The organism is Bradyrhizobium sp. dw_411 (assembly GCF_018449695.1).
Classification (GTDB): Bacteria; Pseudomonadota; Alphaproteobacteria; order Rhizobiales; family Xanthobacteraceae; genus Bradyrhizobium.
Window position 1 is genome coordinate 1 of record NZ_JAAVUY010000012.1, and the last position, 57671, is coordinate 57671.

A 57671-nucleotide genomic window follows, 5' to 3' on the forward strand; every position below is an offset into this window, starting at 1 on the left:
AACGGCGCATGGCGCGCGCCCGTTTGCATCGGTTGATTGGGCCGACAGCGCCCTGCATAATGCGTTGAATCAATGAGACTCGACGGGATCGCGGCTATGTTTCGCGTCCGCATGGGTGGAAACCGGCCGATGATCGACGTGACTGCTGCTGACGAGATTTCCGGTGACGCCAGGGCGCGGTCCAATGTCGTTCGTCTTGCCGCCGCGCAGGCGCTGACCGGCGCGAATTCGGCGGTTATTTTTGCAACCGGTTCGATTGTTGGCGCTTCATTGGCGCCAAGCATTTCGCTCGCGACTGTACCAATCTCGATGTATGTGGCCGGGCTCGCCGCCGGCACGCTGCCGACCGGCGCGATCTCGCGTGCCTATGGCCGCCGCGTCGCCTTCATCATCGGTACCGGTTGCGGCATGTTGACAGGCTTGCTCGGAGCGTTCGCGATCCTTCACGCGTCGTTCCCGCTGTTTTGCTGCGCGACGTTCCTTGGCGGTCTCTATGGCTCGGTGTCGCAATCCTATCGCTTTGCCGCGGCCGATGGCGCCAGCGCGGCATTCCGGCCGAAGGCCGTGTCATGGGTGATGGCCGGCGGCGTGTTCGCGGGTGTGCTCGGCCCGCAACTCGTGCAATGGACGATGGATGTCTGGCAGCCTTATTTGTTCGCCTTCAGTTTTGTGGTGCAGGCGATCGCCGCACTGATCGCGATGGCCGTTCTTATGGGCGTCGATGCGCCGAAGCCGGCGCCGGCGGATCTGCATGGCGGCCGTCCGCTGCTGGAGATCGCGCGGCAGCCGCGGTTCATCGCGGCGGCACTGTGCGGCGTCATTGCCTATCCGATGATGAATCTGGTCATGACGTCGGCGCCGCTGGCGATGAAGATGTGCGGCCTCAGTCTCAGCGATTCGAATTTCGGCATCCAGTGGCACATTGTGGCGATGTACGGCCCGAGCTTCTTCACGGGGGCCTTCATCACCCGCTTCGGCGCGCCGCGTATTGTCGCGTTCGGTCTCGCGCTGGAAGCCGCTGCCGCGACCATCGGCCTTTCCGGTATTACGGCAATGCATTTCTGGGCGACGCTGATCGTGCTCGGTGTCGGCTGGAATTTTGCTTTCGTCGGCGCATCGGCGCTGGTGCTGGAAACACACCGGCCGCAGGAGCGCAACAAGGTTCAGGCCTTCAATGATTTCCTGGTGTTCGGCATGATGGCGGTGGGATCATTCTCGTCCGGGCAATTGTTGGCGAATTATGGCTGGTCGACAGTCAACATGGTGGTGTTCCCGCCGATCCTGCTCGGACTCACAGTGCTCGCCGCAGTGTCGTTGAAGAAGCGGCGCGCGGCTCACTTGAATCCGGCTGAGGTCGATGGCTTGATTCCGTAATAAGACACTTCGGCAAAGATCGAAGCGTTACGGGTCGGAAGCTGCTAGCGTGCGGCTTCAATCCAGGACACGAACGCGCATGGACGCCTCCGGCCATACGGAGATATCCGAAACGTCCGTCCGTTACGACGGGTGGCGCATCGTTGCGGTCTGTTTCCTGATGGCGATCTTCGGCTGGTGCTTCGGCTTTTACGGCCAAAGCGTCTATGTTGCCGAGTTGCATCGCCTGCACGGCTGGCCGGCGTCGCTGATTTCGTCGGGCACGACCTTCTTTTATTTGCTCGGCGCGTTGCTCGTGGTGTTCGTCAGCGAAGCGATGCGGATGTTCGGTCCGCGCAACTGCCTGCTGGCGGGCGTTGTTGCGATGGCCGCTGCGGTGGTCCTGCTCGGCCAGGTCACCGAGCCCTGGCAGCTTTACGCTGTCGATGCCGTGCTTGCTTTCGGCTGGGCGGGTACCAGCCTCGGCGTGATCACCAACACGCTTGGCCTGTGGTTCGACAAGAAGCGCGGCATGGCGATCAGTCTGGCGCTGAACGGCGCGAGTTTCGGCGGCATTCTCGGCGTGCCGCTATTGGTCGCCGCGATCGGGCGTTTCGGGTTTTCCGCCGCGATGATATCGGCGGCGCTTGTGATGCTCGGCGTGATCATTCCCGTCATCCTGATTTTTGTCGGGTCACCGCCCGGCCGTGTCGCGACGCAATTGGCGCACGCGGAAGCTCTGCCGGCGTCGCGGATACGCGTTTTGGCGTTGCGCGATCGCGCGTTTCTGACCGTGTCGATTGCGTTCGCGTTGGTGCTGTTCGCGCAGGTCGGCTTCATCGTCCATCTGATATCGTTTCTCGATCCGGTGATCGGGCGGGAACACGCCGCGATTGCGGTCGCGCTGTTGACGGCGATGGCGGTGGTCGGGCGCGTATTGTTCTCAACCGTGATCGACCGGCTCGATCAGCGGCTGGCTTCTGCCATCTCGTTCGCCAGTCAGGCCGTGGCGTTGGCGATCATCATCAATTCACGTGAAGAGTGGTTGCTGATCGGGGCGTGCGCGCTATTCGGGTTTTCGGTCGGCAATCTGATCACGCTGCCGTCTTTGATCGTGCAGCGTGAGTTTGATCCCCGCTCGTTCGGGGTGCTGGTGAGCCTGATCACGGCGATCAACCAGGTCACCTATGCGTTCGGTCCCGGCGTGGTCGGCCTGCTGCATGATGCGTCTGGAAGCTATAGTCTGCCGTTTTACGGCTGCATCGGCCTTGAGTTGATTGCGGCGGCTTTGGTCATGGTGCGGGGGAAGGGCGGGCGGATATGAAATCGTCATTGCGAGGAGCCGCGCGACGAAGCGATCCAGCTTTCTGCCGAGGTGGATTGCTTCGCGGAGCCTGTCATCGGGCGCGCGGTCGCGCGACCCGTTGGCCCGCAATGACGAATTGAGTTAAGCCACCCGTTGCCGCAACAGATCATCGATATCGAGCCGGCGCGTGAACATCCCGAGCGATCCGTCCGGCTGGCGCGGCCATTGCGCTTCCGGCCGATCCCAATAGAGCTCGACGCCGTTCTCGTCGGGGTCGCGCAGATAAAGCGCTTCGCTGACGCCGTGATCGCTGGCGCCATCGAGCTTGATTCCGGCGCTCATCACGCGATGCAACGCATCGGCCAGCGCAGGCCGCGTCGGGTAGAGAATCGCGGTGTGAAACAGCCCCGTGGTTCCCGGCGGCGGGGGATGGCCGCCTTTGCTTTCCCAGGTATTCAAGCCGATATGGTGGTGATAGCCGCCGGCGGAAATGAATGCCGCGCCGGAGTTCAGGCGTTGCATCACCTCGAAGCCCAGCACACCGCAGTAAAATCCGAGCGCGCGATCGAGATCGGCGACCTTGAGATGCACATGCCCGATCCGCGTTCCCGCGATGATGGGTGTCGGATTGTCGGGCATGTTGTCTCCGTTTGCTTCGGGGGGCTTTTTCCGATCTATGCAACGATCATCCGTTACGCAAGATCTGAAACCTCTCCCTCCGGCAGGCCGAACTCGAACGTGTTGAGCGTCATCGAAACCATGGTGTAGTAGCCGCACAGCCCGATGACTTCGGTCAGGCCGCGCAGGGTCAGCACTTTCACGGCTTCGTCGTAGAGGCCCTGGCTGAGGCCGTGACCTTCGTGCAGCGATCTTGCGACATCATAGATCATCTGTCCCTGGGGGTCGTCGAACCGCGGTGTGCGGCGATTCTTGATGTCTTCGATGATGGCGGGATCCATGCCGCCCTTGAGCGCGAGACGCTTGTGGGCGAACCATTCGTAATGCGAGGTCCAGTGCCGCGCGGTGACGAGGATTGCGATCTCCGACAGTTTTGCCGGAAAGATCGTATCGAATCGCAGCACACCGCCGAGACGCGTGGCGTGCCGTGCCATCTCCGGGCTATTGAGCCAGGCCATCATCGGCGCTGGCGGCGCACCGCGCTTGCCCGCGATCGATTCGTCGTAGGTTTCTTTCTGCTCCGCGTTCATTTCGCCAGGCGAAAGCAACTTTAGCCGCATCCGGGTTTCCTCTTGTTTTTCAATCGCTGCGGCTTTGCGCATACACCCGATCGGAGGCCAAGGCCACATCCGTGGTCGCATGGGTGCGCCAGAGATATATTGAATTCCGCCATGCCGGGGCTAAGGTCGATCCAACAATAGAAGATGGAAACGCCACAATGTCCGATCTGGAAAATTTTCGCCGTGAAACGCGTGCGTGGCTGGAGGCCAATTGCCCGCCGGAGATGCGTCGCCCGATGACCTCGGAGGAGGATACGTTCTGGGGCGGCCGCAATACCAAATTTTCCTCGCAGCCGCAGCGCGTCTGGTTCGAGCGGATGCGCGACAAGGGCTGGACCGTACCGCATTGGCCAAAGGAATATGGCGGCGGTGGTCTCGATCCCGAGCAGACCAAGATTGTGCGCCAGGAAATGGCTGCCATTGGCGCGCGCCAGCCGCTGACGTCGTTCGGCATTTCCATGCTCGGACCCGCGCTATTGAAATACGGCACCGATGCGCAGAAGGAAGAACATCTGCCCAAGATCGCGGCTGGCCTGATCCGCTGGTGCCAGGGCTATTCCGAACCGAACGCGGGATCGGATCTGGCATCGTTGCAGACTCGCGCGGAAAGCGATGGCGATGATTTCATCATCAACGGCCAGAAGATCTGGACATCGTATGCCAATTTCGCCGACTGGATTTTCTGTCTGGTGCGCACCGACAGCAACGCTAAAAAGCATGATGGCATCAGCTTCATTCTGTTCGACATGGCGTCGAAGGGCGTCTCGACCAAGCCCATTCTGTTGATTTCGGGTCGTTCGCCATTTTGCGAAACCTTCTTCGACAGCGTCCGGGTGCCGAAGGCCAATGTGATCGGCGCGGTCAATCGCGGCTGGGACGTCGCCAAATATCTGCTGCAGCACGAGCGCGCGATGATCTCGGGCATGGGCGAGCGCGGCGTCGGCCGGCCATTGGGCCAAGTCGCGGCGGATTCGGTCGGGACCGATGAGCAGGGCCGTCTGGAAGTTCCGATGCTGCGTGGACAAATCGCGACCTTCGAGATCGACGAAGCGGCGCTGGCCTGCGCCGCCGAGCGCGCGGTTGACCTGGCCAAAGCCGGTCAGGCGCATCCGGCGTTTTCCTCGGCCATGAAATATTACGGCACCGAGTTGAACAAGCGCCGCTACGAACTCCTGATGTCCGCCGGAGGCGCCGACGCGCTGGAATGGGAAAGCGAGCGCTCAAAGGAAGGCGCCCGGCCGCGCGCCTGGCTGCGCACCAAGGCCAATTCGATCGAGGGCGGCACGTCGGAGGTGATGCTCGGCATCGTAGCCAAACGAATTCTCGATCTGCCGGGGGCTTAGGGCCCACCGTCGTTCCGGGGCGATGCGCAGCATCGAACCCGGAATCTCGTGGTTACGACCTCTGGATTCCGGGTCTGGTCCTTCGGACCATCCCGGAATGACGGTGTGAAAACAACTCTTACTAGGAATTCTCAAATGGCACTCGTCCTCACCGAAGAACAGTCGATGCTGCGCGATAGTGCACGCGGGCTCATCAGCGACAAGGCGCCGGTGTCGCATCTGCGGCAGTTGCGCGACAGCAAGGACGCGACCGGGTTCTCCCGTGACCTCTGGAAGACATTTGCCGAGATGGGTTTTGCGGGCCTGCTGGTGCCGGAAGATTTCGGCGGTAGCGGCCTGGGCTGCGTCGAGGCCGGGGTGGTGATGGAAGAAATCGGCCGTACGCTGATGCCATCGCCGTTTCTGGCTACCGCCGTGCTCGCGACCTCTGCACTGTCGCGGGGCGGCAGTGCCGCGCAAAAATCCGAGCACCTGCCGAAAATCGCCGATGGCTCGCTGCTCGCTGCGCTCGCCATTGACGAGGGCGCGAAACATCGCCCGCTGCACACGGCGATGCGGGCGGTGCGTTCCGGCAATGGTTTCAGGCTTCAAGGCGACAAGGCCTTTGTGGTCGACGGCCACACCGCCGGCCTCCTGATCGTAGCCGCGCGCACGGCGGGCGCTCCCGGCGAGTGCGACGGGCTGACATTATTTTTGGTCGATCCCAAAACCAGGGGCATCGAAACCGAGCGCACCGCGATGGTCGATTCCCACAATGCCGCGCGGATCAAATTCGACAATGTCGAGGTCAATGCTGACGGCGTGCTCGGCGAGGTCGATCAAGGCGGCGCGTTGCTGGAAGGCGTGCTCAATATCGGCCGCGGCGCGGTGGCGTCTGAAATGGTCGGTGTGAGTGAAGAAGTGTTCGGCCGCACCCTCGGCTACCTCAAGGAGCGCAAGCAGTTCGGCAAGTTGATCGGCGAATTCCAGGCGCTGCAGCATCGCGCCGCGCAGCTTTATATCGAGATCGAGATTACCCGCGCGGCAGTTCTGAAAGCGTTGCAGGCGCTCGACGGCAATGTCGAGAATGCCGGTGCGGCCGTTGCCGTCGCCAAGGCGCGCGCCGGCTCAACCGCGACCCTGGCGGTTCAGGAAGGCGTGCAGATGCATGGCGGCATGGGCATGACCGACCAGTTCGACATCGGCTTCTTCATGAAGCGCGCGCGGGTCTGCCAGGAATTGTTCGGAGATACGAATTTCCATGCCGATCAATTGGCGCGAATGAAGAATTATTGAAATCCCAGGATGTCATTCCGGGATGGTCCGAAGGACCAGACCTCAGATGCGCAATTGCGCATCGGGGAATCTCGAGATTCCGGGTTCGATGCTACGCATCGCCCCGAAATGACTGGTTTGAGCTACCTGATCGGCGGCGCGTACTGAATACCGCCGGCGTTCCAGAGCTGGTTGAGGCCGCGGGGGATACCGAGCTTCGATCCAGAGCCGACATTGCGCTCATAGACTTCGCCGTAATTGCCGACGCGGCGGATGATGCGAACCGCCCAGTCCCTGGTCAGTCCGAGTTCTTCGCCGTAATTGCCCTCGGTTCCGACCAGCCGCATCACGTCGGGCTTCTTGGACTTCAGCGCCTCGTCGATGTTTTTGGAGGTGATGCCGAGTTCTTCGGCATTGATCATCGCATACAAGGTCCATTTCACGATCAGCATCCAGTCATCGTCGCGCTCGCGCACCACGGGCGCCAGCGGCTCCTTTGAAATGACGTCGGGGAGGATGACATGATCGCCCGGCTTGCCGAGGTTCAGGCGCAGCGCATAAAGCTGGGAGACGTCGGCGGTGAGGGTGTCGCACTGCCCGGTGTCATAGGCCTTGATGACTTCTTCCAGTTTGGCGAACTTCATCTCCTGGTATTTGATGTTGTTGGCGCGGAAATAGTCGGCAAGGTTGAGCTGGGTGGTGGTTTCCGCCTGCACGCAGACCTTGCTGCCGTTGAGATCGAGCGCCGAATCGATATTGCGCGACCGTGGGGTCATGAAGCCTTCGCCGTCATAATAAGCGACGGCCGGAAAATAGAGGTCGTAAGACGTCTCGCGCGACATGCTCCAGGTCGAGTTGCGGGAGAGAATATCGACCTTGCGATTCTGCAACTCCTTGAAACGCTCATTGGCGTCGAGCGGGATGAACTTCGCCTTGGTCGGATCGTCAAAGATCGCCGCGGCCACCGCGCGGCAGAAATCCACATCGAAGCCGGTCCAGTTGCCCTTGTCGTCGGGGATCGAGAAACCGGGCAGGCCGGTGTTGACACCGCACAAGACCTCGCCGCGACGGATCGTCCGTTTGAGGGTCTTTGTGTCGTAGCGTTCATAGGTGATGGCCACGACCGCGACCGCGACTGCGACCGCCAGCCCAATCAGGAGGCCGCCTCGAAATGTGCGCATGATCTGTCTCTCGTAATGTCTGGAAAGAATTATCGGCCGCGGAACGCAGCCGTCGCAATTACAATTCCGGCTTCTGCCGCACGATAACCTTGGTGCCGACAGGCACGCGCTCGTAGAGGTCCGCGACATCGGCGTTGACCAGCCGGAAACAGCCGGAAGAAACCGCAGTGCCGATCGTATCCGGCCGGTTGGTGCCGTGGATGCGATAGACGGTGGTGCCGAGATACATCGCACGCGCGCCGAGCGGGTTACCCGGTCCGCCGGCCATGAAGCGCGGCAGGTAGGGCTGGCGCACGATCATTTCCGGCGGCGGTGTCCAATCCGGCCATTCCGCCTTGCGCGAAATGTTCAGCAGCCCCTGCCACTGGAATCCATCGCGGCCGACGCCGATGCCATAGCGAATGGCGCGGCCGTTGCCCTGGATCAGATAAAGATGACGTTCCGCGGTAGAGATGATGATGGTGCCCGGCGGCTCGGTCGAGCGGTAGTAGACCATCTGCTTGCGGTATTCCGGTTCGAGCTCCACGGAATCATCCGCCAGCAATCCAGGCTGGTCGCCGACGTCAGGCTGCTGCGCGTAGCTTTGCGAGATCGAAAGCGTAAGGCCAACAGCAGCAGTCACCATCCAGATCAGGTGCCGGAATTTCGTCATCGACGCGCTCCTCATTGGCCGCTTCCGTATCATGGTTTGCCAAATCACCGCACCATCAAATCTCAGGGACGGCGCGAAGGCAAGCAATCCGGATATCCTGCTGGAATATTTGAGATTTTTGTCAGGGATCGAGCACACAAAACTGTCTCAAAAATCTCATTTCGGTGCGATCCACAGCCGCAGCCCGAACGATACGAGGCCAACCGTGCCGACGCCGCCGAGCCAAAGCGCCACAAACCACAGCAGGCGCTGGGCGAGGGGGCGCGTTTTGGGCGGCGTTGGCATCAATGATAGCCGCTTCCGGCTTTTACCTTGCCGCGAAATACCCAATAGGCCCAGCCGGTATAGCCGAGGATCAGCGGCACCAGTACGGCGACGCCAACCAGCATGAAGACCTGGCTATTTTCAGGCGCGGCCGCCTGCCAGATGGTGATGCTCTGCGGCACGATGTAGGGCCACATGCTGATGCCAAGCCCGGCATAGGACAGCGCGAACAGCGCCAGCGACAAAAAGAACGGCTGGTAATCCCGCTTGCCGGCGAGGCTGCGCAGCAGCATCACGGCGACCGCGGCGACCGCGACCGGTACCGGCGCGGTCAGGAGCACATTCGGCCAGGTGAACCAGCGCTGGGCATATTGGACATGGAGGAACGGCGTGGCGATGCTGACCGCGCCGATGGCGCCCAGCATCGCGAACAGGAAAACCCAGCTCAGATGGTAGGCCTTGTCGCGAAGCTCGCCCTCGGTCTTGAGCACCAGCCATGTCGCGCCGAGCAGCGCATAGCCTATGGCCAGCGCGAGGCCGGTCAGAATGCTGAACGGAGTCAGCCAATCCCACCAGCCGCCGGCATAATGCCGCCCGTCGACATGGATGCCCTGCAGGATGGCACCGAGCGCGATCCCCTGCGCCAGTGCCGCCACCAGCGATCCACCTGCGAAAGCGAGATCCCAGCGGTTTCGTCCGCTCTGTGTCGTACGCCAGCGGAATTCAAAGGCGACGCCGCGAAAGATCAGCCCGATCAGCATCGCGATGATCGGCGTGTACAGCGCCGGCATCAGCACCGAATAGGCCAGCGGAAACGCCGCCATCATGCCGCCACCGCCGAGCACCAGCCAGGTTTCGTTGCCGTCCCAAACCGGTGCCACGGTGTTCATGATGACGTCGCGGTCGGCCTTGTTTGGAAATAACGGAAACAGGATGCCGAGACCGAGATCGAATCCGTCCATCACGATATAGACGAAGACGGCGAAGGCGATGATGAACGCCCAGATCGTCGCGATGTCGATGCTGCTGGCCATCAGACAGCCCCACCGGTTACGGTACCGGCCGCGGGCGTAATCCCGGCGGCGCGGGCAGGGATATCGCCGCGCGGTCCTTCCTCGCCCCGATGCGGCGGTGCCGCCATCAACCGCAGGAGATAGACCACGCCGGTGGTGAACACCGTGAAATAGACGATTACGAATGCGATCAGCGACGAGGCGACCGCGGGTGCCGCCAAGGGCGAAGCCGATTCAACTGTTCGCAACAGCCCGTAGACCGTGAACGGCTGACGTCCGGTCTCGGTGGTGATCCATCCAGCGAGCACGGCCATAAAGCCTGCCGGTCCCATCGCCATCGCAAACATATGCAACAGGCGGGACTGATACAGCGTGCCGCGCCAGCGATTCCAAAGGCTGAACAGGCCAAGCCCGAGAATCAGGAATCCCAACCCGACCATGACCCGGAACGACCAGAAGGTGATCGGCACCGGCGGCCAGTTTTCGCGCGGCACGGTATCGAGGCCTGCCATCGGGGCGTCGGGCGAATGTTTCAGAATCAGCGAACCCAGTTTTGGAATTTCGACCGCGTATTTGACCTTGCCGGCGGCTTGGTCGGGCAGGCCGAACAGGATCAGCGGCGCGCCGTCCTTGTGGCTCTCGTAATGGCCTTCCATCGCCATGATTTTGGTCGGCTGATGCTCCAGCGTGTTGAGGCCGTGCTGGTCGCCCGCGAGAATCTGGATCGGGGCCACCAGGGTGGCCATCCACATCGCCATCGAAAACATCACCCGCGCACCGGGCAGATGCTGATCGCGCCACAGATGAAACGCGCCGACGGCGCCCACCACCAGCGACGTCGTAAGGTAGGCCGCCAGAACCATATGGACGAGACGATAGGGGAACGAGGGATTGAAGATCACCTTGAGCCAGTCGGCGGCGATGAATTGCCCGTCGGCATTGATCGCATAGCCGGCCGGCGTCTGCATCCAGGAATTGGCGGACAGAATCCAGAACGCCGAGATCAGGGTGCCGGTCGCGACCATCAGCGTGGCGAGGAAATGCAGCCTGTGGCCGACTCGCTCCAGGCCGAACAGCATCACGCCGAGGAAGCCCGCTTCCAGGAAAAATGCGGTCAGCACCTCATAGGCCATCAACGGGCCGATCACCGGGCCGGTCTTGTCTGCAAACACCGACCAGTTGGTGCCGAACTGGTAGGACATCACGATGCCCGATACGACGCCCATCCCGAACGTGACGGCGAAAATCTTCAGCCAGTAATTAAACAGATTGATGAAGACTTCGCGCCCGGTCCACAGCCACAGCCCTTCAAGTACCGCGAGGTAGCTTGCAAGCCCGATCGTGAAGGCTGGGAATACGATGTGAAATGACATCGTGAAGGCAAACTGCGCCCGGGCCAACACCGCTGCATCCCAGCCTTCGAACATGACACCCATCCATCGTTATAGGGAGCCACCCTATAGCGCTTATGGTTGCGTTGGAACTATACAAGCGGATGAATTCGCGCGTGGGATGGATAGCTGCCATCTCTGGAAAGCGGCGAACATGGCCGCGCATACAAAAACGACCCGAGGAACGTCATTCCATTCGGGTCGTTAAAAGTCTTTGAAAGCGATATTTGACGCTCAGTTCACGCTGCCAGGGTGTCGACGCCGGCTACCCGGAGCAGATCTGCGAGCTGTTTGCGGGCATAAAACATCCGGGTCTTCACCGTGCTTTGCGGAATCCCGATGATCTTGCCGACCTCTTCCACCGATTTTTCGTGATAATAGACGAGGTTGATGATCTCGCGGTGCGCCGGTGACAGTTTCGCGACGCAGGCGCGCAGGATGGCGCTGGTGTTGCTGCGATCCAGCGAGGCTTCCGGGGTGTCCGCCTCATCGGCGATTTCAAGCACGTCTTCCTGGTCGAGATCCTCATGCCGGCGCTGGCGCAGCGCGGTCAGCGCCTTGAAGCGGGCAATCGATAACAGCCACGTGGACACCTGAGAGCGGCCTTCGAACTGACTGGCGGTGCGCCACACGTCCAGGAAGACCTGGCTGACAAGGTCTTCCGCCATGGTGGCATCCCGGACCATGCGAAGGATGAAGCGGTAAACCCGCACATTGTGACGGGAATAGAGGATGTGCATCGCTGTACGGCCGCCATCGGCAATACTTTCCAGTAGCATCTCATCCGAGGTCGCCTGGGCGGCGATGATGCCCTGGCGGGCTGCTTCATTGATGGCGATGACGTTCTGCATGACAGGCTCCCACTGACCGCTACGTTGCGGCGCTCCGTTGGGCAAATTGGTAAAGAGCCAACGTTTCGGGACGTCTGCACGAAAAGCGGAAAATGGTTTCATGCGCAGGAGAATTGTTTCGTCGTCACTTCGGCGACGAAACATTCGGACAGGAAATGTGAGCAATTTGAATGAGGTAAATTTTAGGTTGTTGTTTCGCCGCCTCGGCGGCCCACTGAGCCGAAAACGCGGAACCTTTTCGTTGGTTGCGAATTTGCGGGTTTCCCGATCCAGTAGGCAGGTATTCCGCGGCCTATTTCCGTTCGCTACAGGCCCGGAGACAGGTTTCACGGCCCGGGCGGTCGGTACGGAATGACTCAACGAACCCGCCTTTGCGCTGTGTCACAAAAACCGTCTTTCCGTCAGGGCCGCCAAAGGCGAGATTGGTCGGCTCCCTGGCATTAAGCGGTATTTCCCGCTTCAATTTCCCCTGCGGATTCAGCACGGCGATGGTGCCTTTGAGGATTCGTGCCACAAACAGGTCTCCGGCGGTGTCGGTGCGCAGGCCGTCAATATCGAAATCGTCGAATCGCTTCACGAGTGTCGGCGAGAGAAGGTGGCTGCCGTCGATCCGGTACGACCAGATTTCTCGCGTATCGGACTCGCCGACATAGAGCGTCTTGCCGTCCGGGCTGAGATCGATCCCGTTGGTGGTGCTCATATGGCGATCGGCGATCATTCGTTCTCCGGTAACGGCGCCGTCGGAGGATTTCCCAATCCGCCAGACCTGCCCGTCGTGCTGCTTCCAATGGGGGTCGCTCGCATAGATCGTGCCGTCCGTCGCGATCGTCATATCGTTGGGCTGATTGAAATCGTCGGAATGGAAATAGGTTTCGACGTCTTTCCCGTCCGCGCTGACCAGGAAGATATTATGCTTCTTGTAGTCGGCGACGAACATGCGGCCGTCGCGATCGAAACGGATTGCATTTCCCACGCTGCCTTCGGGCAGGACCGCGAACAGTTCCGATTGCGAGGCGCCAGCCGGCAGTTTCCCGATCGTGCCGGGCTTGCCGAAATTGACGACGTAGAGATTTCCGCTTCCGTCGACAGCCGGTCCTTCGATACCGAATGTGTATTCGCCGGCCGGCGTGACTTGCCGGCTTTGGAATTTGGCTTCCTGCGCGATTGCGCACGATGCGGTGATCCAGCAAACGGCAAGCTCGCAAAAGAACAAGAATGTTTTGTTCAACATCGTCACCGTTCGCGTCCGAGCACACCCCGTTCAGGTACTGGTTGGCCGGACAGGTGATGCGGCTGCGGGTCGGCGCTTGCTTACGAGCTTTTCGACTTGAATTGCGCCGCATTCGTGTCTGTGCGGCTTTGGAACCTGCTCTCGTCTCTCGTCCCGGAAATCTTGTCCCGGAAAAATGTGCGCCGGCCAAAAAGCTCACAAAATCCTAACAATGTGTCATGTTGTAACGCTACCTATGGTTTTGTTATGACAAGCCCACCAATTTGTGCCTCGGTCCATGGAGCGTTGATATGACGAAGCTGATCTTGAAAACATCGAGGGCCATCTTTCTCATCGTTATCCTCGGTCAATCCGCTGCCTCGGCGGCGCCCGCGAGCACATCGGGGGCAACGGCTCTCGCGGTCGCCGCGGTGGTGGCTCGGTATTCGCCACTTCTAAGCGCCTATGAGCAAAGGCTGATCGCGGGAATATTCGACGGCAACGTTAAGTCTCACGACAAACGGAAATTGTCGGTCACCGCCGAGAGCGTTACGTGCAGGATCAGCAACGTCGCCATCGCCGAACGAAGTTGCGAACTGACTTTCAAGAAAGGCAAGCGCAGCCTGAAGGGCCGCGAGGCCAATGAGCTTTACGCCACGTTGGGTTCAGCGGGCGTCGTTGCAGAAGGTGCGGCCGGCTCGATGATTGAAGGCGTCACCAAACTGAATTGCACGCTTGATCCTGCCGTGATCAAGGACAATTCCGGCGGGGGTGCCGACTGCTCGTTTGCCACGAGCCAGTAATCGCGCAAGATTTCACGTCAGGTCTTGTCGCCGGATGGCGAGAACAGATATCCGCCGCCCCGGATAGTGCGGATGACCGCAGGCTTGGTCGGGTCCGGTTCGATCTTGCGCCGGATCCGCATGATGCGCAGATCGACCGCGCGGTCGAAGGCTTCGCTGTCGCGTGCGTTCGCCAGTTCCAGCAGACGCTCGCGTGACAGCACCCGCTTCGGGTTGGCCGCGAATACTTTCAGCAGTCCGAATTCGGAAGCCGTCAGCGGATGCTCGTTACCCTCGTCGTCGCGCAATGCCTGCGCCTCGAGGTCGAGCCATTTGGTTCCAAACCGCACCAACTGGTCCTTCGCCGCTTTCGGCGCTGTGGCTTCAGGCGCTGTGGCCTGCGCCCGCGCCGGAGCGCTGCGCCGTAATACCGAGCGGATTCGGGCCATCAATTCGCGCAATTCGCAAGGCTTTGCGACGTAATCGTCGGCGCCGAGTTCCAGCCCGACCACGCGATCGATCGGGCTTGCGGTCGCCGTCAGCATGATGACGGGGACATTGGTGCGGCTTTTCAGGTCGCGAATGATGGAAAGCCCGTCTTCCTCCGGCATGTTCAGGTCGAGCACGACGAGATCGGGCACCGTGACCTCGATCGCGCCGCGCAGGCTCTTGCCGCCGTCGCACAGCGTCACGGTAAAGCCGTGCATCTTGAGATAATCGCCGACCATCTCGCGGGCCGGCGCCTCGTCGTCGACTATGATGATGTGCTGACTTTGGCTCATGTCATTCTTCGATCATGCGTCTGTCGCGGGCAATGTGACGGTGAAGGTGGATCCCTGTCCCGGTCCGGCGCTATCGGCCGTGACTTCGCCGCCATGCATGTCGATAATGCGCTTGACGATCGATAAACCGAGACCGGTCGAGCTTTCGCCGCCGGTCGGCTTGGCGGAAAGCCGCTGGAACCGGCCGAACAGCCGTCCGAGATCTTCGGGCGACAGGCCGGCGCCTTCGTCGGCGATGCGGATGATGGTGTTGTTCTTCTCGTGACTCACCAGCATGGTGATCTTGCCGCCGATCGGACTGTATTTGATGGCGTTGCTGATGAGATTGTCGATCGCCTCGCGAATCCGGTCGGCATCGCACATGGTCACGATATTCGGCGGCGCCGACACCGTAATAGTCTGCTGCTTGTTGACGGCCGATGGCTGGTTGGCATCGGCGACTTCCCGGACCAGGCCCGCGACATCGACCGGCTCACGGCGGATGGTGATGTCGAAGGCGTCGGCCATCGCGTCCGAAATCAGGTGATCGACCATCGAGGTCAGCCGCTTTGTGGCATCGCGAATGTGTTCGACCTGCGAGGTAACGCTCTCCTTGGACGAGCCGGCGCCGATCAATTCGGTCAGCATTTCGGTGCGGCCGAGAATGACGCCGAGCGGGTTCTTCAAATCGTGGGCGACGGTGCCGAGAATTTCGTTCTTGAAGCCGTTGGCGCGCTGCAGCCGCAGCCACTGCGCGGACAGTCTGCGATTGGCCTGCATCAGCGCGCGGGTGCGCTGGGCGACGCGATCTTCTAGCTGCGTGTTGGCTTCGTGCAGTTGCTGATACAGAATGACATTGTCGAACGCGATCGAAAGCCGGCTGCCGAAAATCTCGACCAGCGAGCGGTCGGTTTCGGACAATTGGCGCTCGGCCTGCAGCAGCACCACCACTTCGCGTCCGCTGCCGGTGCGAATGTAGAGCACGGTGCGGTGGTCGAAGAATTCGTGCTTGCGGCGCCTGAAGGCGGCTTCCACCATCGAGCGTAAATCTTCGTCGAGTGATTTGGAGCTGGCCATCCCGATAAAGCGGCTGTAGCAGCCGGAGCCGGCCAGTACGGAAAAGTCGTCGCCGATCACACCGCCGTCGCGCAGCACCAGAATGCCGGCGCAATCGACGTTCAACAGAGACGCGATCTGCGTCAGCACGCCTTCGGCGAGCCGCTGCATGGATTTGAAGTCGTACAGGGTCGAGGCGGCATCGATGATGATTTCCAGCCCGCGCCGGGTCTGGACCATGCGCTCGAGCTGCTGGTAGCTGCGAAGCGCCGCGGTCAGCGAAGTGAACAGCTTGTCGGCGGTGAGCTCGGTCTTCGCCTTGTAGTCGTTGATGTCGTATTGGACGATCACGCGGCGCTCGGGCGCCTGCCCGGGCTGGCCGGTGCGCAGGATGATACGGACGGTTTCATTCCCGAGTTCATTGCGGATATATTCGACCAGATCGAGGCCGGCCGCGTCGGTTTCCATGATGACATCGAGCAGCACGGCCGCGATGTCGGGATGGGCGCGCATCAAGGTCCGGCCCTCGGCGGCCGAATAGGCCGACAGGATCTCGAGCGACTGCCCATTGAGATTGTAGTCGCTCAGCGCAAAGCGGGTGCCTTCATGTACGGCCTGATCGTCGTCGATGACGGCGACCTTCCACTTGCGCGCTGTCGACGTTTCCGGAGCGGTTCCGGTATCGTCGATCAGGTGGAGGACATCGTCCTGTTCGGCCATTGGGCAGTCCCGTCACTTGCTGAGTCTTCGATCGCGGAGCCGCCTTTGGCGACCCTTGGTATAATAATGCGAAAAGTGGTGCCTTGTCCCAGCCTTGAATCCAGCATCATCCGGCCGCCAAGCTGCTGGGTCACGAGATTATAGACAATATGCAGGCCGAGGCCGGTCCCGCCCTCATTGCGGCGGGTGGTAAAGAACGGATCGAAGGCCTGCCGCTGCACGTCCGGCGACATTCCAGCCCCATCGTCCGCGAAAATGATCTCGACGTCGTCATTGCCGCGGGGGCGTCCGGAAATCGAGATCGTCCCCGAGCGCCCGTCGCCAAAGGCGTGATTGGCGGCGTTGAGGAACAGATTGGTCAGAATCTGGCCATAGGAGCCCGGGTACCCGTCGATCATCAGGCCTTCCGGCACCTCGACCGAAAGGGCGATCGACGCCTTTTTCAGGGCCGGCCGCAGGCTGGCGATGATCTGGTCGGTCGCCTCGCTCAGGCTGAATTGGCGGCGTTCGGCATGCGAGCGATCCACAGCGACCTGTTTGAAGGACTGAATCAGCTCACCGGCGCGATGCAGATTGCTGACCAGTTGCTGGGCGGCATCGCGCGAGGTTCGAACGAATTCCTCGAGTTGGGATCGCCGCAGCCCGGTTCCGGAATTGACCTCGGCCTCGAATATTTCGGTACGGCGCGCAAAACTGGAGGCGACCGTCAGGCTGATACCGATCGGGTTGTTGACTTCATGGGCGACCCCGGCAACCAAGCCGCCCAATGCGGCCAGACGTTCGGCGTCGATCAGGTTCTGCTGCGCTGCGTTCAACTCATGCAGGGCGTTCTCGGCCTTCTCTTTGGACGCGCGCAATTCGTCTTCGGTCTTGCGCTTGGCAATGGCGTTTTCGCGAAACACCTCGACCGCGCGCGCCATCGCGCCGACCTCGTCCTGGGCGGTCGTTCCCTGGACGCGCTTGTTGTAATCGCCCGAGGTGATCGCCTGCATCGCCGTCATGATCTGCTGCAGCGGCAGGCGGATGCTGAGCGCGATCACGACGCCCGCGGTGATGATGATGCCGAGAAAGATCACCGCAATCGACAACACCTTGCGGGAGATGTCGGCCAGCGTCCGGTCGAATGTCTCCTGCGCTTTCTGCTCGCGCTGGCGCATTTTAATCGATAGCTCGTCGACGGTGCCGCTGGCTTCGGCCTGGCTGGCGTCGATCACATCGCGCAGCAGTTCGGTTCGGGCCGCGAGTTGCTCCGACAATCTCGTCAGGCCGTTTCGCAGCGCCGCCGCCCGCGCATTCAATCGCTGCAACGCCATTCGCTGCAGATCATTGTCGGCAAGGTCGGCCATGACCGGGATGGTCTGTTCGATCGTCCCGGTATTGCGGCGGGCTTCCTCGGCGGAGGCAGTCGCCAGCGAAAGATAATAGGCGTTGGCGGCGACCAGCATCGCAGTAAATGCTTCGCGGGATTTTCCAAGCGACGGCCAGATCAGGGCATCGCGGTGCCCCGTCGCGCCCTCGATGATCGAGTAGAGTCCGGCCATGTCCCGCGCCGGGGTCAGCACCTCGTCCTCGTAGGTTTTTGAAATGGTCGCCTGCACGTCGCGCAATTCGCCGAAACCGTTGAGGAAGCGCTCGGTAACGCGCTCAAGCTGCTGCACCGATCCCGACAGCACCGGATCGGTTGAGGCGCGCGTGGTCAGGGTGCCGAGTACCGTCTCGCGCAGATGCGATATCTCGGCGAATAGTTCCGGGCTCGGCTGCGTGATGTAGCGATGGATCAGGTTCTGCAAATGGCCGGTTTCGCTTTCCAGCAGCGCCAGGATCTTGTCGGATTCCCGCACCTGCCGCACGTCGTCCCAGGCTGTGCCGAGCACCTGGACGCCATTCCAGATCATGGCGACCAGCACGACGACGACCGCCGAGTTCAGCGCCGCGATCGACAGGATGCGCCAGCGGATCGGCACCGCGCGGACCAGTCCAACGATGCGCGCGCGGCCTCGCGCGGCGAAACTCGCCGGCCGCTCCTCCACCTCGTTGTGCTGGGACGTTACTGCGACCAATTCAGTCCACCTTGCGAATGCGTTCGATCAACTCCGCGGCGGCGGGGTTGCGTCTTGCCTTGGTATAGATTCCATCCATCGCTGCCTCGAAAGGTTTGCGATCGAAGTCGGTGACGATTGTCACGCCGGCGCTTTCGGCCTGACGGCGCGATCGCTCTTCAAGATCCTTCCACTTCTGGCGCATGAACTGGCTCGACTCGAGCGCCGCCTCGCGAAAGATCTTGCGGTCCTCGGCCGAGAGGCTTTCCCAGGCCTTTTGCGACATCACCAGCACTTCCGGGCTCATCGCGTGTTCGGTGAGGGTGTAATAGCCGGCATATTTATAGTGGTCCGTGGTGACAAAGGACGGCCAGTTGTTCTCCGCGCCGTCGATCAGCTTGGTGGCAAGCCCGGTGCGAACCTGCCCGTAGGGCAGTTCGATCGGATTTGCGCCCAGCGCCTTGATCATGTCGGACATTAATTCGGACTGCTGCACGCGAAGCCTCAATCCCTTCATGTCAGCGACGGTGCGGACCGGCCGGACGCTGTTGTAGATCGACCTCGCGCCGGAATCGTAGAACGTCAGGCCGACAAATCCGTAAGGCTCGAAGCTGTCGAGAATGGAAGTGCCGATCGGTCCGTCCATCACCTTCTGCATGTGCTCGATGGAGCGAAACAGGAATGGCATCGCCAGCACGTTCATCGCCGGCACGAAGTTTCCGATCAGCGCAACATTGGTGCGGTTAAGGTCGATTGCGCCGACGCGGGTCTGCTCGATGGTCTCCTTTTCCTCGCCGAGCTGGCGCGAATGAAAAACACGGATCTGGTGACGGCCGCCGCTGCGCTCTGCGATCAGGCGACCCATGTACTGCAACGCTTCGACGGTCGGATAATCTTCGCTCTGGGTGTCGGCGGCGCGAAATTCACGCGCCCATGCGCCGGGGGGCACTCCCGTCAGAAGCAGCGCGAGGACCATTATTGTGGTCCGCCAAACACCGGCGCGGCTGTACACTGGCACTTCATCCCCCTGTAATGGTGTCGGTGATTGGAAAGAAAGGTTCAACACAGGTTGCAGAAGGCCCCCACGATTGCAGTTCCATCGCGACCATCGCAAGAGCGATGGTCGCGATGATATGGCAGTCCAATGATCGCCTAAGGAAAGAGCGATTTTAATATATGCCTATATAATGAGCAATTGCATTTCTTTGTATGCAATGATCAGGCCCCCGACAACACTGAATTGGCCTCCAGAGAATTCATAATCAAAGTCAAATCAGGGGTTTAGTGCCCGGGTAAGTTCCCATTAAGATTTGGCACGAACCTTGCGACATCTCCTCTCCAAAAGCCGATTTCCTCGTGCGTTGGAGCATCAGATGAAGCGCCGCGATTTTCTTAAATCCGTAACCGGCGTCGCCGCGGGAGCCCTGGTGCCTGCGCCCGCGATCTGGTCGGCCGCCAAAGCCGACGCCCGCTCGGAGACGTTGCTGGTCGTCACCGAAAACGGCCCCAACAATCTCGACATCCATGGCGTCGGTACCAACCGTTCCGGCTATGAGACTTCGTGGAATTGCTACGACCGGCTGATCAGCCATGAAACCAAGACGCTGCCGGATGGCACGCTGTCCTACGACCGCGACAAGTTCAAACCCGAACTCGCCGAAGACATGAACATCGGCGATATGTCGGTCACCTTCAAACTGAAGAAGAACGCGAAATTCCACGACGGCACGCCGGTCACCGCCAAGGATGTCAAATGGTCGCTCGATCGCTCCGTGACCGTCGGTGGCTTCCCGACGGTGCAGATGAAGGCCGGCTCGCTGGTCAACAAGGAGCAGTTCGTCATCGTTGATGACAGCACCGTCCGCGTCGATTTCATCAAGAAGGATCGTCTGACGATTCCCGATCTCGCGGTGATCGTGCCGAGCGTCTACAATTCCGAACTCTTGAAGACCAAGGCCACGGAAAAGGATCCCTGGGCACTCGAATACACCAAGAGCAACACCGCCGGCGGCGGCGCTTACAAGGTCACGAGCTGGAAGCCGGGAGTCGAAACGGTCTACGAGCGCCATGACGACTGGGTGGGCGGCAAATTGCCCCAGCTCAAGAAGATCATCTGGCGCACGATTCCCTCGCAGGGCAACCGCCGCGCGCTGATGGAACGCGGCGATGCCGACATTTCCTTCGATCTGTCGAGCAAGGACACGTCGGAGATGAAGAAGGCGAACAAGCTCGTCATCATCTCCAATCCGATCGGTAACGGCATGTACTGCGTCGAGCTGAACGTGAAGACCCCGCCGTTCGACAATCCGAAAGTCCGTCAGGCGATCGCCTATGCGCTGCCCTACCAGAAGATCATGGACGCGGCGATGTTCGGCCTCGCCAACCCGATGTTTGGCGGCCCGTCGAACAATGTCACCGATATCAGCTGGCCGGCGAAGACGGGCTACAGCGACGACATCGCCAAGGCCAAGGCGCTGATGGCGGAGAGCGGTGTGTCAAATATCGACACCACAATTTCTTTCGATCTTGGCGCCGGCGACATCTGCGAACCGATTTCCGTGCTGGTGCAGGAAGCGCTCGGCCAGATCGGTATCAAGACCGCGATCAATAAGGTGCCTGGCGCCAACTGGCGCAGCGAAATGGCCAAGAAGTCGATGCCGCTGATGATCAACTTCTTCTCCGGCTGGCTCGACTATCCCGAATATTACTTTTTCTGGTGCTATTCCGGCCAGAACTCGATTTTCAACACATCGAGCTACGTCAATCCGGACATGGATGTCCTGATTAACGGTGCGGCTGCGGCCGCGGCCATTGGCGACAAGGATAAATACGCCAAAGACGTCGAGGGCTTTATCTCGAAGGCCTACAACGAGGTGCCTCGCGTTCCGCTGTTCCAGCCGCTGCTCAACGTCGCAACGCAGAAGAACATCTCAGGCTACGCCTATTGGTTCCACCGGCAACTCGACTACCGCTCAATCGTCAAGGGCTGACGCGCACTATCACAACGGAGGCGCGGAGCAATCGTATCGCTTCTTAACGCGGTTCGGGAAATTTGGGGCAGAAGACCATGTTGACGATCGCAAAGCGTCTGCTGACGGTGATTCCGACCCTGATCGGTGTCGTGATCGTGACATTTCTGTTGACCCGCGTATTGCCGGGCGATCCCGCGGTTTACTTCGCCGGACCGGCCGCCACGCCGCAGTCGATTGCCGAAATCCGCAAATCGCTGGGGCTCGACCGGCCGCTGCCCGACCAGTTCGCGCACTACGTCAATGATCTCGCGCATGGCAATTTCGGTAATTCACTGTCCACCGGCCGTCCCGTAGCGACCGAAATCTCCAGCCGATTGCCGGCGTCGGCGGAGCTGACGTTGTCGGGATTAATTCTCGCAATCGTCATCGCGGTGCCGCTCGGTATTTTCGCGGCGGTCAAACAAGGCTCTTTCATCGATCATCTATGCCGGGTGATCGCCACCGCCGGGGTTTCCTTGCCGGTGTTCTTTACCGGTCTGCTGTTGGTTTACATCTTCTATTTCAATCTCGGCTGGTCGCCCGCGCCGATTGGGCGGCTCGATGCCTTTGCCACAGCGCCGCCTGATATCACCGGCTTCTATCTGATCGACAGCCTGATCACCGGAAATTTCGAGACTTTCCGCGCGTCGCTCAGCCAGTTGGTTCTCCCGGCGGTGACCCTGGCGGTGTTCTCGCTGGCGCCGATCACGCGCATGACCCGCGCCTCGATGCTGGCGATCCTGGCCTCCGAGTTCATCCGGACCGCACGCGCCAGCGGCCTCAACGACCGCACCGTCATCCTCACTTACGCTTTCCGCAACGCGATGCTGCCGGTGGTGACGACGCTGGGCATGGTGTTCTCGTTCCTGCTCGGCGCCAATGTGCTGGTGGAAAAAGTCTTCGCCTGGCCGGGCATCGGTTCCTACGCCGTCGAAGCGCTGCTGCAATCGGACTTCGCGCCGGTGCAGGGCTTCGTGCTGACCATGGCGGTGTTGTACGTGGCGCTCAACCTTTTGATCGACATGCTCTACGGCGTGATCGATCCGCGCGTGAGGCTTGAAGCATGACCGAAGCCAGTCTGACCGCCGTGCCCGTCGTGGAGGCCCAACCGAAGCCTCCTACCAACTCGATCTTCCGCCATGCGATCTACGTGGTGGCGGACAATCCGGTGACCGGATTGTCGTTCGGCCTGTTCGTGCTGATCGCGGTGTGCGCGCTGATCGGCCCCTACATCGTGCCCTACGACCCGCTCGCCAGCGATACTTCCGCGACCCTGCAGTCGCCGTCGCTGCACCACTGGTTCGGAACCGATTTGCTTGGCCGCGATATTTTCAGCCGCGTGCTCGCCGCAACCCGTCTCGACTTCACGATTGCGGTCGCGTCGGTGGCGCTGGTGCTGTTCATGGGCGGGCTGGCCGGCATCGCCGCAGGCTTCTTCGGCGGATGGACCGACCGCATCATCGGGCGCATCTCCGACACCATCATGGCGTTTCCGCTGTTCGTGCTGGCGATGGGCATCGTCGCCGCGCTCGGCAATACTGTGACCAACATCGTGATCGCGACCGCGATCATCAATTTCCCGCTTTATGTCCGCGTCGCACGCGCCGAAGCCAATGTGCGGCGTGAGGCGGGTTTCGTGCAGGCGGCGCGGCTGTCCGGCAATGGCGACTTCCGCATACTGCTGGTGCATATCCTGCCGAACATCATGCCGATCATGATGGTGCAGATTTCGCTCACCATGGGCTATGCGATCCTGAATGCAGCCGGGCTTTCGTTCATCGGTCTCGGCGTCAAGCCGCCGACGCCGGAATGGGGCATCATGGTCGCCGAAGGCGCGACCAACATTATTTCCGGCGAATGGTGGGTGGCGTTTTTCCCCGGCGGAGCGCTGATGATCGCGGTGTTCTGTTTCAATCTGCTCGGCGACGGCTTGCGCGATCTGGTTGATCCGCAACGAAGGACGTGACGCATGAAGTTCGGGAGCACGCCATGACTGCGCCAACGGCCGCGCTACCGCTGCTCGATGTCAGCGACCTCACGGTGGAATTTGCGACACGGCGCGGTATCGTCAAGGCGGTGCAGCACGTCAATATCGCCGTGGGCAAGGGCGAGACGCTGGGCATTGTCGGGGAATCCGGCTCGGGCAAATCCGTCACGTCCTATGCGGTGATGCGAATTCTCGACCGCGCCGGCAAGATCGCCGATGGATCGGTGATGTTCTCCGGAGTCGACGTCAAGGCCGCGACCGAGAGCCAGATGCGCGACCTGCGCGGCCGCGAAATATCGATGATCTTCCAGAGTCCCCGGCTGGCGCTGAATCCAATTCGCAAGATCGGTCACCAGATCGAGGATGTGTTGCTGCAGCATGTCCAGGTCGACCGCTCGCAGGTGACGGACCGGGCGATCGCGGCGCTCGAGCAGGTCAAGATCGCGCGACCGCGTGAGCGCTATCATGCCTATCCGTTCGAACTGTCGGGCGGCATGTGCCAGCGCGTGGTGATCGCGCTGGCGCTGGCCTGCAATCCGCAGCTTCTGATCGCCGACGAGCCGACCACCGGCCTTGACGTCACGACACAGAAGGCGGTGATGGACCTCGTTGTCGAACTGACCAAGCGCCGCGGCATGTCCACGATCCTGATCACGCATGATCTGGGATTGGCCGCGGCCTATTGCGATCGCGTGGTGGTGATGGAAAAGGGCCGCGTGGTCGAAACCGCGATGTCCGCCAACATCTTCACCAAGCCCGAACACGCCTATACCAAGAAACTGATGCGCGCGACGCCGCGGCTGGGCGTCTCCCTGCGCGATTTGCTGCCGGAGGAGGAAGCCGCGGCTCTTGCCTCAACGCCGTTGCCTGCGACGGCTGCTCCGGCTGAAGGCGAGGACAAGGCGAAAAAACCCCTTCTTCTGATCGAGAAACTCGTGAAGGAATATCCGCGCCAGGGCGACACGGCGACGCTGGGCAAACTGTTCGCGCGCAAGCCGGCGGCCGAGCCCGATGTGTTCCGTGCGGTCGACGGCATCAGCTTTTCCATCGCCCATGGCGAGAGCGTCGGGCTGGTTGGGGAATCCGGCTGCGGCAAATCGACCACCTCGATGATGGTGATGCGGCTGTTGGACCAGACCTCGGGCCGCATCATGTTCGACGGCGACGAGATCGGCGGTATCATGCCCAGCGCTTTCGCGCGGCTGCCGTTGCGCAAAAGCATCCAGATGGTGTTTCAGGATCCGACCGACAGCCTCAATCCGCGCTTCACCGCGGCGCGCGCGATTGCCGATCCGATCATGCAACTCGGCGATATCAAGGGGCGCGACGCCTTGCGTGCCCGCTGCGAAGAATTGGCGGGCCTCGTCGGTCTGCCGGTCAATCTGCTCGATCGGTTCCCGCATCAATTGTCGGGCGGACAGAAGGCCCGCGTCGGGATCGCGCGGGCGATTGCATTGCACCCAAAGCTTGTCATTCTCGACGAGCCGACCGCCGCGCTCGATGTCTCGGTGCAGGCGGTGGTGCTGAACCTGCTTCAGGATCTCAAGCAGTCGATGGGCATGAGCTATTTGTTCGTGTCGCATGATTTGAACGTCGTACGGTTGCTATGCGACCGCGTTATCGTGATGCGGACGGGCCGAATCGTCGAACAGGGGCCGTCGGAACAGGTCTTGGGCAATCCGCAGGATGCCTATACAAAGGAGCTGTTGACGGCTATTCCACATCCGCCGTTGCCGGTTCATTGAAGTTCCCGGCGGATGCGATAATAGTGACGGACAGTCCCGACGGAACACGGAACACTAATGGCTCCTGATTCACTGGATGATTATATCGACGCCGTGTCGAAAGCCCTGATGCTGCCGATCGATGATACCTGGAAGCCGGCGGTGCGGGCCAATCTCGAAGTGTCGCTGAAACTGGCGCGGCTGGTGGATGAATTTGCGTTGTCAGACGAAGCCGAGTCCGCCAGTGTCTTTGCAGCCTGATCCCGCCATGACGTCTAGCCTCGACGGATTATCGGCCTCGGACATCGCAACAGCCGTGAAGAGCCGCAAGCTGTCGGCGCTTAGCGTCACCGACGCTGCGCTGGCGCGAATCGCCAAACACGATCCGGTCCTTAATTCTTTTACCGATGTCACCGCTGAGCGCGCACGCGCCAAAGCGAGCGCGATCGATGTGGAGATTGCGGCGGGAAAAAATCTCGGCCCGCTCGCCGGCGTGCCGTTCGCGGTCAAGAACCTGTTCGACGTACAGGGCCTGTCGACCCGCGCCGGATCGAAAATCAACCGCGACCTGCCGCCGTCGTCACGCGACGCGACGCTGATCGAGCGCATGGAGGCGGCCGGCGCGGTCTTGGTCGGCGCGCTCAACATGGGCGAGTACGCCTACGACTTCACCGGTGAGAATATTCACGACGGACCTTCCCGCAATCCGCATGATGTGACGCGGATGACCGGCGGCTCGTCAGGCGGCTCCGGCGGCGCGGTCGGTGGCGGACTGGTGCCGCTGGCGCTGGGATCGGACACCAATGGTTCGATCCGCGTGCCTTCGTCGTTTTGCGGAATCTTCGGCTTGAAGCCGACTTACGGCCGGCTGTCCCGTGCGCGGTCGTTTCCATTCGTCTCGAGCTTCGATCACCTCGGCCCATTTGCGCGCAATGTCGGCGATCTCGCACTGGCCTACGATGCGATGCAGGGACCTGATCCTGACGATGCGGCGTGCACGACCCGGGCCGCCGAGCCGGTCGCCTCAATGCTGTCGCAGGATATCGGTAACTTACGGATCGCCCTTGCCGGCGGCTATTTCCAGAAGAACGTTTTTGCCGAAGCGGTTGAGGCAGTCGCGCGCGTCGCCAAGGGATTGGGCGTCACGCAGACCGTCGAAATTCCAGAGGCCGCGCGCGCCCGCGCCGCGGCCTATGTCATCTCCACGACCGAAGGCGCTTCGCTGCATCTCGATCGCCTGCGCCGGCGGCCTGATGATTTCGACCCGGCGGTGCGCGACCGCCTGCTGGCGGGGGCGATGGTTCCGGCGTCGCTGGTCGACCGCGCGCAGAAGTTTCGCCGCTGGTATCGCGCCCGGATGCTGGAGCTGTTTGCATCGGTCGATGTGATCATCGCACCGGCCACGCCATGCGTTGCGCCGAAGCTGGGGCAGGTGAACTTCCTGCTCGACGGCGTTGAATTGCCGGTGCGCGCCAATATCGGCATTCACACCCAGCCGATTTCCTTTATTGGACTCCCGGTGGTCGCAGTGCCGGTGCCGCTGGAGCCGATGCCGATCGGCGTGCAGATCATCACAGCACCCTGGCGGGAAGATATCGCGTTGCGCGTAGCGTACGCGCTGGAACGCAGCGGCGTGGTTTCCGCGCCGCCACCGAGAGGATTGTAGGAATGCAGGTCGATCTCCCCGACGTGCTCGCCGAAGTGACCGAGCAATTCGCGCGCTATGAAAAGGCGCTGGTGACCAACGACGTCGCGGTTCTCGACGAATTGTTCCGTCCGGATTCCCGCACGCTGCGCTACGGTGGCGGCGAAAACCTGTACGGCTATGACGAGATCATGGCGTTTCGCGCGGCGCGCCCGTCGACGGGCCTGATGCGCCGGACCGCGAGAACCGTGATCACGAGCTATGGCCGTGACACGGCGGTTGCCTCGACGCTGTTTTATCGCGACTCCGCGCCGGGCAAGGTGGGACGGCAGATGCAGACCTGGGTACGATTTCCCGAAGGCTGGAAGATCGTCGCCGCGCATGTCAGCGTCATCGTCGAACCGCAGGATCCATCGAAATGAGTCTTGACGATCTTCCGTCCAGCGCCTCCGAGCGTTCCGCCGCCGAACCCGAGACGGTGGTTCGGCGCGCCGGCCGCGCGGCTTCCATGCCGGACAAGATCACGCGCGCGGAGGAACTGCGCCTGCAACTGGCCGATGAAATCGTGCGCGGCGTGCTGGCGCCGGGCGCTGCCCTCGATGAAACCGACATCGCGACGCGTTTCAAGGTGTCGCGCACGCCGGTGCGCGAAGCGTTGCGTCAATTGGCGGCGAGCGGGCTGATCGATGCGCGGGCGCATCGCGGCGCGGTGGTGGCGCGGCCTTCGCTGGAACGGCTGACCGGCATGTTCGAGGCGATGGCGGAGCTGGAAGCGATATGCGCGGGTCTCGCCGCGGAGCGCATGCAGCCGGCGGAGCGGCACGGGCTGGAAGCGGTTCACGAGGAGTTGCGGGTGTTAAGTCACGCCGGCAATCCGGATCGCTTCCACGAGGTCAATGAGCGTTTTCACAACGCGATCTATGCCGGCTCGCAGAACACCTATATCGCCGAAATTACACTGGCGACCCGGGTGCGGGTGCAGCCGTTTCGGCGTGCGCAGTTTCGCAATCTCGGGCGATTGGCGAAATCCCATGCCGAGCACGACCGCGTCGTCGTAGCGATCATGCGCGGCGACCGTGTCGGCGCTGCCGCGGCAATGCGGGCGCATATCGAACTGGTGCGCGGCGAATACGAACTTTACGCGGTGTCGCTGTAGTTTCTCGACGTGGAGCGGGCGAAGAATTGGTGTTCGTGCCCTCACAGCGTCATTGCGAGGAGCCAACGGGTCGCGCGAATGCGCGCCCGATGAAGGGCTAATTATCCCGCCGCCACAAACGCGCGCCAACCATTAAAAGCCGAGATGTCGCGCGCGCCGTCGATGGCGGCAGGCTCGACGATGAAGCCTTTGACGTGGCGGCCGTCGGAAAGCACGATGGTGCCGATCGCCATCGGCGGCGGGATTGCGGCGACGAATTTGCCGAATGCGGCGGCCGAGAGCGCCCAGACTTCCAGCTCGATCGACGATCCCGTTCCCGCCGCGATGCGAAGCAGGCCGGGTTTCGGCGGCGTGGTGTCCAGTGCATAGAGCTTGTAGTCGGGAGCAGTCTTGGTTGGCTCCAGCAATCGTCCGCCGAGCGCCTTCAATTCGCTGTTGAGCACCATGCCCGAGAGGTGTGCGCCGACCACCGCAATGGCGATTTCATCGCCGCTGGCGCTGACCGGCAGGTCTGCCAATGCCGCTTGCGATACGGATCGGCTGCCCAGGGTCAATTTGGTATCGGCGTGAAACACCCGGCCGATGCTGGCGAGCTGTGCATCCTGACCGGCAGGCGCCAGGAGCGTGATGCCGAAGGGCGCATCGTCGGGACGGATGGAGGCCGGCACCGCGAGACCGCAGAGATCGAGCAGGTTGACGAAATTGGTGTAGGTGCCGAGCCGGCTGTTGAGTTCGATCGGATTGGCGAGCACCTGCGCGGTGGAATACACGGTCGGTGCGGTCGGCAGCACCAGCGCATCGATATTGGTAAAGGCGCGCTCGGCGATCCGGCGCAGCGTCTGTAACCGGTACAGGGCGGCAAACGTGTCGGCGGCGGTCAGCCGTGCGCCGCCGGCTGCGATTTCGCGCGTAATGGGGTGGATCGCATCGGGCGAGGAGGCCAAGAGATTGCGGATGACCAAATAGCGTTCCGCGACCCATGGCCCGTCATAAAGCAGCCGCGCAGTTTCATAAAACGGCTCGAGATCGAAGCCGACCAGCGTGGCGCCCAACGACGTCCAGCGCTTGAGCGCCTCGCCATAGGCAGCCTCCGCGGCCTTGTCGCCGAAGAAAATCAACTGGCCGTCGCGCGGCACGCCCAATCGCAGATTGGCTGGAAACGAAGCGACCGCTCCCAGCGGGCGGTTGCGTGAAAATGGATCGGCGCCGTCAGGGCCGGCCATCACGGCCAGCGCCGCCGTCGCATCATCGACGGTGAGCGCGAACACGGAAACGCAATCGAGCGTGCGGCATGCCGGTACCACGCCCGCGGTGGAGATCAGTCCAAGGCTCGGCTTCAGTCCGACGATGTTGTTGAGCATCGCCGGCACGCGGCCTGAGCCCGCGGTGTCGGTGCCCAGCGCCAGCGGGACGAGCCCGGTCGATACGGCCACGGCAGAGCCCGAACTCGATCCGCCAGGAATGAGATCGCCGCGCATTGGATTATTCGGAATGCCATAGGGAGAGCGCACACCGACGAGGCCGGTCGCGAACTGATCGAGATTGGTCTTGCCGATGATGATGGCGCCGGCCGCGCGCAGCCGCGCCACCGCAGTCGAGTCATGCGCCGGCGAATAGGAAAACGCCGGACAGGCGGCCGTGGTAGGCAATCCGGCGACGTCGATATTGTCCTTTACCGCGACCGGAATGCCGTAGAGGGGAAGCAGCGACGCATTTTTAGCGGCCAGGGCTTCGGCTTCCGCCAGCGCGTCTGCTTCATTGCGCAGGCTGATGAAAATGGCGGGATCGTTATGCTCGCGAATCCGCTGATAGCTGCGCGCGACAGTCTGCGCCGGCGTCATATGACCGGCGCGATGAGCGGCGAGGATGGCGGCGACCGTTTCCGTCACGCGAGGCTCCGATCGGAAATCAGCTTGGTCGGCAGTTGCGGCAAGGCGTGTCTCCGGATGCAAAGCATGGGGGTCGCAGGTTGAGGTCCGTCACGGCGGACCAGGCTCCGGGACTAGAATCCTTCCTCGATCGAAGCAAGCGGTGTGCCATTGTGTACATCGGAAATGCTGCTCTATTTCGAAGAGATAGACATTTATTTTCAAATGCTTGAACGAATTTCGGCGTTGCCATTGGACCCTCGGTAGAAATCCAATCCATGGCGGCTGCTTATTTTATGAGCAGGGCAATTCCGTGCCCACGGCCCACCCCTGCTGGCAGCAGATACCTTACCGGTGCATGCGGTTCGCGCGTCGCGCAAAACGTCGCATGATGACTTGGGGGTGGCCGCCGGACGCCAAGAGGCGTTGCGCGCGCAATCTCTCTGGCGCGCGCGAGCTATTTCTTCGCGGCCTTGGCCGCTTTGACGGCTTCGACTGTCTTGGCGTTCGAAGCCTGTTGCTGCGCAATCATGTGTTCGGCGACCAACTCGGCCGTAAAGCGGCTGATGGTGTCTGGATCGGTGATGATCGACTGCGTGTTGTTCTGCGCCTTGAATCCCGCGGCTTTGGTGTTGAACGTGCCGCCTACGGCCGCGCCTTCTCCCGAGACCGACCAGTTGGTCGATCCTTCGCCGGCGACCTTGCCGTCTGCGACGAAACCTTTGGTGTGGCTGATCTGGTGCGTGAGCGACTGACCGATCGCCACATGGGTGTTGAACAGCGCGAGGCTCGCTTTCCGGTCTGCATCCAGCAAGGCTTTCTCGTGCTTGCCGCCGGCCTGGCTCTTGTCCAGCGTCACCAGCATCGTGATCGTCGGGTCGACCGCAATCTTCTTCAGGATTTCGTTGAGTTCATCGTCGTCGAATCCGAACATGTTCAAATAGAGCGAGACACTGACCCGCGACAGGACGTGTTTGAGGATGCCGTGGACATCGTCGCGCCCGACATAGAACAGATGAAAGTCCTTGCTCGCCGTGGTCGCATAGACCTTCTCCTGCGTATAGGGCTGCAGGTCGAGCAGATCGAATCGCTGCAGGCTTACGGAGGGATCGTCGATCGCATTGGTAATGGTGGATTTGGGCGGGGTTAGCGGTGGCGCCGCGGTTGCTACCGGTGCCACGGGTGCGGGCGCGACGGGTGTCGGCGCTGATGAACTTGTTTTCGTGGCTGTCTTTTTAGCAGCCTGCTTTTTCGCAATCCGCTTTTTTGCGGCCTTCTTTTTCGATGCTTTCTTTTTGGATGCTGCTGCTTTCGCCATGGCGCCGCCCTCCTAAAGGTCTCTCCACGCTAGAGGCGCAAACGAGAAATTGTCAATCTATAATTGTGTTTCAAAAACGAACACGCCAGCGGCTTTCCTGATCGGCCGCATCACCGCACAACTTTGCTACTGCCTTGCGTGATCAGCCGCGCGGCGCGTTGATCGCGGGCATGGATCCATAGCCAGCTCATGGCGACGCTGAGCCGGTTGCGAATACCGATCAGGAAATAGATGTGGGCGATGCCCCATATCCACCAAGCGATGGTGCCGCGCAGTTTGAACGAACCGAAATCGATCACCGCCTTGCGCTTGCCGATCTGCGCCAGACTGCCCGCGTGCTGGTAGCGGAACGGCGCGGTTGTTTCGCCGCGCAGCCGCTTCCTGATGCAATCGGCGACATAGCGTCCCTGTTGCTTGGCGGCCGGCGCGATGCCGGGCACCGGCTTGCCATCCGCATCCGCAATCATCACGGTATCGCCGATCGCGAATATATCGGGATGGCCTGGAACGGTGAGATCAGGCTGCACTTCCAGGCGGCCGGCGCGGTCCGATGCCGCATTCAGCCATTCGGCGGCGGGGGAGGCGCGCACGCCGGCAGCCCAGATCAGCGTTTTGGATTGCAGGCTGTGACCGCCATACATGACACCGTCGGCCGAGCATTCGGTGACGGCCTGTCCCAGCACCACCTCGACGCCGATACTTTCCAGCGCGTGCTGCGCGTAAGCGGAGAGGTCGTCGGCAAATCCCGCCAGGACGCGAGGGCCGGCCTCGATCAGAACCACGCGCGCCTTCTGGGTGTCGATGTTGCGGAAGTCCGGCGGCAGCGTGTCCTGCGCCAGCTCGGCAATGGTGCCCGCGAGTTCGACGCCGGTTGGACCGGCGCCAATAATGACGAAAGTCAGCAGCGCGGCGCGCCGCTGCGGATCGGTCTCGCGCTCGGCGCGCTCAAACGCGACAAGAATTCGCCGCCGCAGCGTGGTCGCGTCCTCCAGCGTTTTCAGCCCGGGCGCGAACGGCTCCCATTCGTCATGGCCGAAATAAGCGTGGCGCACGCCGGTGGCGAGAACCAGCGTGTCATATGGCAGCGCGTCGCCATCATCGAGCAGCACCCGATGGCCGTCTGCGTCCACGCCGCTCACCGTCGCAAACAAAGTCGTGACTTCAGGCCGGCCGCGCAACAGATAGCGGATCGGCCAAGCGATCTCTGAAGTCGCCAGCGAAGCGGTCGCGACCTGATAAAGCAGCGGCTGGAACAGATGATGGTTGCGGCGATCGACCAGTGTGATCGAGACCGGCGCGCCGGCCAATCGATGCGCGGTTTCCAGCCCACCAAAACCGGCACCGACAATGACCACGCGATGGGGATGTTCCGTGCGGGATGGCTCTGTCGTCATGGGGGCCGCCTTCGATTGAGATTTCTCTGGCACCATCAATGTAGGCGTTTAACGACCCGCATCCAAGGGCGGTTTGCCAATCGATCGATCGCAAAACCGCATCGTTATCAGGATCATGCCGCGCATTCCGCGCTATCCGGCGAAGCCGCTTCGCGGGCTTGGGTCGATCCCCCAAAATATTTTCCCCAGACCGAATCCTTTTGCCGGGGCCGAACGTCTTGGGAGCGAGACGGAATATTGAGGAAAGGAACGAACTGCCATGGAGACCCTCGAAGGACAGAAAGTGGTCGTGACAGGCGGAAGCCGCGGGCTTGGGCTCGGCATCGTTGAAGCGCTGATAGCCAAGAAAGCGCAGGTGACGGTCGTTGCGCGCGACCCGGAGCGTCTTGCAGAAGTTTCAAGGCGGCTTGGCGTGAAGACCGTTCGCGGCGATGTCACCGATGAAAAGCTTGCGCGCAGCGTTCTCTCCGACATCAGGCCGTCGGTGCTGGTGCTCAACGCCGGCGTGGCGCCGCCAATGGGGCCGCTTCACGAACTCAGTTGGGAAAATTTCAACAGAGCGTGGGAGGTGGACGTGAAGGCGGGCTTTCACTGGATACAGGAAGCATTGCGCCTTCCATTGCCGCGCGGCAGCCGCGTGATCATCGCATCGAGCGGGGCTGCCCTGAACGGCTCGCCATTATCCGGCAGCTATGCCGGCGCTAAGCGGATGCTGTGGCTGATGGCGCTTTACGCCAATGACGTCGCCCGCAAGCTCGACCTCGGCATCCATTTCCAGGCGATTATTCCGCAGCAGATCATCGGAGACACTGCCCTCGGACGTGCCGCGGGAGAGGCCTATGCGAGGGGCAAGGGCGTCAGCGTCGAGATCTTCTTTGCCGGATTCGGCGCGCCGCTGCCGCCGCACAAGGTCGGCGACCATGTCGTGTCGATCCTCACCGAGCCGCGTTACGCGACCGGCGTGGCGTTCGGCATGAAGGGCGATCACGGCATCGTCTCGCTCGACGGCTGATATTTGCAAAAACCAACACAAGAAGGAAAATCGCAGATGGTTGATATTTTACACAAGGTCGGAATCAAATCGTCGTCGGTGAGCGATGTCTACAAGGCATTGACCACGCTTAAGGGTCTTTCCGCCTGGTGGACCAGCGACACCCAGGGAGACGGTAACGCCGGCGGCGTGCTGCTGTTTCGTTTTGGCAGCGGTGGTTTCGACATGAGGGTGCTCGAGCTTGATCCCGACAGGCGCGTGCTGTGGAAAGTGGTCGATGGGCCGCAGGAGTGGATCGGCACCAAAATAGATTGGGAACTGCGGCAAGAAGGCGACTGGACCATCATCCTGTTCAAGCATCAGGGGTGGAAGGAGCCGGTCGAGTTCATGCACCACTGCAGCACCAAATGGGGGGTGTTCCTGCTGAGCCTGAAATCCCTGCTCGAAACCGGCAAGGGAACTCCCTGGCCTGACGAAATCAAGCTCGATAGCTGGGAATAGGAAGAAGCCATGAGCGAGGCTTATACGGGCGGATGTGCCTGCGGCGCGATCCGCTATGAAATCTCTGCCGAACCGGTCTTCATGAATGACTGCCAGTGCCGCGACTGCCAACGCAAGAGCGGCACCGGGCACGGGTCCTATCTGACCTTTCCGGACCGGCGGCACGTAAAACTCGCCGGCGAAGCCGGGCATTGGGACATTGTCGGCGATAGCGGCCGTGTGAAGACACGCGCCTTCTGCCCCGCCTGCGGGTCGCCGGTGTATATGACGTTCACGGCGATGCCGGATTTGTTCACCGTGCATGCGGCGAGTCTCGACGATCCCGGCCGATACAAGCCGCAGGCAGTGACGTATGCTGGGCGTGGTTCCCCATGGGACCATCTCGATCCCGCACTGCCGAAATTCGACAAGATGCCGCCACGCTAGAACAAGATCATCAGGGGAATCTCGAGGCAGAATGAGTTCGATCCCGGAAGTATCGTCCGCCGACAATATCGAGCGCCTGCTGATCGCGATGCGGCCCCGGCTACATCGCTATTGCGCGCGCATGGTCGGCTCGGTGATCGATGGCGAAGACGTGCTGCAGGATGCGCTGATCAAGGCGGTGGAGGCGTTTACCTCCGCCGGATCGATCGCCAATCCCGAGGGCTGGCTGTTTCGGATCGCGCACAACACTGCGCTGGATTTCCTGCGCCGCCGCAACCGGCAGGAAGCGATGCGATCGGGCGAGGAGGTGGACATGATTGCCGACCCGGCCGATATCGTCGCCAGCCACGAGATCGCGCGTACCAGTCTGCGGACCTTCATGCGGCTGCCGGTGGCGCAGCGCTCCAGCGTCATCCTGATGGATGTGCTTGGTTGCTCGCTGCAGGAAGTGGGCGATGTGATGGATTTCAGCCTGCCCGCGGTCAAGGCGGCGTTGCATCGCGGGCGCACGCGGCTTCGCGAACTGGCGGATGAGCCCGACGATGCGCCGCGTCCGGAATTGTCAAAAGCCGAACGCGATCGGCTCGGTGCCTATGTCACATATTTCAACGCGCGGGATTACGACGCCATTCGTGCCATGATCACGGACGATGTGCGGCTCGATCTCGTCAACAAGGCGCGGGTCGCGGGCAAGGCCGAGGTGTCCCGGTATTTCGGAAATTATTCCAGGCTCACCGACTGGCATCTGGTGCCGGGATTGGTCGAGGGTCACCCGGCCATCCTCGTATTCGACCCCAACGAGGCCGCTTCCGCGCCGAAATATTTCATGCTGTTGCAATGGTCGGCAGACAAGATCGCGAACATCCGCGATTTCCGCCACGCCGACTACGTCATCGACGGCGCCGAATATCGCCTGTGATTTGGTGGATTCCCTCGATTGCGCCGGTCGGTTGAGCGAGCGCCGCCGCGGCGAAACCACGCGCGGCAACTGGCACTATAATTCTTGCCATTCGCAGCATCAGCGAACTATGGTGCAGGTCGCTGAGGGGAAAATGAGCCGAAGGTTCTAAGCTGAAGCTCCGGTTCGTGCTTGCTGCGGGCCGGAGATTTCGCGCACAAAACAGGTCACCCGCGGCGGAGGAATCCAGCAATGGAGCGCGGCGGGCTGCGTGAGCAGGGCGGGGCGGTTCCAAGATAACGAGGAAGGGAGCGAATATGAAATCGGCATTCTGGCTGGCGGGCGCGGCGGTTCTGGCGCTGGCAAATCCCGCGGTCGCGGCGGACAGCATCAAGATCGGGTTTGTCTCGACGTTCAGCGGGCCGACCGCCGTGATCGGCAACGACATGCGCAATTCGTTCGAGCTGGCGCTCGATCATCTCGGCCGCAAGATGGGCGGTCTGCCGGTTGAGGTGATCTATGAGGATGACCAGCAGAAGCCGGATGTCGGCAAGCAGAAGGTCGAAAAGCTGGTGCAGTCCGACAAGGTCGATTTCATCGCCGGCTTTATCTGGTCGAACGTGCTGCTGGCGTCGCTCAAGACCGCGGTGGATTCGAAGACTTTCCTGATCAGTGCCAATGCCGGACCGTCGCAGCTCGCCGGCGACCTGTGCTCGCCTTACGTGTTCTCGACCTCTTGGCAAAACGACCAGACCCCGGCCGCGATGGGCCTCTACATGAACCAGAAGGGCGTGAAATCGGTATTCCTGATCGGCCCGAATTATGCGGCGGGCAAGGATATGCTGGCCGGCGTGAAGAGCACGTTCAAGGGCGAGGTGGTGGGCGAGGAATACACGGTATGGCCAAGCCAGCTCGACTTCTCGGCCGAACTGTCGAAGGCGAAGGCGTCGAAAGCGGAATCCATCTTCGTGTTTTATCCCGGTGCGGCCGGCGTGCAATTCCTCAATCAATATGCGCAGGCCGGCATCAAGCAGCAGATCCCGCTCTATACGGCGTTCACCATCGACGAATTGTCGCTGCCTTTGCAGAAGGACAACGCGATCGGCGTCCCCGGCGCCCAGGAATGGGTGAACGATCTGCCCAATGAGGAGAACAAGCGCTACGTCGCCGACTATCGCAAGAAGTATACCGGGCTGCGTCCGACCTATTATGGCGCACAGGCCTATGACGCCGCGCAACTGATCAATAGCGCGGTGGTCGCGGTGAAGGGTGATACCAGCAAGAAGGACGAGATGAAGGCGGAGATGGAGAAGGCGAACTTCAAGTCGCTGCGTGGTCCGTTCAAATACGGCAACAACCATCTTCCGATTCAGAATTTCTATCTGCAGGATGTGGTCAAGGATGCCGACGGCGCACTGGCGCTGAAAACCGTCGCGACCATCGTCAAGGACGACCAGGATCGTTTCCACGACAAATGCCCGATGAAATGATCGTCAATCCTGCTTAAAACAGCAGCGGCGGCGTTCGCGCTGCCGCTGTTTCCTGTCGGCATAGGTTTTGCAATCCCTTGTCATCTAGAACCGTGCGGCGATCCCATCCACGCCTGCCGCGATAACGCTTGCCGGTAAATTGCTTCATGTTTAAAACAATTATGCGCGCGGATGGCCTTCGGTGATCTGCGTCAACCGGAAAACGACCTAGAGTATTCATGCTGCTTGTCGTCGAACAGTTCCTGAATGGTCTGCAACTCGGCCTGCTGCTGTTCCTGCTGGCGGCGGGGCTGACGCTGGTGTTCGGCATCATGGATCTCGTCAATCTCGCGCATGGCTCGCTCTACATGATGGGCGCCTATTTTGCCGCGACCTTCGTGGCGTGGACCGGGAGTTTTCTCGGTGGCATTGCGCTCGCGCTCGGCGCCACGCTTTTACTGGGCATCGTGCTGGAATTCGTCGCGCTTCGGCATCTCTACGGCCGCGATCACCTCGACCATGTGCTGGCGACGTTCGGGCTGATTTTGTTTTTCAACGACGCAGTCCGGTTGATCTGGGGCCCCGCGGGTCTGGCGCTGCCGCTGCCGCCCTGGCTAACGGTGCCGATCCAGATCGTGCCCGGTGTGTTCTATCCGGCCTACCGGCTGGCGATCATCGTGGTCGCGCTCGCGGTCGCCTTGATGCTGTATCTCGTCGTGATGCGAACCCGGCTCGGCATGCTGATCCGCGCCGGTGCTTCCAATCGCGAAATGATCGGCGCGCTCGGCATCAATATCAAGCTGCTATACACGCTGGTGTTCGGGCTCGGCGCCGCGCTCGCCGGTCTTGCCGGGTTGATGCAGGCACCGATTTTGACGGTGCAGATCGGGATGGGCGAGAACATCCTGATCCTCGCCTTCGTCATCATCGTGATCGGCGGCATCGGTTCGATCCGGGGTGCCTTCGTGGCCTCGATCCTGGTCGGCATGATCGATACGCTCGGCCGCGCCTTCCTGCCCGATCTGTTGCGAAAGATCCTGAGTTCGGCGGCGGCATCGACCGCAGCGCCGGCGCTGTCCTCGATGCTGATCTATCTCTTGATGGCGATCGTGCTGGTGGTGAGACCGGAGGGGCTGTTCCCGGCCAACCGTCGATGACCGCTTCGCTCAATGCCCGCAATGTGGCCGCGGCGCTGATCGTCGCCGGTCTGCTGCTGCTGCCGCTCTATGCGCAACTCAGCGGCAATATGTTTGTGCTGACCTTGTTTACGCGCATCGTTATCTTTGCGCTGGCGGCCGTGAGCCTCAATCTCATCATGGGCTATGGCGGCATGATGAGCTTCGGCCACGCCGCCTATCTTGGCATCGGCGGCTATGCGGTCGGCATTCTCGCAGCCGAAGGCATCGGGTCCGGATTCGTCCAATGGCCGGTCGCGCTTGTGACCTCGGCATTGTTCGCGCTGGTGATTGGGGCGTTGTCGCTGCGCACCCGCGGCGTCTATTTCATCATGATCACGCTGGCCTTCGCGCAAATGGCCTATTACGTCGCGGCCGGGCTGGCGCGCTACGGCGGCGACGATGGCCTGACGATCTACAAGCGCAGCGACTTTGCCGGCCTGATCAATTTGTCGGGCCGCGTCCAGTTTTATTATCTCTGCACCGGTTGCCTGTTCGGCGGGATCTATCTGGTCTGGCGCATCGTCAATTCCCGCTTCGGTCTGGTGGTGCAGGGCCTGCGCTCCAACGAGCAGCGCATGCAGGCGATCGGCTTTCCCGCCACGCGCTATCGGCTGGTGTGCTTCGTCATTGCCGGCACCATGTGCGGTCTCGCCGGCGCGCTGTTGGCCAACAATACCGACTTCGTCAGTCCGGCCGTGATGTACTGGACCCGCTCCGGCGACCTGATGGTGATGGTCATCCTCGGCGGCATGGGCTCGCTGTTCGGCCCCGTAGTGGGCGCGATCGTCTATCTGCTGCTGGAAGAACTCCTGTCGCAGGTTACGGAATACTGGGCGCTGATCATGGGGCCGCTGCTGCTGTTGATCGTGCTGTTCGGGCGCGGTGGCATCATGGGATTATTGGGGAGGCTGCACCGTGGCTGATCCCTTGCTCCGTGTTGAGAACCTGGTGCGGCGGTTCGGCGGCATCGTCGCGACCGACAATCTTTCACTGGATATCGCCAAGGGCGAGTTGCACGCGATCATCGGGCCGAACGGCGCCGGCAAGACCACGCTGATCAGCCAGTTGACCGGACAGTTGTCGCCAAGTGCCGGCACCATTCATTTCGCCGGTCGCGACGTAACGCAGTTGCCGGCGTGGCGGCGCAGTACGCTCGGGCTGGCGCGCTCGTTCCAGATCACGTCATTGCTGCCGGACTTCACCGCGGCCGACAATGTCGCTTTGGCGGCGCAGGCCCATGACGGCCACTCCTTCTATTTCTGGGGCCAAGCCCGCAAGGAGAAGCACCTGCGTGACGCCGCGTTGTCGGCGCTGACCCGAGTCGGCCTCGACCACCGCGCCGATGTCGTGGTGTCGCGGCTGAGCCACGGCGAGCAACGCGAGCTTGAACTCGCCGTTGCGCTGGCGACCAAGCCGCAACTGCTGCTGCTCGATGAGCCGATGGCCGGATTAGGCTCGACCGAATCGACGCGCATGGTGAAGCTGCTGCAGGAATTGCGGCGCGAAGTCACCATCGTGCTGGTCGAGCATGACATGGAAGCGGTGTTCGCGCTCGCCGACCGCATCAGCGTGCTGGTGTATGGACGCGTGATCGCGTCGGGGTCTCCGGCCGAAATCCGCGGCAATGAAGAGGTCAAGCGCGCTTATCTGGGCGATCAGCATGTGGTGACCCGTCATGGCTGACGCGCCGTTGCTGGAGGTCGAAGGGATCGAGACCTGTTACGGCCTGAGCCAGGTGCTGTTCGGCATGTCGCTAACGGTGCGCTCCGGCGAGATGGTCGCCCTGATGGGCCGCAACGGCATGGGCAAGACCACGACCATACGCTCCATCATGGGCCTCACGCCGGCGCGCGCGGGCACGATCCGCTTCGGCGGGCAGGATGTCCGCAAGCTTCCCGCGTTCCGGATTGCGCAGTTGGGCATTGGTCTGGTGCCCGAAGGGCGGCAGATATTTCCCAATCTGACGGTGCGTGAAAATCTCGTCGCCGCGTCCGGCAACCGGCTCGGCAGTCCCGATCCCTGGACGATCGAGAAGATTCACGCGCTGTTTCCGCGGCTGGCCGAGCGCGGCAACAATATGGGTGGTACGCTGTCGGGCGGCGAGCAGCAGATGCTGGCAGTCGGCCGCGCGCTGATGACCAATCCGCGCCTGCTCATTCTGGATGAAGCCACCGAAGGCCTCGCACCCTTGATCCGCGATGAAATCTGGAATTGCCTCTCGCTGCTCAAGGCACGGGGGCAGTCGGTTCTGGTGATCGACAAGAATGTCGGGAATCTCACCGAGATTGCCGATCGGCATTACATCATCGAGCGCGGCCGCGCGGTGTGGAGCGGTACTTCCGGGCAATTGATCGCCGAGCCGGACTTGCAGCATCGGTATCTTGGCATCTGATCAGTAGTTGTATCTGATTGCATACATCGATCAGCAATTGCTGAACGGCAGATCCACACCCGATCAGCAATAATTTTCGCCACCGTCCTCAACTGCAATTGCATTCGTTCTGAGCAAATTCACTCGCAATGAATCTTTGCTGCCTATCGCGCCGTTCGATTGCCTAATCATTCCCCACGCTCTGTGAGGAGCGCATTACGCTCGTATACGTAAAAATCAAATACGTACTTTGGCGATCAGCGATAAGTGAAATAGCCAATATCGCGCGCTTGGCGTTTCGCTTGACACTGTTGTCCACGAACTTTGGGTGAGTGGCATCAACGCGCGCGGGGCGGCCGTGTAAGTGTCGTCACAACAACACTCCTCAATCTGTTCAGAACGCTCGGAAACCGGAGACCAATCCAGGTGATCGAGACGGATGTATTCAAGGTCAAACAGAGGGGCAAATACAATGACCGCTAAAAACAAGGGCGACACCACCAAAGCATCCGGCAAGGGCATCAACCGGCGGTCATTTCTGAAGGCAGGCGCCGCGGCGGCGGGAACGGTCGTAGGTGCTCCCACGATCTGGGCGCAGGAAATCAAGGACATCGAACTGCGCCACGTCGGCGTATCCTACTCCGTCGTGAAGGCGGTCGGCGATCAGGCGGCCAAGGACCTTGGCTTCAAGGTCACGATGCAGAACCTCGATACGTCGGCCGCGATCAACCGCTTCATCACGCAGCCCAACAGCGTCGACATCGCCGACCTCGAGGGATGGCAAGCCAAGCTGGCGGCCAAGCGCGGTGTGATCCAGGGCATCGAAGCCAAGAAGATCAAGGAGTTCAACAATTTCCTGCCGATCTTCACCAAGGGCGAACTCAACGGCCACAAGATTCCGCGCCAGGGCATCTCGCCCTACGAAGCGCTCTATATCGAGAAAAAAGACTCCACCGAATTGCACGATGGCGTCACCGATTGGCTAACCAACGTTCCCCAGGTCTACAACGCCGACTCGCTCGGCTACCGTCCGGACCTCGTTGGCCACGAAGTCACCGAATGGAAGGATCTCATCGATCCCAAATTCAAGGGCAAGGCAGCGATCCTCGACGTGCCGGCGATCGGCATCATGGACGCGGCGCTGTGCTTCGAAAGCGCCGGGCTGATCACCTATGGCAACAAAGGCAACATGACCAAGAAGGAGATCGACTTCACCTGCGACAAGCTGATCGAATTGAAGAAAGCGGGTCAATTCCGCGCCACCTGGACCACCTTCGACCAGTCGGTGCAGTTGATGGCCGCCGGCGAGGTCGTGATCCAGTCGATGTGGTCGCCTGCCGTGGCTGCGGTCCGGGTCAAGGAGATTCCTTGCGTCTATGCGCCCGTCAACCTGAAGAACGGCAAGGAAGGCTATCGCGGCTGGTGCAACGGCATGGGTCTGATGAAGCATCTGACCGGCAAGAAGCTCGATGCCGCCTATGAATACATGAACTGGTACATGTCCGGCTGGCAGGGCGCGTTCGTCAGCCGCTACGGTTATTACAGCCCGGTGCCCTCGACCGCGAAGAAGTTCATGACTCCCGCGGAATACACCTTCTGGTACGAAGGCAAACCCGCGCCCGAGCCCGTCACCGATCCCTACGGCGTGCCGATGGAAAAGTCCGGCACCGTCCGCGACGGCGGCTCCTTCACCGACCGCGTGACCAACATCTCCTGCTGGAACACGCTGATGGATGAAGCGGCTTACATGAACAAGCGCTGGAACGACTTCAAGGTCGCTTAAACCCGGCCGTCATCAACAACCTGCCAGTCGGCTTCGCGCCGGCTGGCGGAGTTTTGGATGTCTCCAGAAAGTATTCATGGCTTTATCCCGATCGACCGTAAGCTGGCTGTATGTCTCGCCGCTGATGCTCGTCCTGATCCCGTTTTTCGTGTTGCCGATCCTGGTGGTGCTGGTCGCGAGCGTATTCGAGACCGACGGGTTTGGCGGGCTGATCCCGACCTTCACGCTGGCCAACTATGGAACGGTGCTGACCTCAGGGCTGACCTTCAATCTCTATGTCGAGACCGTGAAGTTCACCGTCCTGACCTGGTTCTTCACACTGATCATCGGCTTTTTCGTCGCCTATTTTCTCGTGTTCCATGTGCGCAATCCGTTGCTCGCAATCGGGTTGTTCCTGATCTGTACGGTACCGTTCTGGACCTCCAACATCATCCGGATGATTTCCTGGATTCCGCTATTGGGAAAAGAAGGCCTGATCAATTCCGCACTGCTGCGTATCGGCCTGATCCGCGAGCCGCTTGAGTTTCTGCTGTACTCGAGCTTTGCGGTGGTCGTCGCCTATGTGCACCAGTTGACGATCTTCATGATCGTTCCGATCTTCAATTCGATGGCGCGGATCGACAAGCGCGTCGTCGAGGCCGCAATCGATGCGGGCGCCAGCCGCTTCGACATCATGCGGCTGATCATCGTGCCGCTGTCCAAAAGCGGCGTCGCGTTGGGCTCGATCTTCGTGGCGTCGATCGTGATGGGTGATTTCTTCGTCACCAAGGTGATGTCCGGCGGCGGCTCCGCTTCCGTAGTGGGGGCCTTCTACGAGGATATCTCGGTGCTGCAATATCCGGGCGCGGCCGCCAGTGCGATCATCCTCACGGTCGTATTGCTGGCGATGGTTTCGCTGATCCTGCGTACCGTCGATATCCGCAAAGAAATCACCCGATGAGCACCGCGCAGGAAAGTGTCGCAATGGCCGACGTGCGGGCGACCAAACGCGCGCTGGCGCCGAGCCGCGGCAGCCGGCCGTGGACGTTCTATCTGTTGGCGAGCCTTTTCACCTGCTACGTGATCGCGCTCTACGGTCCGATGATCTGCATCTATATCCTGTCGTTCCAGGATGTCCGCGGCGGTCTGGTGTTCCCGATGAAGGGGCTGTCGCTGCACTGGTTCATCGACCTGTTCACGCAGGTGAGAACCGGCGACGTCAAGGGATCGTTCGATCGTTCGATCAAGCTCGCGATCCTGGTGACGGTCATCACGGTGGTAGTTTCGTTCATGGCGGCGATGGCTTTCCGGCGGCGTTTTCCGGGAGACAATATCGTGTTCGCGCTGATGATCGGCAGTCTGGTGGCGCCGGGACTCGTGCTCGGGATCGGTGTAGGCCTTCTGTTCAATGCGATCGGCATCGACACCTCGCCCTATGGTTCGGCGCTGGGTGCGCAACTCTCCTGGACGTTGCCGTTCGGCGTGCTGGTGATGTTCGCCGTGATGTCGAGGTTCAATCCAGCGTGGGAAGAAGCGGCTTACGATCTCGGTGCCTCGGCTTGGCAGACCATCTGGCTGGTGTTCATTCCGGTTCTGGCGCCGGGCCTGGTGGCGGTCGCGCTCTTCGGATTCACGTTGTCCTATGACGAGTTCGCCCGAACGCTTCAGACCGCGGGCCCGCAAAATACCCTGCCGCTGGAGATATGGAGCATGACGCTCAACGTCACCTCTCCTTCGCTCTATGCGCTGGGTACCGTGACCACGATCATCTCCTTTGTGATCATCGGCGCGGCATTGGGGACCATCGTACTCATTCAAAAACGGCGGGGCGCTCGCGCGACCTGATCGGAGACCAAGGCAATGGCAGTTCTACGCGGCGACATCGAACTCGCCGGTCTTACCAAGAGCTATGACGGCGTGCACACGGTGGTGCAGGGCATCAATTTGAAGATTCCCGACGGCGCTTATTGCTGTTTTCTCGGGCCATCGGGCTGCGGCAAGACCACGATTCTCCGTATGATCGCAGGTCATGAGGATCCGACCGATGGGGAGATCGTGATCGGCGGTGAGAACGTTGTGGGGCTGCCGCCGGTGGCGCGTGGCACCGCGATGATGTTTCAATCCTACGCATTGTTTCCGCACTTAAGCGTGCGCGACAATATCGCGTTCGCGCTGCGAATCCGCGGCCTGTCGAAAGAAGACCGCTACCGGCAGACCGACGCGATGATCGAGAAAGTCCGGCTGACGGAGCTTGCCGACCGGCTGCCCGCTCAGCTTTCCGGCGGCCAGCAGCAGCGCGTCGCGCTGGCGCGCGCCGCCATCACCCAGCCACGCGTGCTGCTGCTGGATGAACCGCTCTCCGCGCTCGACGAGCAATTGAGGGTGCGCATGCGGGTCGAGCTTCAGAGCATGCAGCGCGATCTCGGCATTACCTTCATTCACGTCACGCATTCGCAGCTCGAGGCCATTGCGCTGGCCGATATGGTCGTCGTGATGGACCGCGGCGAGATCAAGCAGGCCGGCCCCGCACGCGATGTCTACGCGACGCCGCGCGACCGCTATGTGGCCGAATTTCTCGGTGGCCAGAATGTGTTTTCCGGCAAGGTCGATGCGGTCAAGGACGATCTCGTTAGCTTCGCCGCGCCGCAGATGCAGCATATCGCCGTTCCCGTAGGCGCTTCGCGTGTCGGCAAAGGCGATACCATGGACGTCGCGGTGCGACGCGACGACGTCGAACTGGTTCGGCCCGGCGTGGAGTTGACGGCCGACAAGTCATGGTTATCGAGCCGCGTGCTGGCGGTGGAGTATCAGGGCAACTTTGTAAAAGTCATGCTCGACGCGACCGGCAGCGACGAGTTCGTCGCCTATATCCCCGAGCGCGTTTTCTTCCGCGACCCCTACACGATCGGCGATGTCGTGCAGGCGACCTGGCCGAGCCACCTCGCGCGCCTGCTTGCCAAAACAACTGCTTTGACTGCGTAACTTCAAACGAGAGAGAGGGACTGGCTATGGCCGATTATGAAATTTTTGAACTTGGCGACGTGACCTTGCAATGCGGACAAATTCTGCGTGGCGCCAAGATGGCCTACAAGACCTATGGCAAGCTCAATGCTGCCAAGGACAATGTGATCGTCTATCCCTGCTGGTATTCCGGCACGCATCTGGAAAACGAATGGCTGATCGGTTCCGGCATGGCGCTGGATCCGGAGAAGTATTTCATCATCATCCCGAACATCTTCGGCAACGGTCTCTCGACCTCGGCCAGCAACACGCCAGCGCCGTTTAACGGTTCGCGCTTCCCGAATATCACCGCCTATGACAACGTCGTGCAGCAGCACCGGCTGGTCACGGAAAAATTCGGCATCAGCAAGGTCAAGCTGGTGACGGGATGGTCGATGGGCGCGCTGCAGACGTTCCATTGGGGCGCGATCTTTCCGGACATGGTCGAGCGAATCCTGCCGTTCCAGGGCTCGGCCAAGTGCTCGCGGCACAATTTCGTCTTCCTCGAAGGCGTCAAGGCGGCACTTCAGGCCGACGCCGCCTATATGGACGGCTTCTACAAGGAGCAGCCCGCCAAGGGGCTTCGCGCCGCGGCTCGCGTCTATGCGGGCTGGGGCTTGTCCCAGACATTCTATCGCATCGAAGCCGATATCAAGAAGATGGGCTACGCCTCGCTGGAAGATTTCCTGGTCGGATTCTGGGAAGGCTGGCTGCTCTCGAAGGACGCCAATAATCTTCTGACCATGCTGTGGACCTGGCAGAACGGCGATATCTCGAACAATCCGATCTACAAGGGCGATTACGAGAAGGCCCTGGCCGGGATCAAGGCCAAGGCCATCGTGATGCCGGCTTCGACCGACCTGTATTTCCCGCCGGCAGACAGCGAAAACGAAGTGAAGCACATGCCGAATGCAAAACTGCATGTCGTCGAAACCTATTGGGGTCATTTCGCCGGCGGCCCCGGGACCAGCCCTGACGACATCAAGGTGCTTGACGCCGCGCTGAAGGAATTGCTCGCGAGCTGAATTCGCCTTCGAGCGGCCAAAAAAGATTTAGGCAGTCTGCGCGAGCAGGCTGCCTAAACTGCGTCAGATGGGCCGCCGATCAGATATCTCAAAACATCTCGAAATATTCGCGCTGTTCCCACTCCGAGACCTCGGCCTGGAAGCGCTCGATTTCGGCGTTCTTGATGTGGACGTAGTAATCCACAAAGCCCGCGCCGAACGCGTTGCGGAAGAACGCATCATCCTTCAGCGCCGATACTGCTTCCTGCAGGGTCTTCGGCAACAACTCGGCTTTGGTTTCATACGGCGTATCCGCGGAGGGCCCGGGATCGAGGCCGCGATCGACGCCGTCGAGCCCCGACAGGATTTGCGATGCCATATAGAGATACGGATTGGCTGCCGGTTCACCGATGCGGTTTTCCAGACGTGTCGAAGGATCGTCGGTGCCACCGAGCACCCGGATCATCACGCCGCGGTTGTCGCGGCCCCAGATCGCGCGATCCGGCGCCAGCGAATAGGCGCGGTAGCGTTTGTAGCCGTTGATGGTCGGCGTCGTGAATACGGCCGCGGCGCGGGCGTGCTGCAACAGCCCGCCGAGATAATGGCAGCCGAATGGGCTCAGCACCTCGTCGTTGCCCTTAGCCATGAACGCATTCTCGCCGCTGGTACGCGAGACGATCGATTGATGCAGATGCCAACCGGATGCGACGATGTTCGGCAGCTTCGGCCGGCACATGAAGGTCGCGTGATAGCCATGGCGGCGGCAAATCTGTTTCACGGCGCTGCGCAACAAAATCATGTTGTCGGCGGCCTCGATCCCCCCGGCCGGCCTGAAGGTAAATTCGCACTGGCTCGGGCCGAATTCGACCTCGATCGATCGCAGCGGCAGGCCGAGCGCGACGATGTCGCGCCTGACGATCTCGAGCACCGGCTCCATCTGGTCGTAGCGCTGTTCGGTCAGATATTGATAGCCGTGCGACAGCAGGCTGACCGACGGCGGCTGGCCCGGCTGGCCGGCATCCCCGGGCGACATTTTGGCGTCTTCAAGCTTGAAGATATGGCACTCGACTTCGAGGCCGGCGACGAAATCATAGCCGCGCTTGTCCAGCGTCGCGAGCGCGGACTTCATAATGTTGCGGGTTGCGAACGGCACCGGCCGCCCATCGGCGAAATAAACATCGCACAATAGCCAGCCTGTGGAGGAAGACCATGGCAGCAGCCGGAAACTCAGGGGATCCGCCACCATCAACACATCGGCAGCGCCTTCCATCTCGCGCATGCCGAACCCGCCGCCCGCGGTGAACACCGGGAAGACGGTTTTGTGCGAGGTGTCCTTGGCGAACATCGTGGTGGTGATGGTGCAGCCGCTTTCCAGCGCCGCCAGCGCCTCGCTCGCGACCAGCGTCTTGCCGCGCAGGATGCCGTGCTGATCGGGAAAAGAAAAACGGATGACTTCGAGCTTTTGCTCTTCGACGATACGCCGCAGCCGCGTCGCCGCTTCCTTCTGCTCGCTCGACCACAGACCGTGACGTTCAACAAAACTCAACGTGTCTTCCCTTCAGAGCCCGAACTCGCAAGTAGACAGGATCTCCGTTGTCATTGCGAGGAGCGGAGCGACGAAGCAATCCATCTTTCTTTCGAGAGTATGACCGATGGATTGCTGCGCGGAGCCTGCCATCGGGCGACGCTACGCGTCGACCCGTTGGCTCGCAATGACGGATAATGGTTAAACCGCCCTCAGATGCGGCACCTTGTCGGCGATCTCGGCCGGCACCGGCGCGGCCCAGGGCGCGCCGCGGCGGCGTTTGACGTCGACTTCCATCCAGAAGGTCTCCCAGCCGCGGGTCGGCCCGATGCCGTCCATGGTCGCAGGGCCCTGGATGGCGCGCGCATGCGCGGCATCCAGGAACATGAAGGGTTTTGTGCCGGACGCGGCCTTCTCGATTTCCTGCCGCAGCAGGCGGCGAAATTGCACGATGGCTTTGTCGGCGGTGCCGAGATGCTCGCGGGTGCGATCCTGGATCGGCCCCATCGATTCCACCGCCCACTGGTCGTGCACATTGATATCGGCCCCCATGCCGGTGAAGGTCGAGGTTGCCTGCTCATGCGGATCGAAGCCGTAATCGTTCGACTTGTTCTTGCGCGAGCGGTAATCCGGCAGCTCATACAGTTCGAGGCGCTGGTCGCGCATCTTCTGCTTGTCGACCGGCGTCGAATAGCTGGTGAAGATCGCATACCAATAGCAATTCTCGTCATCGACCGGCACATGCCATTGCGTGATCGTCATCTCCGTGCTCATCGGGATGACAAAGCCATGCGGGAATAGCTGATTGGTGACCCGCACATGGGTGCGCTCGTCGTCGATTTCGCGGAGCGCAATCAGCCGCAGCCCGTATTCGGTGTGCTCGACATTGATGATGGGCCGGTCATATTCGCGCAAAATCTTCGTCATCGGCATGTCGCTGCCGGCCGAGGCGCCGCGGAACTGCTTGCCATAGGCTGCCGATGTATCCTCGTCCTCGAAGAAGCGATGCAGGAACGAGGCATGTGATGGGTCGATGCCGACTTCGAGCGCCTGCAGCCAGTTGCAGTTGATGTGGCCCTTGAAGGCAAACGTGTAAGCGTCCGGCGCGATGAAACAGTCGATCTCGGGAAATGCCGGCGGTTCGCCTTCGCCAAGGTAAGCCCAGAGGATTCCGCTCTTCTCGATCACGGGATAGGCGCGCTGGCTGATGTTCCTGCACAGCGGCGAATCCTTCGGTTCGGCCGGCGTCTCCAGGCATTGGCCCGATACGTCGAACAGCCAGCCGTGAAATGCGCAGCGCAGTCCGCCGTTTTCCAGCCGGCCGAACGCCAGATCAGCGCCGCGATGCGCGCAATGGCGATCGATCAGGCCGTAACGGCCTTCTTCGTTGCGAAACAGCACGAGGTTCTCGCCAAGCAGTTTGACCGCTTTGACCGGGCGCGGTCCCTCTAGCTCATCCACCAGTGCCGCCGGTTGCCAGTACATCCGCATCAATTTCCCGCAGGCGTCTTTGGGGCCAGTGCGGGTGATCAGGTCGTTCTGTTCCTGGCTCATCATGGCGGCGGGCCCTTTTCGGCGCTAAGTGTTTGTTCGTCTATTGAACTATTGGGCGAATTATGACATTTGTCGCCGCGACAGCAAGCACAATCTTTGACCGGCCGGGACCGACAGAACCAAAAATGCCAAAGCTGAAGCGTCCCGATAGCGTCGAACGCGCCACCGATTTCGTCGAGAGCCTCGACCGCGGTCTGCGGCTGCTGAAGAAATTCGGCGATAAAAGCGGCCCGATGACGCTGAGCGATCTCGCGCGCGCCGCCGAGCTGCCGCGCGCCACGGCGCGCCGCATTCTTTTCACGCTTGAGCGCGGCGGGTTTGTCGCGACCGACGGCAAGCTCTTCACCCTCACGCCGCATGTCCTGACTCTGGCCGCCTCTTTTCTGCGTTCGAGCCAGGTGGTGTCGGTACTGCAACCGGTGCTGGACCGGATCGCCGCCGCCGCGCAGGAGATCAGCTCGCTCGCGGTGCTCGACGGCGACGAAGTCGTGTTCATCGCGCGCGGCAGTCCTGCGCGGGTTTTCTCCGCCGGTCTCGATATCGGCTATCGCCTGCCCGCCTTTTGCACCTCTGTCGGCCGCGTCATGCTCGGCCAGCTTAAAAATATAGAACTCGCTGCAAGATTAACGGCAATGCGCCGCGAGGCAATGACTCCGCAGACGGCAACGGATCCGAAGAAGCTGCTGGCCACCATCATCGCCGATCGGGAGAAGGGCCATTCATTGGTGGACCGCGAGGCCGAGCCCGGATTTCGCTCGATCTCGGTACCGGTGCGGCGTTACGACAACACCATCATCGCCGCTATCAACATGGGTGCCCATGTCGATCGGGTCTCGACCGCCGAAATGATCGATCGGTTTCTGCCGTTGTTGCAGGGCGGAGCCGAAGAGGTGAGAGACCTGCTTTTGTAGGGTGAGCAAAGCGAAGCGTGCCCACCGCTTTGTTTGGTGGGCACGGCGCAATCGCGCCTTTGCCCACCCTACATTCCCGTCCAGGAAACCAAGCTCACCCCCGCGCGAACATCCGGGCTTCGTCGTGCAGCACCGGCGCCACCGCATCGATCAGGCGCGACGACGCGGCGTCTACGCTGAGCCCCGCGGTATCGACGACTGCCGAAGCGCGGGCATAGAGCGGTTCGCGGCTGCGCAGGATGGTGCGCAACTCGGCCATCGCCGAACGATCGTCCGCCATCGGACGCAGATCGCCCTGGCGTCGCACCCGCGCCATGTGTTCTTCGGGCTCTGCCTTCAGCCAGATGGTGTAGAACGAGGATAAGATCAGATCGAAGGTGAGGGGTTCGGAGACGATGCCGCCGCCGGTCGCCAGCACCGTCAATTCCTTGCGCGCGAGCAATTGCCCGAGCGCGGCCTGCTCCATCCGCCGAAAACCTTCCTGGCCATAAAGCGCGATAATCTCGGCGACCGACAGGCCGTTCTGCGCCTCGATCTCCTTGTTCAACTCGACAAAATTCCAGCCGATTTTTTTCGCGAGCATCTTGCCGAGCGTGGATTTGCCGGCACCGCGCAGCCCGATCAACGCGATGCCGGCAAACGACATCCCTCGCTGCGCCGCCGCGCCGCCATGGCCTGACAGCACATCTTTGGCTTGCGCGATCTGGATCGGCGTTGCCTTGCGCAGAAGATTGCGAATGACCGGCCAGTCCGGCGCGGGGTCGCCCGCAGGAATGAGATCTTCAAGATGCGCGGCCATCGCATTCGCGACCCGGCGCAGTAGCATGATCGAGACGTTGCCCTTGCCGCTTTCGAGCTGCGCGATATAGCGCTCGGAAATGCCGGAGACTTTCGCGAGCACCTTGCGCGACATGCCGCGCAGCGCGCGCATGGTGCGAACACGCTGACCGAGCTCTTCCAGAAAGCAGGTCTCGGGATCGGGAGTGTCGGTCATGTCCCCGTTTGGGTTTGGCTGAGAAATGCGGAGTTTGGAAACATAATGCCTGATGGGATTGACAGCAAGCGCACGTGGTGCCTTTCTATGAATTATAATGCTTAAAAACTCGGAGGAGACGTCGTGAGACGCAGGGGATTTCGGGGCGCGCCATGAGCGAGATGTCCGGTTCCTATAACGCGGTGACCTGGCTGCTCGACCGCAATGTCGAGGAAGGCCGCGCGAACAAACTCGCCTTCACCGACACGGTTTCCGAACTGACCTACGGCGATCTGCAGCAACAGAGCTGCCGCGTCGCCAATCTGTTGCGTCGCGTGGGTGTTCGCCGCGAAGAGCGCGTCGCGATGATCATGCTCGATACCGTCGATTTTCCCGCGGTGTTTCTCGGCGCGATCCGTGCCGGCATCGTGCCGGTGCCGCTCAACACGCTGCTGACGTCGGATCAATATGCCTATGTGCTGGCGGATTGCCGCGCGCGCGTGCTGTTTATTTCGCAAGCGCTGCTGCCGGTGGTCAAGGACATGCTCGGCCGGATGCCGGATCTCGAACATGTCATCGTCGCCGGCAAGGATGCGCACGGTTACAAGCGATTGTCGGATGAACTCAAAGACGAGAGCACGTCATACGCCACCGCGGCGACCCATGCCGACGAGCCGGCATTCTGGCTGTATTCGTCGGGCTCCACGGGAATGCCCAAGGGCGTGCGGCATCTACATTCGAATCTGGCCGCGACGGCGGAGACCTATGCCAGACAGGTACTCGGCATTCGCGAGGACGATGTCGGGCTATCGGCGGCGAAACTGTTTTTCGCCTACGGCCTCGGCAATGCGCTGACATTCCCGATGTCGGTCGGCGCCACCACGGTTCTCAATTCCGAACGCCCGACGCCGGCGACGATGTTTGCGCTGATGAACAAGTATCATCCCAGCATCTTCTTTGGCGTGCCGACATTGTTTGCCGCGATGCTCAACGACGAGACGCTGAAGCATGAGCGCGGTGGCTCGCGTCTGCGAATTTGCACATCGGCGGGCGAGGCGTTGCCGGAATCGGTCGGCAATAGCTGGAAGTCGCGCTTCGGCGTCGACATTCTCGATGGCGTCGGCTCGACCGAACTGCTGCATATCTTTCTGTCGAACGCGCCCGACGATATCAAATACGGCACCTCCGGCCGCCCGGTGCCGGGCTACAAGGTCCGGCTTGTCAATGAGGCCGGGGCCGATGTGCCCGATGGCGAGGTTGGCGAACTGCTAGTCGACGCGCCCTCGGCCGGTGAAGGCTACTGGAACCAGCGCAGCAAAAGCCGCAGGACCTTCGAAGGGCATTGGACCCGCACCGGCGACAAATATATTCGCGATGCCGATGGCCGCTATACGTTCTGCGGCCGTAGCGACGACATGTTCAAGGTATCGGGTATTTGGGTGTCGCCGTTCGAGGTCGAGAGCGCATTGATCACCCATCCCGCGGTGCTTGAAGCGGCCGTGGTGCCCGAAGCCGACCCGGAAGGCTTGCTCAAGCCGAAAGCGTTTGTGGTGCTGCGTGCCGACGCCAATCCTGACGGCCTGCATGAAGCGCTGAAGGAACACGTCAAGCAGAAGATCGGGCCGTGGAAATACCCGCGCTGGATCGATGTGGTGGAGAGTTTGCCGAAGACCGCGACCGGGAAGATCCAGCGGTTCAAGTTGAGGGACGGGGATTCTCCGAAGTCGTGATGTGCTTGCTGGTTGAAAATCGAGGTGTTGCGGCGGCATTCGCTCGTTCCCTCCCCCCTTGCGGGGGAGGGTTAGGGAGGGGGGTAAGCCGCAAACACCGAATTCGCGGCTACCCCCCTCTCCAACTCTCCCCCGCAAGGGGGGAGAGGGCACAGTGTGCCGTGTCGCAGGGAGCGCGGTTGCGATGACAACGCTCTCCCCCTCCGGCTTCCTCCGCATCGGCGCTTCCGATCTCGAATACCGCATGATCGGCCCCGCACCGGCGGATGCGCCGACCATCGTCATGCTGCATGAAGGTCTGGGCTCGGCCGGGCTGTGGGGCGATTTTCCGGATCGGCTTGCGGCCAAAACCGGCCTCGGCGTTTTCGTGTATTCGCGCGCGGGCTACGGCGCTTCCAGCCCGGTGCCATTGCCGCGTCCGCTCGACTACATGCATGTCGAAGCGCTCGAAGTGCTGCCTAAGCTGCTCGACGCCATAGGTCTGCGCCGCGGGCTGTTGCTTGGTCATTCCGATGGCGCGTCGATCGTCGCGATCCATGCCGGCGGCGTTCAGGATCATCGCGTGCAAGGCGTCGTGATGATTGCGCCGCATTTCATCGTCGAAGATATGGGGCTGGCCTCGATTGCCGAGACAAAAAAGGCTTACGAGACGTTAGACCTGAAATCGAAGCTGCAGCGCTGGCACGGCGATGTCGATAACGCCTTCTATGGCTGGAGCGACGCGTGGCTCGACCCGAAGTTTCGTAGCTGGGATATTTCGGAATATCTGGCCTATATCCGGGTGCCGGTCGCGATTCTGCAGGGTGCCGACGACCGCTATGGCACAATTCGCCAAATCGAGATCGCGCAGGAAGAATGCTACTGCCCGGTTGATGTGACGATGATGGCGGGGGCCGGACATTCGCTGCATCGTGAAGCGCCGGGGCCGACGCTCGAAGCGATCTCTGATTTTGCAAACGCCGTTTTGCAAGGAGACGAAGGCTCGCAAGGACGGGCCGCGTAACGCTTTCGCCGCTTCTGTGGCGATGCTCCCATGTGCATGCCTTCCGCCGCCGCCAATCTCCCCCGCCGCAACGGGCTTATGTACCCGGCGGGGGGCACCGACGCTGAAATCAATCGTGACATGAAGCAAAATGCCAGATTTCCGGCAATTTGACCTAGACCTCTCCTGAAATGTGCACTATTGTGCATGTCATCACGTCAAAAGTACCGAAAGTAAAAGGGATGGCCCATGGCCGGTGAAGATCGCGTCCTTGCTGGCGGCGCCAGGCACATCGATTTTCAGACCGATCCGTCGCGCTACCGGCATTGGAAGCTCGATGTCGCAGGCGACGTTGCGACGCTGACGATGGATGTCGACGAGAATGGCGGCCTGTTCGAAGGTTATCAGCTCAAGCTGAATTCCTACGACCTCGGCGTCGATATCGAACTTGCCGACGCGGTGCAGCGGCTGCGCTTCGAACATCCCGCGGTGAAGGTCGTGCTGCTGCGCTCGGCCAAGAACCGGGTGTTCTGCGCCGGCGCCAATATCCGCATGCTGGCGGGCGCAACCCATGCCCACAAGGTCAATTTCTGCAAATTCACCAACGAGACCCGCAACGGGCTGGAGGATTCCAGCGAGAATTCCGGGCAGCGCTTTGTCACCGTCATCAACGGCACGGCGGCGGGCGGCGGCTATGAACTGGCGCTGGCGACTGATCACATCATCCTGGCCGACGACGGTTCGGCGGCGGTGGCGCTGCCTGAAGTGCCGCTGCTGGCGGTGTTGCCGGGCACCGGCGGACTGACGCGGGTGGTCGACAAGCGGAAAGTTCGCCGCGATCATGCCGATTATTTCTGTACCATCGAGGAAGGCATCAAGGGCAAGCGCGCCGTACAGTGGCGGCTGGTCGATGAGATCGTTCCCAACAGCAAGCTCGAAGCCAGAGTCACTGAGCGCACCAGGGAATTCGCCGCGGCCTCAAAGCGAAACGGCAATGGCAAGGGCATTGCGCTCGCTCCGCTGAATCGCAGCATCGACGACAACGGTATCCGCTATGGCTTCGTCAGCGTCGACATCAATCGCGCCGAGCGTATCGCGACGATTTCGATCAAGGCGCCGGAGAGCGCGCCGCCGGCCGATATTGACGGGATGATCGCGCAGGGCGCATCGTTCTGGCCGCTTCAGGTGGCGCGCGAACTCGACGATGCCATCCTGCATCTGCGCATCAACGAACTCGAAACCGCGATGCTGGTGTTCAAATCGCATGGCGAGCGCGCCAATGTGCTGGCCTGCGATGCCTTCCTCGAAGCCCATAAGGCGCACTGGCTGGTCAACGAAATCAGGCAGTACTGGAAACGGGTGCTCAAGCGCATCGACGTCACCTCGCGCACGCTGGTGACGCTGGTCGAGCCGGGTTCGTGCTTTGTCGGCACGCTGGCTGAACTCGTGTTCGCCGCCGACCGTTCCTACATGCTGATCGGCCAGAAGCAGGGCGACAACCGCGCGCCGCCGACCATCGAACTCTCGGCGATGAATTTCGGACCCTATCCGATGAGCCATGGGCTCACGCGGCTGCAATCGCGCTTTCAGGCCGATCCCACGGATGTTGAGCGGGCGCAGAAACGGATCGGCGAGGCACTCGATGCCGAGGAGGCCGAACAGCTCGGGCTCATTACGTTTGCGCTGGATGACATCGACTGGGACGACGAGATCAGGGTGTTCTTCGAGGAGCGCACCAGCTTTTCGCCCGACAGCCTCACCGGCATGGAAGCCAATTTGCGCTTCGTCGGACCCGAGACCATGGAATCGAAAATCTTCTCGCGCCTGACGGCGTGGCAGAACTGGATTTTTCAGCGCCCCAACGCGGTCGGCGAAGACGGCGCGTTGCGGCGTTACGGCACCGGCCAAAAGGCGCAGTTCGATATGACCCGGGTTTAGGAGCACGCCATGAACATCATGAACGTCGATTACAGCACCAAGATTCCCAACAACGTGAATCTCAGCGAAGATCGGCAGGTGCTCAAGGCGCTGGAAGGCTGGCATCCCGGTTACATCGACTGGTGGAACGACATGGGGCCGGACGGCTTCCAGCAATCGCTGGTCTATCTGCGCACCGCTTATTCGGTCGATCCGCGCGGCTGGGCCAAGTTCGACTATGTGAAAATGCCGGACTATCGCTGGGGCATCCTGCTGGCGCCGCAGGAAGAGAATCGCGTCATCCCGTTCGGCGAACATTACGGCGAACCTGCATGGCAGGAAGTGCCCGGCGAATATCGCGCGGCGCTGCGCCGCCTGATCGTGATCCAGGGCGACACCGAGCCGGCATCGGTCGAACAGCAGCGCCATCTCGGCAAGACCGCGCCCTCGCTCTACGACCTGCGCAACCTGTTCCAGGTCAATGTCGAGGAGGGCCGCCATCTCTGGGCGATGGTGTATCTGCTGCAGAAATATTTTGGCCGCGACGGCCGCGAGGAAGCCGACGAATTGTTGCGCCGCCGCTCCGGCGATACCGACAGCCCGCGCATGCTGGGTGCCTTCAATGAGGCGACACCGGACTGGCTGTCGTTCTTCATGTTCACCTACTTCACCGATCGCGACGGCAAGATGCAGTTGCATTCGCTGGCGCAGTCCGGCTTCGATCCGCTGTCGCGCACCTGCCGCTTCATGCTGACCGAAGAAGCGCATCACATGTTCGTCGGCGAGACCGGCATCAGCCGCGTCGTGCAGCGCACCTGTGAGGCGATGCAAGCCGCCGGGATCAGCGATCCCAATGATGTCGCGAAGGTGCGCGCGCTCGGCGTGGTCGATCTGCCGACCATCCAGAAGAAGCTGAACCTGCACTACACGCTCTCGCTGGATCTGTTCGGCTCGGAAGTTTCGACCAACGCGGCGAACTCCTTCAACTCGGGCATCAAGGGCCGTTTCCACGAGACCCAGATCAACGACGATCACCGGCTGCAGAACGACACCTATCCGGTGCTCAAGCTGGTGGACGGGCAGATCAAGCGCGTCGATGAGCCGGCATTGACCGCGCTCAACATGCGGCTGCGCGACGATTATACGCAGGACTGCGTCAAAGGCCTGCTGCGCTGGAACAAGATCATCTCGACGGCCGGCCACGACTTCAAGCTGACGCTGCCGAACGTTGCGTTCCATCGCCAGATCGGCGAATTCAAGGACATCCACGCCACGCCGGACGGCCTCCTGATCGACGATGCGACCTGGACCAGGCGCACCCACGAATGGCTGCCGTCGCCGGCCGACGGCGATTTCATCGCCTCGCTGATGACGCCGGTGACCGAGATCGGTGAATTTGCTTCATGGATTTCACCGCCGAAAGTCGGCATCGACAACAAGCCGGGCGATTTTGAATACGTGAAGATCGAGACATGATTCCTGATGTCGTCCCGGCCTTCGCCGGGACGACATATTTTTGCCTGGCCACTTTTAATCCTACTCCCACCCGTCTCCCTTGATGCCCGGGTTCGCATACACAATGCCGCCATCGACTGCGATGGTCGCGCCGACCACGTAGTCGCCAGCGCGTGAGGCGAGGTAGATTGCCGCACCCGCCATGTCCTCATCGGTGCCGATGCGTCCGGACGGCACCCGGGTCGCGACCTCATCGGCATTATCGCGCGCGGCCTTGTTCATGTCGGACTTGAACGGCCCCGGCGCAATCGCCGTCACCACGATGTGGTCGCCGATCAGTTTTACCGCCATTCGTCGTGTCAGATGGATCAGGCCGGATTTGCTCGCCGCATAGGAATAGGTCTCCAGCGGATTGACGAAGATGCCGTCGATCGAGGCGATGTTGATCACTTTAGCGGGCTTCTCTGCGGTTGCAGCCGCGCGCAGCAGGCCGGCCAGCGCCTTGGT

The 57671-nt window shown here is 61.2% G+C and carries 52 protein-coding genes (1 of these 52 running past the window's edge); 32 read left to right on the forward strand and 20 right to left on the reverse strand.

The features are described 5' to 3' along the window. Positions 1 to 129 precede the first annotated feature (129 nt). Positions 130 to 1374: an MFS transporter gene (locus HB676_RS20595; protein ID WP_213739915.1), complete on the forward strand. Its 1245-nt coding sequence runs from the start codon at positions 130 to 132 to the stop codon at positions 1372 to 1374. A 79-nt stretch (positions 1375 to 1453) separates the two neighbouring features. Then, entirely contained in the window at positions 1454 to 2677 is a 1224-nt protein-coding gene (locus tag HB676_RS20600) for an MFS transporter (protein ID WP_213739917.1), read from the forward strand. 123 nt (positions 2678 to 2800) lie between these two features. On the opposite strand, the gene HB676_RS20605 is transcribed toward HB676_RS20600, so the two are convergent. Together HB676_RS20605 and HB676_RS20610 are read right to left on the reverse strand one after the other, a co-directional pair. Beyond that, positions 2801 to 3298 (reverse strand): VOC family protein, encoded by a 498-nt coding sequence (locus HB676_RS20605; protein ID WP_213739919.1) that lies wholly within the window; start codon positions 3296 to 3298, stop codon positions 2801 to 2803. A 53-nt stretch (positions 3299 to 3351) separates the two neighbouring features. Continuing rightward, entirely contained in the window at positions 3352 to 3897 is a 546-nt protein-coding gene (locus tag HB676_RS20610) for a carboxymuconolactone decarboxylase family protein (RefSeq protein WP_213739921.1), read from the reverse strand. A 158-nt stretch (positions 3898 to 4055) separates the two neighbouring features. On the opposite strand from HB676_RS20610, the gene HB676_RS20615 reads away from it, so the two are divergent. Then, positions 4056 to 5240 (forward strand): acyl-CoA dehydrogenase family protein, encoded by a 1185-nt coding sequence (locus tag HB676_RS20615; RefSeq protein WP_213739922.1) that lies wholly within the window; start codon positions 4056 to 4058, stop codon positions 5238 to 5240. Positions 5241 to 5375: 135 nt separating this feature from the next. Continuing rightward, positions 5376 to 6515, forward strand: a complete 1140-nt coding sequence (locus HB676_RS20620; RefSeq protein ID WP_213739924.1) for an acyl-CoA dehydrogenase family protein — start codon at positions 5376 to 5378, stop codon at positions 6513 to 6515. 122 nt (positions 6516 to 6637) lie between these two features. Here the strand turns inward: HB676_RS20620 and HB676_RS20625 are convergent, their stop codons facing one another. The 7 genes from HB676_RS20625 to HB676_RS20655 all read right to left on the reverse strand — a co-directional run bounded on the left by HB676_RS20625 (position 6638) and on the right by HB676_RS20655 (position 13077). Continuing rightward, positions 6638 to 7675: an amino acid ABC transporter substrate-binding protein gene (locus HB676_RS20625; RefSeq protein WP_213739926.1), complete on the reverse strand. Its 1038-nt coding sequence runs from the start codon at positions 7673 to 7675 to the stop codon at positions 6638 to 6640. 58 nt (positions 7676 to 7733) lie between these two features. Beyond that, positions 7734 to 8327 (reverse strand): L,D-transpeptidase, encoded by a 594-nt coding sequence (locus HB676_RS20630; protein WP_213739928.1) that lies wholly within the window; start codon positions 8325 to 8327, stop codon positions 7734 to 7736. 156 nt (positions 8328 to 8483) lie between these two features. Beyond that, complete coding sequence (locus HB676_RS20635; RefSeq protein ID WP_213739929.1) at positions 8484 to 8612, reverse strand: DUF2474 domain-containing protein; 129 nt, start codon at positions 8610 to 8612, stop codon at positions 8484 to 8486. Continuing rightward, a complete protein-coding gene (gene cydB / locus HB676_RS20640; RefSeq protein ID WP_213739931.1) occupies positions 8612 to 9625 on the reverse strand; it encodes a cytochrome d ubiquinol oxidase subunit II in 1014 nt (337 codons plus the stop codon). The genes HB676_RS20635 and cydB overlap by 1 nt, the downstream gene beginning before the upstream one ends. Beyond that, positions 9625 to 11031 carry a cytochrome ubiquinol oxidase subunit I gene (locus HB676_RS20645; RefSeq protein ID WP_213739933.1) on the reverse strand — a complete coding sequence of 469 codons (1407 nt, stop codon included), beginning with the start codon at positions 11029 to 11031 and terminating at the stop codon, positions 9625 to 9627. The genes cydB and HB676_RS20645 overlap by 1 nt, the downstream gene beginning before the upstream one ends. Before the next feature lie 203 nt (positions 11032 to 11234). Continuing rightward, positions 11235 to 11846, reverse strand: coding sequence for a sigma-70 family RNA polymerase sigma factor (locus HB676_RS20650; protein WP_213739935.1), 612 nt, complete (start codon positions 11844 to 11846; stop codon positions 11235 to 11237). 292 nt (positions 11847 to 12138) lie between these two features. Beyond that, entirely contained in the window at positions 12139 to 13077 is a 939-nt protein-coding gene (locus tag HB676_RS20655) for an SMP-30/gluconolactonase/LRE family protein (protein ID WP_213739937.1), read from the reverse strand. Between the two features lie 290 nt (positions 13078 to 13367). On the opposite strand from HB676_RS20655, the gene HB676_RS20660 reads away from it, so the two are divergent. Beyond that, complete coding sequence (locus HB676_RS20660; RefSeq protein ID WP_213739939.1) at positions 13368 to 13859, forward strand: hypothetical protein; 492 nt, start codon at positions 13368 to 13370, stop codon at positions 13857 to 13859. Positions 13860 to 13876: 17 nt separating this feature from the next. On the opposite strand, the gene HB676_RS20665 is transcribed toward HB676_RS20660, so the two are convergent. The 4 genes from HB676_RS20665 to HB676_RS20680 all read right to left on the reverse strand — a co-directional run bounded on the left by HB676_RS20665 (position 13877) and on the right by HB676_RS20680 (position 19432). Next, complete coding sequence (locus HB676_RS20665; protein ID WP_213739940.1) at positions 13877 to 14620, reverse strand: response regulator; 744 nt, start codon at positions 14618 to 14620, stop codon at positions 13877 to 13879. A 12-nt stretch (positions 14621 to 14632) separates the two neighbouring features. Then, the gene (locus tag HB676_RS20670; RefSeq protein ID WP_213739941.1) at positions 14633 to 16375 is read right to left on the reverse strand and encodes a DUF3369 domain-containing protein; all 1743 of its coding nucleotides are present in this window, start codon (positions 16373 to 16375) and stop codon (positions 14633 to 14635) included. Beyond that, a complete protein-coding gene (locus tag HB676_RS20675) occupies positions 16345 to 18339 on the reverse strand; it encodes an ATP-binding protein (protein ID WP_213740221.1) in 1995 nt (664 codons plus the stop codon). Before HB676_RS20675 ends, HB676_RS20670 begins: the two co-directional genes overlap by 31 nt. Before the next feature lie 97 nt (positions 18340 to 18436). Continuing rightward, the gene (locus HB676_RS20680; RefSeq protein ID WP_213739942.1) at positions 18437 to 19432 is read right to left on the reverse strand and encodes a TRAP transporter substrate-binding protein DctP; all 996 of its coding nucleotides are present in this window, start codon (positions 19430 to 19432) and stop codon (positions 18437 to 18439) included. A 355-nt stretch (positions 19433 to 19787) separates the two neighbouring features. On the opposite strand from HB676_RS20680, the gene HB676_RS20685 reads away from it, so the two are divergent. From HB676_RS20685 to HB676_RS20720, 8 genes are all read left to right on the forward strand, one after another. Beyond that, complete coding sequence (locus HB676_RS20685; protein WP_213739943.1) at positions 19788 to 21404, forward strand: ABC transporter substrate-binding protein; 1617 nt, start codon at positions 19788 to 19790, stop codon at positions 21402 to 21404. Between the two features lie 77 nt (positions 21405 to 21481). Next, complete coding sequence (locus tag HB676_RS20690) at positions 21482 to 22492, forward strand: ABC transporter permease (protein ID WP_213739944.1); 1011 nt, start codon at positions 21482 to 21484, stop codon at positions 22490 to 22492. Further along, positions 22489 to 23391, forward strand: a complete 903-nt coding sequence (locus tag HB676_RS20695; protein ID WP_213739945.1) for an ABC transporter permease — start codon at positions 22489 to 22491, stop codon at positions 23389 to 23391. Before HB676_RS20690 ends, HB676_RS20695 begins: the two co-directional genes overlap by 4 nt. Positions 23392 to 23414: 23 nt before the next feature. After that, on the forward strand, positions 23415 to 25157 hold the full coding sequence (locus HB676_RS20700) for an ABC transporter ATP-binding protein (RefSeq protein ID WP_213739946.1): 1743 nt from the start codon (positions 23415 to 23417) through the stop codon (positions 25155 to 25157). A 57-nt stretch (positions 25158 to 25214) separates the two neighbouring features. Next, positions 25215 to 25397 (forward strand): DUF4089 domain-containing protein, encoded by a 183-nt coding sequence (locus HB676_RS20705; protein ID WP_213739948.1) that lies wholly within the window; start codon positions 25215 to 25217, stop codon positions 25395 to 25397. A 7-nt stretch (positions 25398 to 25404) separates the two neighbouring features. After that, on the forward strand, positions 25405 to 26802 hold the full coding sequence (locus tag HB676_RS20710) for an AtzE family amidohydrolase (protein ID WP_213739950.1): 1398 nt from the start codon (positions 25405 to 25407) through the stop codon (positions 26800 to 26802). A 2-nt stretch (positions 26803 to 26804) separates the two neighbouring features. Further along, on the forward strand, positions 26805 to 27203 hold the full coding sequence (gene hpxZ / locus HB676_RS20715) for an oxalurate catabolism protein HpxZ (protein ID WP_213739952.1): 399 nt from the start codon (positions 26805 to 26807) through the stop codon (positions 27201 to 27203). Then, a complete protein-coding gene (locus HB676_RS20720; protein WP_213739954.1) occupies positions 27200 to 27937 on the forward strand; it encodes a GntR family transcriptional regulator in 738 nt (245 codons plus the stop codon). The genes hpxZ and HB676_RS20720 overlap by 4 nt, the downstream gene beginning before the upstream one ends. Positions 27938 to 28038: 101 nt before the next feature. On the opposite strand, the gene atzF is transcribed toward HB676_RS20720, so the two are convergent. The 3 genes from atzF to HB676_RS20735 form a co-directional block, all read right to left on the reverse strand. Further along, complete coding sequence (gene atzF / locus HB676_RS20725) at positions 28039 to 29826, reverse strand: allophanate hydrolase (protein WP_213739956.1); 1788 nt, start codon at positions 29824 to 29826, stop codon at positions 28039 to 28041. Between the two features lie 436 nt (positions 29827 to 30262). After that, complete coding sequence (locus tag HB676_RS20730) at positions 30263 to 31123, reverse strand: hypothetical protein (protein ID WP_213739958.1); 861 nt, start codon at positions 31121 to 31123, stop codon at positions 30263 to 30265. Positions 31124 to 31233: 110 nt separating this feature from the next. Further along, positions 31234 to 32517 carry an NAD(P)/FAD-dependent oxidoreductase gene (locus tag HB676_RS20735; RefSeq protein ID WP_213739960.1) on the reverse strand — a complete coding sequence of 428 codons (1284 nt, stop codon included), beginning with the start codon at positions 32515 to 32517 and terminating at the stop codon, positions 31234 to 31236. A gap of 259 nt (positions 32518 to 32776) precedes the next feature. Here HB676_RS20735 and HB676_RS20740 point away from each other — a divergent pair, with 259 nt between their 5' ends. From HB676_RS20740 to HB676_RS20805, 14 genes are all read left to right on the forward strand, one after another. Then, positions 32777 to 33529, forward strand: coding sequence for an SDR family oxidoreductase (locus tag HB676_RS20740; protein WP_213739962.1), 753 nt, complete (start codon positions 32777 to 32779; stop codon positions 33527 to 33529). A gap of 36 nt (positions 33530 to 33565) precedes the next feature. Then, the gene (locus HB676_RS20745) at positions 33566 to 34009 is read left to right on the forward strand and encodes an SRPBCC domain-containing protein (protein ID WP_213739964.1); all 444 of its coding nucleotides are present in this window, start codon (positions 33566 to 33568) and stop codon (positions 34007 to 34009) included. A gap of 9 nt (positions 34010 to 34018) precedes the next feature. Continuing rightward, on the forward strand, positions 34019 to 34435 hold the full coding sequence (locus tag HB676_RS20750) for a GFA family protein (protein ID WP_213739966.1): 417 nt from the start codon (positions 34019 to 34021) through the stop codon (positions 34433 to 34435). A 31-nt stretch (positions 34436 to 34466) separates the two neighbouring features. Next, positions 34467 to 35354, forward strand: coding sequence for a sigma-70 family RNA polymerase sigma factor (locus tag HB676_RS20755; protein ID WP_213739968.1), 888 nt, complete (start codon positions 34467 to 34469; stop codon positions 35352 to 35354). A gap of 296 nt (positions 35355 to 35650) precedes the next feature. After that, entirely contained in the window at positions 35651 to 36823 is a 1173-nt protein-coding gene (locus tag HB676_RS20760) for an ABC transporter substrate-binding protein (RefSeq protein ID WP_213739970.1), read from the forward strand. Positions 36824 to 37041: 218 nt separating this feature from the next. Beyond that, entirely contained in the window at positions 37042 to 37959 is a 918-nt protein-coding gene (locus tag HB676_RS20765) for a branched-chain amino acid ABC transporter permease (protein ID WP_213739972.1), read from the forward strand. Then, the gene (locus HB676_RS20770) at positions 37956 to 38903 is read left to right on the forward strand and encodes a branched-chain amino acid ABC transporter permease (RefSeq protein WP_213739974.1); all 948 of its coding nucleotides are present in this window, start codon (positions 37956 to 37958) and stop codon (positions 38901 to 38903) included. The genes HB676_RS20765 and HB676_RS20770 overlap by 4 nt, the downstream gene beginning before the upstream one ends. Beyond that, complete coding sequence (locus HB676_RS20775) at positions 38896 to 39663, forward strand: ATP-binding cassette domain-containing protein (protein ID WP_213739975.1); 768 nt, start codon at positions 38896 to 38898, stop codon at positions 39661 to 39663. Before HB676_RS20770 ends, HB676_RS20775 begins: the two co-directional genes overlap by 8 nt. After that, on the forward strand, positions 39656 to 40372 hold the full coding sequence (locus tag HB676_RS20780; RefSeq protein WP_213739976.1) for an ABC transporter ATP-binding protein: 717 nt from the start codon (positions 39656 to 39658) through the stop codon (positions 40370 to 40372). Before HB676_RS20775 ends, HB676_RS20780 begins: the two co-directional genes overlap by 8 nt. A gap of 451 nt (positions 40373 to 40823) precedes the next feature. Continuing rightward, entirely contained in the window at positions 40824 to 42134 is a 1311-nt protein-coding gene (locus HB676_RS20785; protein ID WP_213739977.1) for an extracellular solute-binding protein, read from the forward strand. A 76-nt stretch (positions 42135 to 42210) separates the two neighbouring features. After that, the gene (locus HB676_RS20790; protein WP_213739978.1) at positions 42211 to 43074 is read left to right on the forward strand and encodes an ABC transporter permease; all 864 of its coding nucleotides are present in this window, start codon (positions 42211 to 42213) and stop codon (positions 43072 to 43074) included. Next, positions 43071 to 43958 (forward strand): ABC transporter permease, encoded by an 888-nt coding sequence (locus HB676_RS20795; RefSeq protein WP_213739979.1) that lies wholly within the window; start codon positions 43071 to 43073, stop codon positions 43956 to 43958. The genes HB676_RS20790 and HB676_RS20795 overlap by 4 nt, the downstream gene beginning before the upstream one ends. A gap of 15 nt (positions 43959 to 43973) precedes the next feature. After that, positions 43974 to 45095, forward strand: coding sequence for an ABC transporter ATP-binding protein (locus HB676_RS20800; RefSeq protein WP_213739980.1), 1122 nt, complete (start codon positions 43974 to 43976; stop codon positions 45093 to 45095). 26 nt (positions 45096 to 45121) lie between these two features. After that, on the forward strand, positions 45122 to 46138 hold the full coding sequence (locus tag HB676_RS20805; protein ID WP_213739982.1) for an alpha/beta fold hydrolase: 1017 nt from the start codon (positions 45122 to 45124) through the stop codon (positions 46136 to 46138). An 88-nt stretch (positions 46139 to 46226) separates the two neighbouring features. Here the strand turns inward: HB676_RS20805 and HB676_RS20810 are convergent, their stop codons facing one another. Further along, complete coding sequence (locus HB676_RS20810) at positions 46227 to 47663, reverse strand: glutamine synthetase family protein (protein ID WP_213739984.1); 1437 nt, start codon at positions 47661 to 47663, stop codon at positions 46227 to 46229. 180 nt (positions 47664 to 47843) lie between these two features. Continuing rightward, complete coding sequence (locus HB676_RS20815; protein WP_213739986.1) at positions 47844 to 49199, reverse strand: aromatic ring-hydroxylating dioxygenase subunit alpha; 1356 nt, start codon at positions 49197 to 49199, stop codon at positions 47844 to 47846. Between the two features lie 122 nt (positions 49200 to 49321). Between HB676_RS20815 and HB676_RS20820 the strand changes: the two genes are divergently transcribed. After that, positions 49322 to 50107, forward strand: coding sequence for an IclR family transcriptional regulator C-terminal domain-containing protein (locus HB676_RS20820; RefSeq protein ID WP_213739987.1), 786 nt, complete (start codon positions 49322 to 49324; stop codon positions 50105 to 50107). A 94-nt stretch (positions 50108 to 50201) separates the two neighbouring features. Here HB676_RS20820 and HB676_RS20825 read toward each other — a convergent pair whose 3' ends face one another. Then, the gene (locus tag HB676_RS20825; protein WP_213739988.1) at positions 50202 to 51101 is read right to left on the reverse strand and encodes a helix-turn-helix transcriptional regulator; all 900 of its coding nucleotides are present in this window, start codon (positions 51099 to 51101) and stop codon (positions 50202 to 50204) included. Positions 51102 to 51253: 152 nt separating this feature from the next. Between HB676_RS20825 and HB676_RS20830 the strand changes: the two genes are divergently transcribed. The 4 genes from HB676_RS20830 (at position 51254) to boxB (ending at position 57185) form a co-directional block, all read left to right on the forward strand. After that, positions 51254 to 52810 (forward strand): benzoate-CoA ligase family protein, encoded by a 1557-nt coding sequence (locus tag HB676_RS20830; protein WP_213739989.1) that lies wholly within the window; start codon positions 51254 to 51256, stop codon positions 52808 to 52810. 184 nt (positions 52811 to 52994) lie between these two features. Then, on the forward strand, positions 52995 to 53813 hold the full coding sequence (locus HB676_RS20835) for an alpha/beta hydrolase (protein WP_213739990.1): 819 nt from the start codon (positions 52995 to 52997) through the stop codon (positions 53811 to 53813). A gap of 228 nt (positions 53814 to 54041) precedes the next feature. After that, entirely contained in the window at positions 54042 to 55730 is a 1689-nt protein-coding gene (boxC, locus tag HB676_RS20840) for a 2,3-epoxybenzoyl-CoA dihydrolase (RefSeq protein WP_213739991.1), read from the forward strand. Positions 55731 to 55748: 18 nt separating this feature from the next. Continuing rightward, positions 55749 to 57185 (forward strand): benzoyl-CoA 2,3-epoxidase subunit BoxB, encoded by a 1437-nt coding sequence (gene boxB / locus HB676_RS20845; RefSeq protein ID WP_213740222.1) that lies wholly within the window; start codon positions 55749 to 55751, stop codon positions 57183 to 57185. Positions 57186 to 57245: 60 nt separating this feature from the next. On the opposite strand, the gene HB676_RS20850 is transcribed toward boxB, so the two are convergent. Next, positions 57246 to 57671, reverse strand: the 3' portion of a protein-coding gene (locus HB676_RS20850) for an SDR family oxidoreductase (RefSeq protein WP_213739992.1). It continues 381 nt past the right edge of the window; only the last 426 of its 807 coding nucleotides appear in the window; its start codon lies off the right edge, out of view; the stop codon is at positions 57246 to 57248.

What these genes read in the sequence shown, in the direction of transcription:
- HB676_RS20595 (WP_213739915.1), top strand. Translation starts at nt 130, where the DNA reads ATGATCGACGTGACTGCTGCTGACGAGATTTCCGGTGACGCCAGGGCG.
- HB676_RS20600 (WP_213739917.1), top strand. Translation starts at nt 1,454, where the DNA reads ATGGACGCCTCCGGCCATACGGAGATATCCGAAACGTCCGTCCGTTAC.
- HB676_RS20605 (WP_213739919.1), bottom strand. Translation starts at nt 3,298, where the DNA reads ATGCCCGACAATCCGACACCCATCATCGCGGGAACGCGGATCGGGCAT.
- HB676_RS20610 (WP_213739921.1), bottom strand. Translation starts at nt 3,897, where the DNA reads ATGCGGCTAAAGTTGCTTTCGCCTGGCGAAATGAACGCGGAGCAGAAA.
- HB676_RS20615 (WP_213739922.1), top strand. Translation starts at nt 4,056, where the DNA reads ATGTCCGATCTGGAAAATTTTCGCCGTGAAACGCGTGCGTGGCTGGAG.
- HB676_RS20620 (WP_213739924.1), top strand. Translation starts at nt 5,376, where the DNA reads ATGGCACTCGTCCTCACCGAAGAACAGTCGATGCTGCGCGATAGTGCA.
- HB676_RS20625 (WP_213739926.1), bottom strand. Translation starts at nt 7,675, where the DNA reads ATGCGCACATTTCGAGGCGGCCTCCTGATTGGGCTGGCGGTCGCAGTC.
- HB676_RS20630 (WP_213739928.1), bottom strand. Translation starts at nt 8,327, where the DNA reads ATGACGAAATTCCGGCACCTGATCTGGATGGTGACTGCTGCTGTTGGC.
- HB676_RS20635 (WP_213739929.1), bottom strand. Translation starts at nt 8,612, where the DNA reads ATGCCAACGCCGCCCAAAACGCGCCCCCTCGCCCAGCGCCTGCTGTGG.
- cydB (WP_213739931.1), bottom strand. Translation starts at nt 9,625, where the DNA reads ATGGCCAGCAGCATCGACATCGCGACGATCTGGGCGTTCATCATCGCC.
- HB676_RS20645 (WP_213739933.1), bottom strand. Translation starts at nt 11,031, where the DNA reads ATGTTCGAAGGCTGGGATGCAGCGGTGTTGGCCCGGGCGCAGTTTGCC.
- HB676_RS20650 (WP_213739935.1), bottom strand. Translation starts at nt 11,846, where the DNA reads ATGCAGAACGTCATCGCCATCAATGAAGCAGCCCGCCAGGGCATCATC.
- HB676_RS20655 (WP_213739937.1), bottom strand. Translation starts at nt 13,077, where the DNA reads ATGTTGAACAAAACATTCTTGTTCTTTTGCGAGCTTGCCGTTTGCTGG.
- HB676_RS20660 (WP_213739939.1), top strand. Translation starts at nt 13,368, where the DNA reads ATGACGAAGCTGATCTTGAAAACATCGAGGGCCATCTTTCTCATCGTT.
- HB676_RS20665 (WP_213739940.1), bottom strand. Translation starts at nt 14,620, where the DNA reads ATGAGCCAAAGTCAGCACATCATCATAGTCGACGACGAGGCGCCGGCC.
- HB676_RS20670 (WP_213739941.1), bottom strand. Translation starts at nt 16,375, where the DNA reads ATGGCCGAACAGGACGATGTCCTCCACCTGATCGACGATACCGGAACC.
- HB676_RS20685 (WP_213739943.1), top strand. Translation starts at nt 19,788, where the DNA reads ATGAAGCGCCGCGATTTTCTTAAATCCGTAACCGGCGTCGCCGCGGGA.
- HB676_RS20690 (WP_213739944.1), top strand. Translation starts at nt 21,482, where the DNA reads ATGTTGACGATCGCAAAGCGTCTGCTGACGGTGATTCCGACCCTGATC.
- HB676_RS20695 (WP_213739945.1), top strand. Translation starts at nt 22,489, where the DNA reads ATGACCGAAGCCAGTCTGACCGCCGTGCCCGTCGTGGAGGCCCAACCG.
- HB676_RS20700 (WP_213739946.1), top strand. Translation starts at nt 23,415, where the DNA reads ATGACTGCGCCAACGGCCGCGCTACCGCTGCTCGATGTCAGCGACCTC.
- HB676_RS20705 (WP_213739948.1), top strand. Translation starts at nt 25,215, where the DNA reads ATGGCTCCTGATTCACTGGATGATTATATCGACGCCGTGTCGAAAGCC.
- HB676_RS20710 (WP_213739950.1), top strand. Translation starts at nt 25,405, where the DNA reads ATGACGTCTAGCCTCGACGGATTATCGGCCTCGGACATCGCAACAGCC.
- hpxZ (WP_213739952.1), top strand. Translation starts at nt 26,805, where the DNA reads ATGCAGGTCGATCTCCCCGACGTGCTCGCCGAAGTGACCGAGCAATTC.
- HB676_RS20720 (WP_213739954.1), top strand. Translation starts at nt 27,200, where the DNA reads ATGAGTCTTGACGATCTTCCGTCCAGCGCCTCCGAGCGTTCCGCCGCC.
- HB676_RS20730 (WP_213739958.1), bottom strand. Translation starts at nt 31,123, where the DNA reads ATGGCGAAAGCAGCAGCATCCAAAAAGAAAGCATCGAAAAAGAAGGCC.
- HB676_RS20735 (WP_213739960.1), bottom strand. Translation starts at nt 32,517, where the DNA reads ATGACGACAGAGCCATCCCGCACGGAACATCCCCATCGCGTGGTCATT.
- HB676_RS20740 (WP_213739962.1), top strand. Translation starts at nt 32,777, where the DNA reads ATGGAGACCCTCGAAGGACAGAAAGTGGTCGTGACAGGCGGAAGCCGC.
- HB676_RS20745 (WP_213739964.1), top strand. Translation starts at nt 33,566, where the DNA reads ATGGTTGATATTTTACACAAGGTCGGAATCAAATCGTCGTCGGTGAGC.
- HB676_RS20750 (WP_213739966.1), top strand. Translation starts at nt 34,019, where the DNA reads ATGAGCGAGGCTTATACGGGCGGATGTGCCTGCGGCGCGATCCGCTAT.
- HB676_RS20755 (WP_213739968.1), top strand. Translation starts at nt 34,467, where the DNA reads ATGAGTTCGATCCCGGAAGTATCGTCCGCCGACAATATCGAGCGCCTG.
- HB676_RS20760 (WP_213739970.1), top strand. Translation starts at nt 35,651, where the DNA reads ATGAAATCGGCATTCTGGCTGGCGGGCGCGGCGGTTCTGGCGCTGGCA.
- HB676_RS20765 (WP_213739972.1), top strand. Translation starts at nt 37,042, where the DNA reads ATGCTGCTTGTCGTCGAACAGTTCCTGAATGGTCTGCAACTCGGCCTG.
- HB676_RS20770 (WP_213739974.1), top strand. Translation starts at nt 37,956, where the DNA reads ATGACCGCTTCGCTCAATGCCCGCAATGTGGCCGCGGCGCTGATCGTC.
- HB676_RS20780 (WP_213739976.1), top strand. Translation starts at nt 39,656, where the DNA reads ATGGCTGACGCGCCGTTGCTGGAGGTCGAAGGGATCGAGACCTGTTAC.
- HB676_RS20785 (WP_213739977.1), top strand. Translation starts at nt 40,824, where the DNA reads ATGACCGCTAAAAACAAGGGCGACACCACCAAAGCATCCGGCAAGGGC.
- HB676_RS20790 (WP_213739978.1), top strand. Translation starts at nt 42,211, where the DNA reads ATGGCTTTATCCCGATCGACCGTAAGCTGGCTGTATGTCTCGCCGCTG.
- HB676_RS20795 (WP_213739979.1), top strand. Translation starts at nt 43,071, where the DNA reads ATGAGCACCGCGCAGGAAAGTGTCGCAATGGCCGACGTGCGGGCGACC.
- HB676_RS20800 (WP_213739980.1), top strand. Translation starts at nt 43,974, where the DNA reads ATGGCAGTTCTACGCGGCGACATCGAACTCGCCGGTCTTACCAAGAGC.
- HB676_RS20805 (WP_213739982.1), top strand. Translation starts at nt 45,122, where the DNA reads ATGGCCGATTATGAAATTTTTGAACTTGGCGACGTGACCTTGCAATGC.
- HB676_RS20815 (WP_213739986.1), bottom strand. Translation starts at nt 49,199, where the DNA reads ATGATGAGCCAGGAACAGAACGACCTGATCACCCGCACTGGCCCCAAA.
- HB676_RS20820 (WP_213739987.1), top strand. Translation starts at nt 49,322, where the DNA reads ATGCCAAAGCTGAAGCGTCCCGATAGCGTCGAACGCGCCACCGATTTC.
- HB676_RS20825 (WP_213739988.1), bottom strand. Translation starts at nt 51,101, where the DNA reads ATGACCGACACTCCCGATCCCGAGACCTGCTTTCTGGAAGAGCTCGGT.
- HB676_RS20830 (WP_213739989.1), top strand. Translation starts at nt 51,254, where the DNA reads ATGAGCGAGATGTCCGGTTCCTATAACGCGGTGACCTGGCTGCTCGAC.
- HB676_RS20835 (WP_213739990.1), top strand. Translation starts at nt 52,995, where the DNA reads ATGACAACGCTCTCCCCCTCCGGCTTCCTCCGCATCGGCGCTTCCGAT.
- boxC (WP_213739991.1), top strand. Translation starts at nt 54,042, where the DNA reads ATGGCCGGTGAAGATCGCGTCCTTGCTGGCGGCGCCAGGCACATCGAT.
- boxB (WP_213740222.1), top strand. Translation starts at nt 55,749, where the DNA reads ATGAACGTCGATTACAGCACCAAGATTCCCAACAACGTGAATCTCAGC.